The sequence below is a fragment of the Actinoplanes sp. CA-051413 genome, from assembly GCF_050955795.1.
GTDB lineage: Bacteria > Actinomycetota > Actinomycetes > Mycobacteriales > Micromonosporaceae > Actinoplanes.
The window spans coordinates 8079734-8134587 of record NZ_CP192100.1; the positions used below are offsets into that span (position 1 = coordinate 8079734).

Below are 54854 nucleotides of genomic sequence, written 5' to 3' on the forward strand. Positions count from 1 at the left end.
TGCGAGCAGCCCGCTGAGGTCAAGCTGGCCGATGCGTGGGGCGAGACGGTCTGGGGGTGCTTGAGTCACACGGACGAGGCGCTGCTCAACGCCCGCAGCGCCTTCATCGCGACCGAGGACGATCAGGGCCTGGGACCGTGGCTGCGCGCCCGCCGCGGCCACCCGGACGCCCTCCTGGGCCGCCCGGGCGCTTGACCGCCCTCCTTCTCAGGTCAGGACGGCGTCGATCTGGCTGACCGCGGTGGACAGGCCCTGCTCGAAGCCCATGCCGATGAGCTGGTCCATCGCGTCAGCGGACGGGAACGTCGTGACGATCACCATCCGGGTGCGGCCGGCCGGCTGCTCCTCGATGCGGACGCGGACGAGCAGCGGCGGGATGTCCGGGTCCCCCATCTCGAACTCCAGGCCGTCCGGCGGAGTCACGGCCAGCACCCGCCACCAGCCCGACCGCCGTTCGCCGTCGGGACCGGTCACGAAGTAGCCGACCTTGCCGCCCGCGCGCAGGTCATGCTCGACCACGGTGGCCGGGTGCGTCGGCGGCCCCCACCACCGTTCCAGCCGGCGCGGATCCGCCCAGAGCTGCCAGACCCCCGCGGCGCTCGCGGTGAACTCGGCGGTGAGGGTCATCGTGCGGGTCTGCGGATCTTTGTGGACGCTGGTCACGGTCATGCGGGAGCTCCGGGGTTCGGGTCCTCGGCGAGGACGTCGCCGAAACGGTCCATCCGGTCCCGCCAGACCAGCTCGAGCTGATCGAGCAGCCGGGCGGCGCGGCGTACGGTGTCGACGTTGCCGGTGACGAGCTGCTCGCGGCCGCTGCGGCGCTTGGTGACCAGGGCGGCGCGTTCCAGCACGGCGACGTGCTTCTGCACGGCGGCGAAGGTCATCGGATAGAGCCGGGACAGCGCCGACACCGAATACTCGTCACGCAACGTGCGCACCACGATGTCCCGCCGCGTGCTGTCGGCGAGCGCATGGAACACGGCATCCAACGCCCGCGGCTCGACCTCATCTACAACCATGTGGTAGTACGTTACCTCATGAGATTGAGCCTGATGCAGTTCCTGTCCCTGGACGGCGTGAGCCAAGGTCCGGGCGGGCCCGACGAGGACACCGCCGACGGCTTCACCAGCGGCGGCTGGTTCGTGCCGCACCTGGACGAGACGTTCCTGCGGCTGGTCACCGAGTGGATCCGGGAGGCGGACGGCTTCCTGCTGGGCCGGCGGACGTACGAGGCTTTCGCCCGGGACTGGCCGAAAGCCACCGACCCGGACGACGAGGTCGCCCGCCAGCTCAACAGCCGGCCGAAGTACGTCGCCTCGCGAACGCTGCGTGCAGGCGACTGGGCGCCGACCACCGTACTGTCCGGCGACGTCGCGGCCCAGGTCGCCGAGCTCAAGCAGCAGCCCGGCCGCGAACTCCAGATCCACGGCAGCTCCCGGCTGGCGCAGTCCCTGCTGGCGGCCGGCCTGATCGACGAGCTCCGGCTGATCATCGCCCCGGTGGTGGTCGGCACAGGTCGCCGCCTGTTCCCCGACGGCGGTACGCCGGCCGGCCTGCGCCTGACCCACCACCAGACAACACCGAGCGGCCTGGCGATCCACACCTACGAGCCGGCGGGAGCACCGACCACCGACACGCTGCACACGGACGACCCCCGCCGTCGCATCTGAGCTGGCGCTGGGCAGCGGATGCTAGCTTGCCCGCATGGACGCGGGGCAGCACGACGGCACCGAGCCCGGCACAGCAGCCATGCTCTACGCCGGGGCGATAGTCGGGGTACTGCTCCGCGGGGCGACGTGGGTGCTCAGCTCATTCACGCTCGGGCCGGTGCTGGGCATCGTGGACACGGTCGCCGGCGAATACATGGCCCGCCGCGAGGCGCTCTTCGTGCAGGCGGTGGTGACGGTCGCGGCCGTGGTGGCCGCGATCCTCGGAGGGCTCGCGCTGCAAAGTGACCCCGCCCGCTTCCGATGGCCGGTACGGCTGCTGTGCGGACTGTTCATTCTGGACGTGATTCTGTATCTGACGCCGATCGTGTTCGCTGCGGGCATCGGTGATATCGAGTTCACCACCGCGGCTTGGGCGGTGTTCGCGGTGGCTGTGGTCGGGAATCTCGGGCTGGCCGGCCTCTCGCTGCTGATCATCATCCGGACCCGGACCCGGACCCGGGCGCCGCGGCGGGCGGCGCAGGGGGCGGCCGGGCCGGCCGTGATCGAGCTCGGCGTGCCGCCATCGGACGGGGCGGCCCGGCCGGCCTGACCGGCCGGCGCTAGAGGTCCCGCAGGCGCAGCAGTGAGCGCGGGCGCAGGTCCTGCCGCATCCGCGGATCGTCGAGAGCATCGTTGATGCAGGCCAACGGCCGGCCCGCCGTGCGAATGCTTGCCGAGCCGGGATGCACGTCGCCCGGATCTGCCACCTCCATGACCCGAGGGTAGTGATCTGGGCGCGCACCTGTCCGCTCAAGCACACTCGGGAGAGTCGCCTGATACCGGCTTTCGGCCGGCAGTGCGGAGATGCTCGATGTAGGCCATGGCCACAGTCGCCACGACGGGGACGGCGAGCACCCACCAGATCCCGTACGCGAAGCCCAGCACCACCGCGACCGGCAGACCCAGAGCAAGCATCAGGCAGCCGGCGAGGAAAATCGGCGGCGGCGTCTCGTCATCCTGGTGAGTCACCGGCCCCGCCGCGGTGGGCAGCTCCGGATGAGGCACCGGAAGATCGGCGAAGAGCCGCAGCAGCTGCGACCGGGTACGCGCGAGTTTCGCAGCTTCCACCCGCTGCTCGTAGTCACCCGGATCGAGCCGCTTCTCCATCAGGTGCGCTTCCAGCGCCTCCTGCGCGGATTCGCGCTCGGGGGTGCCGACCAGCAGATCAGGCGCTGGTGGGTCAACGCCTCGATCGCCGTCGTCAGGGCCCGTCACGGCGACAGCCTAACGACGCGACGCCGCCGAGAGCCGTCAGAAGCGCACAGCATCCTGCCGGAGCAGGATCCCCCGCACCTCGCGAGCCTCCGCACTGCTGTGCCGGTCAAGCACCTGCTCCAACTCAACCCGATCGGCCGCACTACTGAAAGCGGCAAGCTCAGCACTGAGCCGCCGGCGGGCCGACCGCTCCACCCGCCACCGGGACACATCAGCGCGGATCTTGGCAGCAAGCTGCATGGCACGTTCCTCGTCTACCTGAAGGGAGCTTCTTAAAGCGCTTTAAGGCCACCCTACCGACACCTCGGCTGGATGCCTACGTGACAGCCGACACGGGCGGGGTACCCGGGGGTGTGACCACACGTCCACCAGGGAACATCGGCGGGGTGCGCCACTACTCCGTGAAACTCGACTCCCCGACGAGCAGCGCCTCCGGCACCGTCGCTGTCTACGGGCATTTCGGGCGGCCCGTCCTGGTTTTCCCCACCGAGCTGGGTCAGGCGTACGAGTTCGCGGACAACGGGATGGTCGCCGCGGTCGGTGATCTCATCGATGCCGGCCGGGTCAAGCTTTACTGTGTTGATTCCTTCGACGCCGCCACCTGGTCTGCCGACTACCTGCCCCTGGAGGAGCGGGCTCGCCGGCATGCCTCGTACGAGTCGTGGGTTGTCGATGCTGTGGTGCCGCACGTGCGGGCCGATTCCGGGGACGCCGTCGAGATCGCCACGGCCGGGTGTTCGATGGGCGCGTTCCATGCCTTGAATTTCGCCCTGAAGCGGGCCGATCTGTTCCCGCTCGCCCTGTGCTTCTCCGGCAATTACGAGCCGGCCGCCTGGCGCAGCTGGGGCGAACGCGGCGACGCCGTCTATTTCAACAGTCCCATCGACTACGTCGCCCATCTGCACGGTGAGCACCTGGAGTGGCTGCGGTCGCGGGTGTCGGCGCTGCTGGTGTGCGGGCAGGGCCAGTGGGAGGACACCACCGGCGCCCTCGGGTCCACTCAGCGGATGGCGCAGTTGCTGGCCGCTCAGGGGCTGCGGCACGAGCTTGACCTCTGGGGTCCCGACGTACCGCATGACTGGCCGTCGTGGCGCGCCCAGCTGGCCCACCATCTGCCCCGGTTCTGCTGACCGAAGGACCGGCGGTTCGCCGGAGCGGGCCATCGACCGGGTCGGTGCCGACCTTTGACCGTTCCGGCCGCCCCGCGGGCGCATCCTGCGAGGTACGGTCTCCCGGGCCCACCCGCGCCCGCATACCTCCAGGAGACTCACCATGCGCCGGATCCTCGCCGCTGTCGCTCTCACAGCGACCCTGTTCGCCGCGGCGGCCTGCAGCTCGGACGACGAGAAGTCGGACAAGGCCGGCGTCGGCACCAAGGTCAGTGTCGGTGTCATCCCCATCGTCGACGTCGCGCCGATCTACCTGGGTAAGCAGAAGGGCTTCTTCAGCGGGCGGGGCATCGATCTGACGCTGGTGCCGGAGCAGGGTGGCGCGCCGATCGTCAAGGGTGTGCTGGCGGGCAAATACCAGTTCGGCTTCAGCAACGTGACCTCGCTGATGGCGGCGAAGACCGACGGCGCGCCGCTCAAGGCGGTGGCCAACGGGGTCGCCTCGACCGGGCGTCCGGGGCGGGACTTCTCGGCGGTCGTGGTGGCCGGCGGCAGCCCGATCCGTTCGGCGAAGGATCTCGCCGGCAAGCGGGTCGCGGTCAACACTCTGAAGAATCTGGGCGACACCACGGTGCGGCAGTCGGTACGCCAGGACAAGGGCAACCCGGCCACCATCCAGTTCCAGGCGATGCCGTTCTCGGAGATGCCCGCCGCGTTGCAGAACCAGCAGGTCGACGCGGCGTGGGTGGTCGAGCCGCAGCTTTCCGAGGTGCTGACCCAGGGCGGCCAGGTCGTCGCCTCGAACTACGTCGACACTGCCCCGGATCTGACGGTGGCGATGTACTTCACCGGGACCTCGGTCATCGACAAGGACCCCGAGCTGGTGAAGAACTTCACCGCAGCGGTCAACGAGTCGCTGCAGTACGCCGCGGGTCACCCCGAGGAGATCCGGGCGACGGTCGGCACGTACACGAAGATCAACGATGTGGTCCGGACCGCGATGATCCTGCCGAGCTGGCCCAACGACATCAACCGGCCCTCGCTGGAGCGGCTGGCCACGCTCGGCCGCGCGGACGGCATCTTCACCAAGCCTCCGGTTCTGGACGACCTGCTGCCCTGACATCGGAGCCGGGGCAAGTAAACGCTTCCCGGCGATAGGTCGACTTTCCGCACATCGTGCCCACACTGGCTGCGGAAACTATCGGGAAGCGCTTCCCGACGGGATACTTCGGACACCCGAACGACCGCCGTCGATCTGCCGATCCCCCTCGGGCAGCCGGCGGCACCGACCCGAAGGATGCCCATGGACCGATCAAGGAAGCGCCGCGCCCTGCTGGGGGCCGCCCTGACCGCCCTGCTCACCGGAACCCTCGCCGTCACGGCGGCGGGCACCGCCACCGCGGCCACCACCGTGGTGCAGGCTGAGGCCTTCGCCGCCCAGTCCGGCGTGCAGCTGGAAGCCACCGCCGACGCCGGCGGTGGCCAGAACGCGTCCTACCTGGCCGACGGCGACTGGATGCGCTACGACGGGGTGGACCTGGGCCCGGCGGGCACGCTGAGCGTCGCGGCCCGCGTCTCGTCGGCCACCGGCTCGGGCAGCATCGAGCTGCACACCGGCTCGGCCACCGGCCCGCTGCTCGCCCGCTTCGCGATCACCGCGACCGGCGGCTGGCAGAACTGGACGACCCTGACCACCACGGCGTCCACCCACCCGACCGGCCCGCAGACCGTGTACGCCGTCCTGCGCAACACCGCGGGCGGCGACTTCGTCAACGTCAACTGGTTCTCGTTCGGCGACGGCGCGCAGAGCGATGCCGGCTGGGTGACGATGGACCAGGCGGCCTGGACGGCGCAGCTCGCCGCGTTCCGGGCCATGGCGCCACGCCCGGTGCCGGCCAACTCCGTACGGGTGCCCGAGTTCAACGCGTCCTGCCTGTACAGCCACTCGAAGCCGGACGACCCGATCGTCTTCCCGGGGATGGCCGGCGCCTCGCACATGCACAGTTTCATCGGCAACCGCAGCACCGACGCGAACACCACGACCGCCACCCTGCTGCGCAACGCGGGCACCAGCTGCAAGCCGGCCGAGGACCTCTCGGCGTACTGGATCCCGACCCTGTACGAGCGCGGCCGCGTGGTCGAGCCCAAGGACGTGGTGGTCTACTACGGCTCCCGGCTGAGCGACCCGGCCGCCACGGTGCCGTTCCCGCAGGGCTTCCGGATGATCGCCGGCGACGCCCGGTTGCAGGCTCCGACCCCGGCGGGCTCGGTCAACCAGTTCTACTGCGCGGGTGCGGGCGGCGAGATCGGCCGGAGCGCGGACGGCAACTGGCCGCTCTGCGCGCCGGGCGCGACGCTGATGTTCCAGCTGGTGTTCCCGGACTGCTGGGACGGCGTGCACCTGGACAGCCCGACCCACAAGGCGCACGTGGCGTACACCTATGACGGCCGGTGCAGCGGGAACTTCCCGGTGGCGATCCCGTCCATCTCGTTCCTGATCGCGTACCCGACCAGCGGCACGGCCGACGGTTTCGAGCTGGCCTCGAAGATGGCCTCCTCGATGCACGGCGACGCGTTCCTCGCCTGGGACAACGACGCTCTCGGCCACCGGGTGAAGAACTGCGTGGTCCAGCGGGCCAAGTGCAACACCGCCGGCGACTTCTGAGCCGTACGGCGGAATAATCCGGGCCGCGACGACTTGCACCATGGCGAGTCCTTCGACGAAGACGGAAAGGCATCGCCATGGCCAAGACTGTGTTGCAGCCCGGACCGAGTCACCCCATCACGGTCACGCCGAACCCGGCGCGGATCGTCGTCACCGTGGCCGGCAAGGTCGTCGCCGACTCCACGCGGGCGCTGACGTTGCAGGAGTCCACCTATCCCGCCGTGCAGTACATCCCGATCGAGGACGTCGACCGGTCGCTGCTGGAGCGCACCGAGACCAGCACGCACTGCCCCTACAAGGGCGACGCGAGCTACTACTCCATTCCCGCCGGCGGTGAGCGGTCGACCGACGCGATCTGGGTCTACGAGCAGCCGCACGACGCGGTCAAGGAGATCAAGGACCATGTCGCGTTCTACCCGGACCGGGTCGACAGCATCGAGGTCCAGGGCTAGACAGGGGGCATGAGCCCTGACGTGATCGAGGCGGCGCTGCGGCCGCACGTGGACAGCGGCGAGCTGGCCGGTGCGGTCGCCGTCAGCGCCGGTGGTACGGATACCGACGCCGAGGTGGTCTGCCTGGGCGTCCGCGACCTGGCGACCGGCGCGCCGATGACCCGCGACACGCTGTTCCGGATCGCCTCGCTGGTCAAGCCGATGGCCGCGGTTGTCGCCCTGACGCTGGTCGAGGACGGCACGCTGCGGCTGGACGAGCCGGTCGACCGCTGGCTGCCGGAGCTGGCCGGCCGGCCCGTGCTGCGGTCGCTCGACGCGGCGCTGGACGACGTCGTGCCGCAGGACCGGCCGATCACCGTTCGGCACGTGCTGACGTACACGCACGGGTACGGCGTGGTCATGGCCCCGCCCGGCTCGTTCCCGATCCAGCAACGGATCGCCGAGCTGGCGCTGGGGCCCGGTCCGGACCCGGAGCCGTTCTCCCGGGACGAGTGGATGGCCCGCCTGGGCACTCTGCCGATGCTGCACCAGCCCGGCGAGGGTTGGAGTTACCACGGCGGCGGCGAGATCCTCGGGATCCTGCTGCAACGGGCCACAGGTCAGGACCTCGAGACGTTGCTGCGCACACGGCTGTTCGCCCCGCTCGGCATGACCGACACGTCGTACGGTGTGACCGCGGCCGACCGGCTGGCCCAGACCTACCGACCGGCCGGACCCGGCCTGCTGGAGGTACGCGACGAGCCGGCCGGCCGTTGGTCGCCGCCGCTGCGGGTCTCCGGTGCCACCGGGCTGATCTCCACCGTCGACGACTGCCTGGCCTTCGGCCGGATGTTGCTCGACGGCGGCGGCGCGGTGCTGTCCAAGGAGTCGGTCGCCCAGCTCACCACCGATCAGCTCACCCCGGTCGAGAAGGCCGGGGCGCTCTGGCTGCCCGGCTTCTGGGACGGGTGGGGGTGGGGATTCGGCGGGGCCGTCGCCACCGGCCGGGAGGTGCCGGGGCCGGCCGCCGGCAGCTACGGCTGGACCGGCGGGCTCGGCACCGCGGCCTACACCGACCTGGCCGGTGGCCGGGTCAACGTGCTGCTGACCCAGCGCGAGATGACCTCCCCGGTGCCGGAGCCCTACGCCGACGCGTTCTGGACCGCCGTCACCGCAGGGGCCTGACGTCGCGCCGAGGTCCGCAGCAGTTGCGCACGCAGGCGGACGGCGTCCTGGGCCGGCGGGACGCCGTACGCCCGGCGGTATTCGCGGTTGAACTGGGTCGCGCTGGCGTAGCCGACCCGTTCGCCGACGATCGCCGCGGTCGTGTCGCCGGCGACCAGCAGGCGGCGGGCCTCCTGGAGGCGGACGACCTTCTGGTACTGCAGCGGGCTCATCCCGGTCGCGCGCCGGAAATGCCGGTGCAGGGTCGCCGTGCTCATGGTGGCCATCGCGGCCACGGCCTCGACCCGCAGCGGGCTCGCATGGTTCTCGCGGATCCAGCCGGCGACCCGGCGCACCTGGGTCACGTGCGAGTCGGCCAGCGCGAACTGCCGCAGCACCGGGCCGAGCGGGCCGGCGAGCAGGCGGTACAGGATCTCGCCCTCGATCCGGCCGGCCAGTGGCCCGATGTCGCGCGGGGCGTCCAGCAGGCGCACCCACCGGGTCACCGCGTCGATGAGTTCGGGGCCCATCGGCGTGCTGACCACCCCGCCCGGGTCCGGCTCCGGCAGCCCGGCCTCCTCCCCCAGCTCCAGCAGCAGATCCGCCAGCACCTGCTCGTCGAGCGTCAGCACCACCGAGCGGTACGGCAGCCGTTCGAAGGTCGCGGTGACCGGCAACTCCAGCGAGCTGACGAACATGTGCCCGGCCTCGACCAGCGCACTGTGGTCACCGGCGGTGGCGCGCTTGGCGCCGCTCGCCACGAAGCAGATCATCGGTGTGTACATCATGTCGACCACGGCGGGGGCCTCGTCGGCCGCCACCAGCGAGAGCCGGGGCACCGCGGACTCCACCCAGAATCCCGGGCAGTGGCCGGTGACAGCGCGGGCGAGCTCGTCCAGCATCGGCCGTCCTTCCCGTGAGCGGATCAGGCAAGAGTATGCGGTCGCCGGCCCATGCCGGCCGGCCCCGGCCGACCTAGCGTCGAGGCATGACAAAGCTGGAGATCCGCAGGCTGGGCGGGCAGGGCCTGACGAGCTCGGCCATCGGCCTGGGCACCATGGGCATGACCATCGCGTACGGCGCCGGGGACGACGAGAGCAGCATCGCGACCATCCGCCGCGCGCACGAGCTCGGCGTCACCCACTTCGACACCGCCGAGCTGTACGGCCAGGGCGACGGTGAACGACTGCTGGGCCGGGCCGTCCAGGGCTTCCGCGACGAGATCGTCATCGCCACCAAGTTCGGTTTCGACCTCACCGACCCGGCCCGCTACGGCGTCGCGCTGGACAGCCGGCCCGCCCACATCCGCGAGGTGACCGAGAACAGCCTGCGCTACCTCGGCACGGACCACATCGACGTGCTCTACCAGCACCGGGTCGACCCGGCCGTGCCGATCGAGGACGTCGCGGGCACCGTCGGCGAGCTGATCCGCGAGGGCAAGGTGCGGTGGTTCGGGCTCAGCGAGGCCGGCCCCGAGGTCATCCGGCGGGCCCACGCCGTCCAACCCGTGTCCGTGCTCCAGACCGAGTATTCGCTGTTCGAGCGGGCCGTCGAGACCGACGTGCTGCCGGTGCTGCGTGAGCTGGGGATCGGCTTCGTGCCGTACTCGCCGCTGGGGCGGGGCTTCCTGACCGGGGACGTGCGGCCGGCGGACAGCTACGCCGAGGACGACATGCGGCGCTGGGACGACCGGTGGCAGCCGGGCAACTACGAGGCGAACGTGGCCGCCGTACGGGCGCTCACCGAGCTGGCCACCGCCAAGGGTGTGGGGGTCACCCAGCTCGCGCTGGCCTGGCTGCTGGCCCAGGGTGACGACGTGGTGCCGATCCCGGGCACCCGCAGCCCGCAGCGCCTGGCCGAGAACGTCGCCGCCGCCGAGGTCACCCTGACCCCGGCCGACCTGGCCCGGATCCAGGAGATCGTGCCGCACGGCGCGGCCGGCTCCCGCTACCCGGCCGCGATGATGCCGTCCTGGTGACCTCGCGGGCAGACTGAGCCGCATGACCTTGACCAGCCGGGTGGCCTCACACGCCGATCTGCCGCAGTTGCGGCCGTTGATCGATGCCGCGATCGAGGAACTGCAACGGGGTTTCCTCGATCCCGCGCAGATCGCCGCCAGCCACGCCGTCATGGGCCTCGACACCCAGCTCATCGACGACGGCACGTACTTCGTGGTGGAGGCCGACGGGCAGCTCGCCGGCTGCGGCGGCTGGAGCCGGCGGGCCACTCTCTACGGCGGCGACCACTCCGGCGGGCGGGATCCGGCCCTGCTGGATCCCGCCCGGGAGCCGGCCAAGGTACGGGCGATGTACACCCGTCCCGGCTTCACCCGCCGCGGCGTCGGGCGGCTGATCCTGGACCGGTGCGAGGCCGCGGCCGCCGCCGAGGGCTTCACCACCCTGGAGCTGATGGGGACCCTCGCCGGCCGCCCGCTGTACGAGGCCGCCGGCTTCACCGTCGTCGAGCACGTGACGGAGACCTCGGGCGGCGTCTCTGTACCGCTGGTCCGGATGCGCAAACACTTGCCTTGACGCCGGTGGCAAGGCCTAGCGTGCGGTGCGGACCAACGAACGAGGTGAGTCGGATGCTGATCGGGGAGCTGGCCGAACGGGCCGGCACGAGCGCCCGCACGCTGCGCTACTACGAGCAGCACGGGCTGGTCGAGCCGCAGCGCGACGCGAACGGGTACCGCCGGTACGACGAGGCCGAACTGCGGGTCGTGCACGAGATCCGGGCGTTGCTGGCCGTCGGGTTCGGCCTCGACGACATCCGGCCGTTCGTCGCCTGCCTGCGGGCCGGCAACGCCGCCGGGCACGTCTGCCCCGATTCCGTGGCGGTACTGCGCCGCAAGCTCGCCGAGGTCGAGACCTATCTGGACCAGCTCGCCGGCGTCCGGGACCGGTTGCGCGGGCAGCTCGCCCAGGCCATCGAGGAACGGGAGAAGCAATGCTTGCGGATTCGCTGACCGAGGTCACCGACGACACCTTCGCCGAGCTGGTGCTCGGCAACCCACTGCCGGTGCTGGTGGACTTCTGGGCCGAGTGGTGCCCGCCGTGCGGGCCGGTCGCCCGCACCCTGGCCGAGCTGGCCGGCGACTTTCCCGGCGTGGTCATCGCGCAGCTCAACGCGGACGAGAATCCCGTCACGATGCGGACCTACCGGGTCATGTCCATGCCGACGCTGCTGTTCTTCCGCGACGGCGTGGTCGTGCACACCATCGTGGGGGCCCGGCCGAAGTCCGTGCTGCGCCAGGCGCTGGGCGGGGCTTTCGAGCCGTACGCGAACCGTTAGGGCTTGATGCCCTTGTCCAGCACCTTGGCCGAGACCTTGAGGGTCTTGTGCTTCTGGGCGCCGCCGCCGACGGTGTAGATCGCGTACGTGTGGGTCTCCGTCGAGCCGACCGCGCCGCTGCAGGAGAAGGTGAACTCCTGCGTGCCGTGCAGCTCGGCGGGGCCGTACGTGCCGGGCGTACCGGTCGGGTCGTCCACCGACAGCGCGGCCGAGTCGGCCCCGGTGATCTTCCACTTGATGATCAGCGGGACCGCCTCGGCGCGGAAGACCGCCGTACCCTCCGCGCACTTGGGCTTCTGCACCACCTTGAAGGAGACGATGCGCGGGCCGTGCGGCTTGGGCGCGTGCGTCGGGGTGCTCTTGTGCTTCGGGCTGCTCTTGTACTTGGGCGTCTTCTTCTTGGCAGAGGAAACCGGGGCGGCTTCCTCCGGGGACCCCATGCCGGCGGGGATGCTGCTGGCCGTCGGGGCGGCCGTGCCGTCGATCACACCGCAGCCGGTGAGCCCGGCCATGACGGTGGCGGCCACTACAAGGGCGGTGGGGTGGAGCTTCATGCTCGGCCTCCTGGCTGTTCGAGCGCCCGGACCGGGCGTGCCACTCACAGTAGGAAAACGGTGATCCGCAGTAATCCCGGAAACGTGCCGAGGCGTGCCGCGGCAGATCGGCGTACCGAATCGCTCAAGCCGGGCCCCGGCGCGGCGATGAGGTCTCCGTGGCCACGAAACCGGGAGGAGGCGCGGTATGACCGGCACGAGTCTCGTGGAGCAACGCCCGGCCGGACCCGCGGTCGTCCAGGTCGCCGTCCTGCTCGACACGGCCGAGGAGTACCGGCTCGCCGGTGACTACCGCAGCGGCTCCGAGGTGGCCCGGCAGGCCACGAAGCTGGCCGAGGCCTCGGGTGACCCGGTCGGGCAGGCCCGGGCGCTGCGTTCGCTGGCCACCCAGCTGCTGCGCCTCGGTGAGCAGGAGGACGCGGTCACCGCCTGCCGCGAAGCGGTCGCGGTGCTGGAGGCGACCGGTGACGAGGCCGGCATCTGCGAAGTCCTGACCCTGGAGGCGCTGCCGCTCAACGACCTCGGCATGCACGACGAAGCGCTCGACGTGCTGGCTCGCGGCCGCGACATCGCCCAGCGGCTCGGTGACCGCGAGCTGCTCTACTGGGTGCACAACCGGACCGGCGTCGTGCACGGCAGCATGGGCGACCGCAACCTGAGCACCGAATATCTGATGCGCGCGCTCACCATGGCCGACGGCATGGACGCCGAGGCGCGGTTCTGCATCCTCAACAACGTCGGTGACAACGCCGTCCACGAGGTCAACCGGCTGCGGGCCGCCGGCGAGCCGGAGCGGGCCGAGCAGACGCTGCGGGGCGCGCTCGGTCACGTCGACGAGGCGCTCGGGCTGGCCCGGGCCGCCCGCCACCCGTTCCGCGAGTCGATCTGCCTGGACAACTACGGGATGCTGCTGGCCCTGGCCGGTGACTTCGCCGGAGCGGCCCGGATGATCGAGGACTCGCGGGCCATCGCCGTCATCCACGGCTACCGGTCGCTGGAGTCGGCCGCGTTGCAGCACCAGGCGCACGTACGGCTGATGCGCGGCGAGTGCGCGGCGGCGGTCGAGGGCCTGCTGGAGGCGTTGGAGCGGGCGGTCGAGGCCGGCGAGAAGCCGATGGCCATGGAGATCCACCGGGAGCTGTCGGACGCGTACGAGCAGGTCGGTGACCTGGCCCCGGCGCTGGCCCACTACCGCTCGTTCCACGCCCTGGAACGGGAGGCGCACAACCACGTCGCCGTCGCCCGGGCCCGGATGGCGGTGCACCACTTCGAGCTCGACAACGCGCGGCTGGAGGCGGAGAAGGCCCGGCTCGAGGCCGAGCTGCACCGGGTCCGCAGCGCCGAGCTGGAGGCGGACAACCTGAGCTGGCAGCGCCAGGCGTCCGAGGACGCGCTGACCGGCCTGCCCAACCGGCGCTTCGCCGAGCTGCGGCTGCCGGAGCTCGCCGCCTCGGCCGGGCCGCTGTGCGTCGCGATCGCCGACGTCGACCTGTTCAAGGGGGTCAACGACCGCTTCGGGCACTTCGTCGGCGACGAGGTGCTCCGGCAGATCGCCGCGGTGCTGCGCGACAACGTCCGCGACAACGACCTGGTCGCCCGGTTCGGCGGCGAGGAGTTCCTGATCGCGCTGGACGGGCTGAGCCTGCCGGACGCGCAGGCGCGCTGCGAGCTGCTCCGGGCGCAGGTGGCCGGCTACCCGTGGGAGCTGCTGCAGCCCGGGCTGTCCGTGACGATCAGCCTGGGCGTCGCGGTGGTGCCGGCCGGTGGAGACCTGCCGGCCGCGAAGGCCCTGGCCGACGAGCGCCTGTACGCCGCCAAGCACCAGGGCCGCAACCGGGTCGTCGCGGGCTGACTCCGGTTACCAGGGCACCACCCCGGCGTCCTCGAAGAATCCGCCGGTCGGGCCGTCGTCGGGCAACGTCGCCAGCCGGATCGCGGTCGCCGCACCCTGCTCCGGGGTACGCACCCCGCGGAACCCGTTGAGGTCGGTGGCCACGAAGCCAGGGCAGGCGGCGTTGATCAGGATGTTGGTGCCGCGCAGCTCCCGGGCGTACTGGACGGTCACGCCGTTGAGGAACGTCTTCGACGGCGAGTAGGCGACGGCCACCGGACCCGTCGTGAGGTCGTCGGCCGGACCGGACTGCCGGGTGAGCGAGCCGACGCTGCTGGACATGTTCACGATCCGCGGCGCGGCCGAGCGGCGCAGCAGCGGCAGCATGGCGTTGGTGACCCGGACGACGCCGATCACGTTGGTCTCCACGACCGTCCGGATGATCGCGAGGTCCACGCTGCTCGGCTCCTGCTGGCGGTCCCCGGTGATCCCGGCGTTGTTGACCAGGACGTCGAGGCGCCCGGCCCGCTGCTCGATCAGCTCGGCGGCGGCCGTCACGCTCGCGTCGTCGGTCACGTCCAGCGGTACGCCGAAAGCGTCGACACCGGCCGCCCGCAGCTTCTCCACCGCGGCTTCCCGGCGCTGGTCGTCGCGGGCGCCGACACCGACACTCCAGCCCAGCGCGCCCAGGCCGGCCGCGATCTCGTACCCGATTCCCTTGTTCGCGCCGGTCACCAGCGCGATCGTCGTCTCAGTCATGCCCCGATCGTGTCCGCGCCCCGGCCGGCCACCAACACCGTTCGAGGAGCCATCGATACCGCGCGGGTATCGATTCCGGGTACCGTGCGGGGATGGAGACGCGGGAGCTGCGGTACTTCGTCGCCGTCGCCGAGGAGCTGCACTTCGGGCGGGCCGCACGCCGGCTCGGCATCGCGCAACCGCCGTTGTCCCGGGCGGTCGCGCAGCTCGAACGGCGGCTCGGGGTGACGCTGCTGGAACGCACCAGCCGCAGCGTCACGTTGACCGAGGCGGGGTCGGTGCTGCTGGCCGAGGGCCGGGCCGCCCTCGATGCGGTTGATGCCGCGGACCGCCGTACCCGCCGGGCTGCTCTGTCCGGTACCGGCGACCCCGGCCTGGTGCTGGTCACGAAGGCCGGGGCGTCCAGCGAGCTGCTGGCCAAGCTGCTCGACGCGTACGCCGCCGAGCCCGGTGCGGTGACCGTCGACGTGCTGCTCTGCGGCATCGGCGAGCAGGAACGGATGCTGCGCGACGGGCGGGCCGACGTGGCCCTGCTGCACCTGCCGTTCGACTCCACCGCCGGCCTGGACACCGAGGAACTGTGCACGGAGGGGCAGGTCGTGGTCCTGCCGGCCGGGCATCCCCTCAGCACCCGCTCCGAGGTACGGCTGGCCGAGGTCACCGAGCTGCCCGGCCTGCCGGAGCCACGCCGGCCCCGGCCCGACGGCACCTACCCGGACGGCCCCGGCCCCCAGGTACGCGACAGCGCCCAGCTCTACCAGCTGATCGCGCTGGGCCGGGCGTCGGCGGTCCTGCCCGAGTCGGCCCGGGCCCAGCTGAGCCCCGGCCTCGCCGTCGTACCGGTGTCCGACGCGCCGGCCGTGACGACGGTGCTCGCCTGGCCGCCGCACAGCCGTTCCCGGGCCCTGGCCGGCCTGGTCCGGACCGCGACCCGCCGCTGAGCCCTTGCCTCTCCCACCGGGGGAGGTCGCAGAGTGGGGGCCATGGCATTCCTGTCGATCGGTGAGCTGGCCCGGCGGACCGGGCTGACGGTCAAGACCGTCCGGTTCTACGCCGATCGCGGGATCGTGCCGCCGGCCGGCCGCAGCGTGGCCGGTCACCGCCGCTACGACGCCACCGCGGTCGCCCGGCTGGAACTGGTCCGCACCCTGCGCGAGCTGGGGCTCGACCTGGCGACGATCCGCCGGGTGGTGGACCGCGAGGCCACCCTGGCCGAGGTGGCGGCCGCCCACACCGAAGCTCTCGACATCCAGATCCGCACCCTGCGACTGCGCCGCGCGGTGCTGTCGGCCGCGGCGCGGTACGGATCCACCCCGCAGGAGGTCCAGCACATGCGCGAACTGGCCGGGCTCGGCGAGCGGGAACGCCGCGCCCTGATCGACGACTTCCTCGGGCAGGTCTTCGGTGGCCTGGACGGCTTCGCCGGCATCGCCCGCTCGCTGACCCCGGAACTGCCCGACGACCCGGAGCCCGCGCAGCTGGAGGCGTGGATCGAGCTGGCCGGGCTGGCCCGGGAGCCGGCGTTCCGGGACCTCATGCGGCAGCTGGCCGAACGGCACGCCGCCGACCGCGATCCGGTGCTGCTCCGCCGGGACCCGGTCGCACTGGTCCGCGACGAGGCGGGACCGGCAATGGCGGCCGGTGTCGACCCGGCCTCGGCACTGGCCGGGCGGGTGGTGACCGCGGTGCTGACCCGCTATCCGGTGCGCGAACGGCTCGAGGCTCAGCTGGAGGCGGCCCGGGACCCGCGCCGGGAGCGCTACCTGGAGCTGCTATCGGTGGTCAACGGCTGGCCGGCTCCGGAGCGTCTCGGCCCGGTGCTCGGCTGGTTCCTCACCGCGCTGCGGCACCGCTGACAGCTTCCCGACACCGCCGTCTCCCGGGTATCAGGGGCACCAGCCGGCAGCTCTGCATCCCACGGATGCGGCCGAGGGGGACGTGTCCTCGCCGCCCGTCCCTCCCCGGGCGGGCGGCGACTCACTCGGGCGAAAGGTGTGCGCACTCGTGAAACGTCACATGCGCGAGAACTATTACGTCGTCGGCGAGGGAATCCTGACCACGGACGGCAAGAGCGGGGTGTGTGAACGGCCGTCCACGGAGGCGTCCCTGCGCAAGTTCCGGTTCTCCCGGCTGCTGCCCAAGGGCGGGACCATCGACGCGACCGTCCTGGAGAAGGTCGCCACGGCGATGACCGTGGCACCCACCGCGCCGGCCGTGCAGCCGGTGTCCGCGGACCCGCCGGTCCCGGCCGGCTTCACCTACCTGGGCCAGTTCGTCGACCACGACCTGACCCTGGACAACACGGCCCGCGCGCTCGGCGAGCACGTCACCGTCAACGAGCTGCTGCAGGGCCGGTCGCCGGCTCTGGACCTGGACTCGGTGTACGGCCGCGGTCCCGGCGACCGCGACGACGACCGCTTCTACGCCCCGGACAAGCTGAAGCTGCGCGTCGGCATCACCGCGGCGATCGGCACCGGCGGCACCAACGTCAACCTCAACGGCTACGACCTGCCGCGGGTCACCCAGGGCTCGACCAAGGCGGAGCGGCAGCGCGCGCTGATCCCGGACCACCGCAACGACGAGAACCTGATCGTGGCGCAGACCCACCTGGCGTTCATCCGCTTCCACAACCGGGTCGTCGACCAGCTCGCCGACAACGGCGTGCCCAGCGCGATCCTGTTCGAGCGGGCCCGGGAAACCGTCGTCCGGCACTACCAGTGGATGCTGCGCACCGACTTCCTGCCGCGGATCGTCGACCGGGAGATCGTCGAGGACGTGTTCACCACCGGCCGCCGGTTCTTCGAGGTGCCCGGCGGCGGCCACACCAACGGCCACCAGCGGTACGCCAAGGCCGGCGACACCCCGACGATGCCGATCGAGTTCTCGGTGGCGGCGTACCGGCTCGGGCACAGCATGGTGCGGGCCGCGTACGACTGGAACCGGATCTTCTCCGGCACCCGGGGCAGCCTGCGGTTGCTGTTCACCTTCAGCGGCACCAGCGGCAACTTCGACCCGGCCAACCCGGACGTCAACGACCAGGAGTCGGGGCTCTTCGAACGGCTCCCGACCAACTGGGCGGTCGACTGGCGGCGGATGTACGACTTCGCCGCGGAGGCGTCTCGCCCTGACCTGGCCCCGCCGGCCGGCGTCAACATCGCCCAGCGCATCGACACGCTGCTGGTCAACCCGCTGGCCGGGATGCCCAAGGGCACGTTCGGCGGCAACGGCACCAGCCCGCCGGCGATCCAGCTGAACCTGGCGTTCCGCAACCTGGTCCGGGCCAACATGGTCGAGCTGGCCAGCGGCCAGCAGGCGGCGGAGTTCCTCGGCGTCACGCCGCTCACCGCGGAGCAGATCATCGGCGGTACGGACGCCGGCGCGGTGCTCACCACCCTCAGCGACGACGAGCGGAACGCGTTCGCCGCCCGGACGCCGCTGTGGTTCTACATCCTGCGGGAGGCGGAGCTCAACGGCGGACGGCTCACCGGCGTCGGTGGCCGGATCGTGGCGGAGGTCTTCCACCGGGCGATGGAGGGCAGCCGCATCTCGATCGTGCGCGACCCGTCGTGGCGCCCGACGCTGGGCCCGGACGCCGACACGTTCCGGATGGTCGATCTGCTGCTGTTCGCCTTCGAGGGCCGCGCCGAGCTGCTGGCGCCGCTCGGCGACACCGACCCCACCGCACCGCCGGCCGACCCGGCAGCGCCGCCGGTGGCCCCGACGGCCTGAGGTCACCGCTCGCCGACAGCTGCTCGCGGGCCGGGATCATCGTGGATCCCGGCCCGCGAGTTCGTCACGTCGCGTCACCACCGGGGCACCGCCTGCTGGTGACTGCGGGTGACCGCCGGACGTCTGCCATCATGGCCGGATGGTTGTGACCAGAGTCGTCCGTGCCGCCCTGGCCGTGTGTGCCGTCGCCGCTTTCGCCGGCTGCTCGTCGGACGACTCCCCCGACCCCGACGGCACCATCACCGTCGACACCGTGCGCAACGCTCTGCTCAAGCCCGCCGAGGTGGGCCCGACCTGGAAGGCCCCGCAGGAGTCGGCGGCGCCGAACCAGCTCGTCAGCATCTGCGGCGCCGACACCGCCCCGGCCGGCATCCCCGGCAAGCCGCAACTGGTCGCCGCGCCGCTCTCCGACGAGGGCACCGAGGGCGTGCAGAGCCTGACCCAGCTGGGCCTGGTCTACGAGGATGCCGTCTCCGCCGCGACCGCGCTCGCCACGCTGCGTACGGTCGCCGACGCCTGCGCACCCACCGTGTCACGGCCCGCGAAGTCCGGCGAGCGCGAGGAACCGGCGTACACGGAGACGGCCGCGACGGCCCCGCTGGAGGAGGGCGGCTGGATCGGCTTCGTCACCACCCGCCAGAAGCAGTACGACAAAGCGCACCCCGCCACCGCCGACGTGGCCGTGGCCGCGCTGGCCCGGGGCAACGTGGTGCTCGTCGACCAGTACGCGATCTACCGCCTGGGCAAGTCGGACGCGAGCGCCAACCCGCAGTTCTCCGCCGACTGGCAGAAGCTGGTCGGCACGACCGTCAAGCGGATCGGCGGCCAGTGACGGTCAGCGGGCCCGGCCCTCGAGCATCATCGCCACCGACCGGGCCACCCGCCGGGCCCTCGTCTCCGCCGCCTTCGCGCCGGTGACCTGCAGGACGTGCCAGCTCTTGTTGCTGTAGGACAGGCCGTCCCAGAACGCCTTCGCGGCCGGCTCGGCGTCGAGCGCCGCCGCGAGATCCGCCGGCACCTCCACCTCGCGGACGGCCCGGTCCAGCACGACGTCCACGTCGAGCACCTCGCCGGGCGCGATCCCGGCGGCGGCCCGGCGTTCCACGCTGACACCCAGCCAGTAGGAGCCGCTCATCCGGGCGATCGAGCTGCGCCACTCGAAGCCGTTGACGGTCACGACCACCTTGGGCCGGCCACCGCCGTCCAGCGCGGCCACCACGTCGTCGTCGACCTGGAACCCGGCTGTGTTCCCGCCGGTCGACTGCAGCTCCGCACGAAACCTCATGAGCAGGGAATCTACCCGCTCAGGGCACGGGTTCGAGGTCACGTTCCGGCTCGCGGGGGGCCGGCTCGTCGCGGACCCGGGCCAGCCGCCCCGGCCACCACATCCACCGTCCCAGGTCGAGGTTGAGCGCGGTCACCAGCACCGACCGCACGATGAGGGTGTCCAGCAGCACGCCGAACGCGACCGCGAAACCGATCTCGGCGAACGCCACCAGCGGCAGGCTGCCGAGCGCGGCGAAGGTGCCCGCGAGCACGATCCCGGCGGAGGTGATCACCCCACCGGTGGCGGCCAGGCCGATCAGCGCGCCACGCCGGGGCCCGTGCCCGTGCGTCTCCTCGCGGACCCGGGTCATCAGGAAGATGTTGTAGTCGATGCCCAGGGCGACCAGGAAGACGAACACGTACAGCGGGAACGACGTGTCCTCGCCGGCGAAGCCGAACACGTGCCGGAAGATCAGCGCGCTGACGCCCAGCGCGGCGCCGAAGGACAGCACGACCGTGGCGATCAGCACCAGCGGGGCGACGATCGCGCGCAGCAGCAGGCCCAGGATCACCAGCACCACGAGCAGGACCAGCGGGATGATCAGCCGGTTGTCGTGCTCGTTGGCCTCGTTGATGTCCAGCGTCATGGCGGTCATGCCACCCACCTGGGCGTCACCGACCGGATGCACGGCGGCGCGGACCCGCTTGATGGTGGCCATCGCCGCGTCGCTGTCCGGCGGGTCGGCCAGCAGGCCCTCGATCAGCACCAGGTCGCCCTTGACCAAGGGCTCACCGGCGGAGCTGATACCGGGTGTGGCGGCGACCGCCGACCGGATCTGGGCGGCCGCGGCCGCCTGGCCGATCACGACTACCGGCTGGCCCTGGCCGGCCGCGAAGTGCCGGGCCAGCGCCTCCTCGCCGGAGACCGACGACGGCTTGTCGACGAACTGGTCGGCCTGGGACAGGCCGTTGGCCTCGAGCTGGAGCAGGCCCAGCGACATCGCGCCGAGCACGGCCGCGGTGGTGACCCAGACCAGGCGCGGCCGGCGAGCGATCCGCGCGCCCATCTTGGCGTAGATGCCGGTGGCGGTCGGCTCGGCTGTGCCCATCGCCGGGCGCACCGGCCAGAACAGCCAGCGGCCGAAGATGACCAGCAGCGCCGGCAGCAAGGTGATCATCGCGAGCAGCCCGACCACGATGCCGAGCGCGGAGACCGGGCCCAGGCCGCTGGTCGAGTTGACCTCGGCGAGCGTCAGGCAGGACATGCCCACGGCCACGGTGGCGGCGCTGGCGATGATGGCCGGCCCGGCCCGGTGCAACGCGAGCGCCATCGCCTCGTGCCGGTCGTCGTGCCGGCGCAGCTCCTCGCGGTAGCGGGCGACGAGCAGCAGGGCGTAGTCGGTGCCCGCGCCGAAGACGAGCACTGTCAGGATGCCCGCGCTCTGCGCGTTCACCACCAGCCCGGCGTGCTTGGCGAGCAGGTAGATGACCGCCTGCGAGGTGGTCAGCGCGACCCCGGCGGAGATGATGGGCAACAGCCAGAGCACCGGACTGCGGTACGTGATCAGCAGGATGATCGCCACGATCGCCAGCGTCGTGTAGAGCAGGGTGCCGTCGATGCCCTCGAACGCCTCGGCACTGTCCGCGGCGGTGGCGGCCGGCCCGGCGTACTGAATGCTGAGCCCGTCGCTCCCGGCGCCGGTGGTGGCCTTCAGCTGGTCGACCGTGTCGACGATCTTGTCCCAGCCGTCCGCGTCCACCTTGATCGGCACGATGGTCTGCAGCGCCTGACCGTCCTTGGCCGGCACCGGCCCGGTGACGTCACCGGTGACCCCGGCGACCCGGCCCATCGCGGCAGCGTCCTGAGTGGCCTTGGCGGTGTCGGCCGGGGTGATGCCGGCGGCCCGCTCGTAGACGATGACGGCCGGCGCGATGTCGTCGGACTGGAAGGTGCCCTGCAGCTCGGAGACCTGGGTGGCCTCCGCCCCACCGGGCAGCCAGGCTGCGTTGTCGTTCTTCTGGACGTCGCTCAGCTTGCCCGCCATCGGCGCCGCGATCATGAGCACCACGACCCAGAGGCCGAGCACCACCCATTTGCTCCAGCGTCCACACACCAGCCCGGCCATCTCGGAACCCCCCGTGTCATCCGATGCGCCGCAGCGTAGGCCTGCCCGATGACCGCACCAAGCAGAAAAACGACAGGTCAGGGTTTTCTCGGGGTCGATATCGGATGATCGGCTACGCCGGCCGGGCCTTACAGCGCGCCGCGGGCGACGGCGAACCCGTACGCGGCCCGCGTGTGCGGGTCGGTCATCTCGCCCGCCACCATCATCGCCTCCAGTTGCTCCCGGGTGACCAGCCGCACATCGTCGATGCCCTCCAGGAACGCCTCCTGGGTGCCCTCGGCGGGCAGCTCGGTGACCTCGAGGTGACCCGGCCGGCGGCGGCGACCGCGGGGCCGAGCCCGGGGTACAGCACGCCGGCGACGCCCTCGGTGAACCGCCAGAGCGGGCCGCGGAGGTCGCCGACGATCTCGTCGCAGCGGGCCGCCGCCCGGCCGCCCGGGCTGCGGGACGCTCGTAGAGTGGCCGCATGCATCCCGACCCCGAGCTGCTCACCACCGCTGAGCAGGAGGCTTACCGCTTGCTGGTGCGGCTCGCCGGTGCCGGCCCGGACGAGCTGGCGCGGCTCGCCGGTACGTCCGCGCGGCAGGCCGCCGACGTGCTGGAGTCGTTGCGCGCCAAGGGCCTCGTCACTCCCGGCCCGACTTTTCACGCTCTGCCACCGGACGTCGCTCTGGGTGACACGTTGCTGCGTCAGCAACAGTCGCTGGAGTCGGCGCGGCAGGTCGTTGCCGCGCTCAGTGAGGACTACCGCAGCAGCAACCGGCGGCGCAGCGCCGAGCATCTGGTCGAGATCGTCGTCGGCGCGCAGGCGTTGCGGCGGCGGCTGTTCGAGATGCAGGACACCGCCCGGGAGGAGATTCTCTGGTTCTGCCGGGCCAACCCGATCGCCATGCAGGGACCGGAGAACGAGGAGGAGAGCTCGGCGCTGGCCCGGGGCGTGAAGTACCGCGCCATCTACGAGCGGGAGTTGCTGGAGAAGCCCGGTGAGCTGGCCAGCATCGTCGAGTCGATCAGTGCCGGCGAGGAGTCGCGGACTTTGCCCGCTCTGCCCGTACGGCTGGCGATCGCCGACCGGTCCCTGGCCATCTGCCCGCTGGTGCCGGACGAGTCCCGCGGGGTGGGCGAGCCCACCGCCGCGCTGATCCGTTCCAGTGAGCTGCTCGACGCGCTGGTGGCGCTCTTCGAGAGCTACTGGGAGCGGGCCACCCCGGTGCTCGCCGACGCCCCGCGCGGCGACCTGCCGGCGCCCGAGGTGCTGCTGCTGTCGCTGTTCGTGTCCGGGATGCCGGACAAGTCCATCGCCACCCATCTCGGGGTCAGCAAGCGCACCGTGCAGCGCCGGCTGGACCGGCTGATGGCGCTGGCCGGGGTGGACACCCGCACCGGCCTGGCGTTCCAGGCGGCCCGCCGGGGCTGGCTGGCAGCCCCGGCGGACCCGGCCGGTCAGCCGCGCGGGTAGGCGCGGACCACCGTCTGCGTCACGGTGTTGCCGGCCTTGTCCTTCGCGGTGACCCGCAGTGACACCGGGGTACGCCCGCCCGGGATCAGGGCCGTGCCGCCGACGGTCACCGCCCGCTGGAACGTGGCGCCGTCGTCGGCCGACACCTCCACCTTCAGGCTGCTCACCTTGGCCGAGAAGGTCAGCTTGAGCAGGTGTGCCCGGGTCGTGCGCGGCGCGTCGTAGCCGACGTGCAGCAGCGGCAGGGTGCCGTCGGCCCCGGAGCGGAACGTCCACTCGGTCTCGGTCCGCGTGCCGTACAGCCAGTCCTCGCCACCGCGTTGCGTGGTGAGGCGCAGCTTGTACGCCGCCGTGCCCTTGCTCGTGGCCACGTTCTGCCAGGCGTTCGGCAGCTCGGCGAGCACTTTGCCGTCCCGCCAGAGCGTGGCGGCGACGGGGTCGGGCGCCTCGGCCTCGTAGTGACCGTCGCTGTCCACGAACTCCGAGACGCGCAGTTTCAGCACGTCACCGACGCGGGTCGACGCGATGCCGGCCGGTGCCGCGGGCCGTACCACCGGCGCGGCCCAGCTCTCCGGCTCCTTGCCCGCGCTGTAGCTCCGCGGCAGCTCGGTGAAGCCACCCTGCAACTGCCCGAAGCTGCTCCACGGGTAGAGGCTGTGCACCCGGTGCTGCCACACCGAGTCGCCGGCCGACACCCACTCCTCGCGGGTCGACGGGGTGTGCACCACGCGGGAGGTGTCGTTCCACGAATACGTCTGCCAGGGGCGCCATCCGAACCGCTGCTCCTTCACCCAGTCGAAACCGCCGTTGTCGGCGTAGGTCGTCTTGATCCGCCGGCTGTTGGCGGTTGTCACCCGGTGCACGACGCGCTCCGGGATGCGGTCCTTGGACACCTGGAAGACGTCGTAGAGGTACGGGCTCGACCGGGTCAGGGTCAAATCGATCACCGCGCCCGGCCGGGCGGCCCGGGCGAGCAGCTTCTGCCCGTCGTCGTACGCCACGGCCAGCGAGGTCACCGGCAGCTGTTCGGCGTCCGGCGCGAATACCGTCCACGCGGAACGGTCGGCCGGCCGCACCAGCAGGGCTGCCGCCGCGCCGGCTCGCGCCGCCGCGGCGATCTGGTCCAGCTCGTCCTCGTCGGTCGCCGGGATCAGGACTGCTTTCCCTCGTACGGGGCCAGCACCCCACGTCGTCAACGGGAACCGCTTGGTGCCGGAGTAGGCCGGCGAGTTGCCGAACAGGTTGAGGTCGAGCGGACCGCTGACGCCGGGCACCCTGGTCTGCACCATCGGCGCCACCAGCTGCCACCGCGACGAGAACTCGAAGCTGCCCTTGGCCACCTTCTTCGTCGGCACCACGTTGACCTGCTCGACCGTGCTGAAGTGCATGACGCCGTGGGCGATGCCCCGGCCCGTGCCGGTGACCCGGTGCACGTAGTAGCTGAGCACCGCCTGCTGCTCGGAGGGCTTGGGCGTCTCGATCCGGATCGGCGTGCCCTTGCGAGCGTCGATCAGCACCTCGATGTCCTTGTCGACCCGCAGCTCCGGGATGCTCACGTAGGTGGCCTGCTCGTCGAGCGGCGCACCGTCCTCGAGCAGCGCGTCGAGCAGGTACGTCCCCTCCTGCACCTCCCACGTACGGCCACCGGTGCCGAACCAGCCGAGCACGTCGAAGCGGCTGTCGTCGCCGTGGATGGTCAGCGCGGGCACGGCTGCGGGCGTACCGCTGCGGTCGACGGCCTTGACCGTGACGGTGTGCCGGGGGCCGTCCAGGGTCGCGCCGATCGCGGTGGTGACCACGGTGCCGCTGGCGGTCGCCTTGAGCCAGCCGCTGAACTGCCCCTGGTCCTGCTTCGCGAAGTCGACGCTGAGCACGACGGACGCGGAGCCGGCGGCCGGCACGGTGACGCTGGGCTTGTCCGTGGTGAAGCCGGCCGGTGCGGCCAGGGCCAGGGTCACCGGCGTGCTGCCCGCGTTCGTGTAGGTCACGGTCTTGGTGGCGATGCTCGGCGTCTCGCCCACCGCGTGCAGGCCGAAGTCCGCGACGGCGGTGCCGGTCACCGGCTGGGTGGTGGCCCGGGTGAGGTCGACGCGGCCGGCGCCCTGGGCGTACACGGATTGGCCGGCGGCGGTCTTCGCGGTGCTGACCAGCGCTTCCTTGATCCTCGCGCCGGTCCAGTCCGGATGCTGCTGGGCCAGCAGCGCCGCCGAGCCGGCGATGTGCGGCGTCGCCATCGAGGTGCCGGAAGCCGCGGTGTAATGCTCGTCGACCGGGTCGCCCATGGTGGTGCCGGCCGCGCGGGCCGCCACGATGGCGACGCCCGGCGCGGTGATCTCGGGCTTGAGGCCGAGGTCGCCGAGGCGCGGGCCGCGGCTGGAGAAGTCGGCGAGCTGGTCGGCCCGGTCGACCGCGCCGACCGTGAGCGCGCTGGGGGCGGCCCCGGGAGTGCCGACCGTGGAGTCCGCGCCCTCGTTGCCCGCCGCGATGACGAACAGGGCGCCGCTGGCCGCGCTGATCTCGTCGACCGCGACGCTCATCGGGTCGGTGCCGTCGGTGGCCGAGCCGCCGAGGCTCATGTTGACGACCTTGGCCCCCTGCGCCACGGCCCACTGCATGCCCTGGATGATCTCCGACTCGTAGCCGGAGCCGCTGTCGTCGAGCACCTTGCCGATCAGCAGCTGGGCGCCGTACGCGACACCCTTGCGGCTGCCGCCGGAGGCCGCGCCGCTGCCGGCGACCGTGGCCGCGACGTGGGTGCCGTGGCCGAAGCGGTCGACGGTGTCCTCACTCGCGCTGAAGTTGCGCGCCTCGGCGATCCGGCCGGCCAGATCGGGGTGGCCGGCGTCGACGCCGGTGTCGAGCACGGCGACCTTGACGCCGCGGCCATCGAGTCCGGCCTGCCAGGCGGTGGGGGCGCCGATCTGCGCGGTGCTGCGGTCCAGCACCGGCTTGACCTTGCCGTCCAGCCAGATGTGGGTCTCACCCGTGGTCCGGGCGCCCGCGGTCTGCGCCTTCCAGAAGGCGGCCAGGCTGTCCTTGGCCGGCTTGATCGCGGTGGCGTCGATGCTGGTCAGGGCGCGCGCGTCGGCGGTACGGAAGGCAGCGCCGCCACCCTGGACGATCAGCGGCAGGGTCGGCGAGGCCGCGTCGCCGTAGCCCTGCGCCACCAGGTGCTCGACGTCGAACAGCTCGGCGTCGAGGCGGCCTGCGTCGACCAGCGGGATCGCGTCGGCCGGCAGCACCCGCAGGCCGCCGTCGGTCTCCAGGGTGTGGAACGTGACGCCCTCGCGGCCGGGGGCGGGGCGGACCGTGGCCGCGTACCGCCGGCCGGCCTTGGTGAGTGCGACCGTGTCGCCGGTGATCAGGGTGATGGTCACGGCGCCGGGCTCGGCCCGGGGCGGTGCCGGTGCGGCCAGGGCGGCCGCCGCGGGGCCGGGTATCGCCGTGGCTCCGATCAGGACGCCGACGAGCAGACGACTCAGCATGGGGACTCCTTCGCAGCGTGATTCGCTGCACGCATCATGGAGTCCGGATATTCACCGTCGTGTTACGTGAGGCTGCCGCAGAGCGGACATGGCGTGATGTGGACAAGCGTCACTCGGGGTCGGCCGGGCCGGCCAGACCCGCCTTCTCGTCCCGCTCGGCCCACTCCAGCAGCGGGCCGAGGTCGAAGGCGGTGTCGTCGATGCTCGCGTGCAGGTCACCCAGCTCGGCGAAGCGGGCCGGTACGGTCTGCAGGGTGAACTCGTCGGGCTCCACGGCGTCGATCTCGTCCCAGCGGATCGGCGTGGAGACCGTCCCGCGCTGGTTGCCACGCACCGAGTACGCGCTGGCGATGGTGTGGTCGCGGGCGTTCTGGTTGTAGTCGACGAACAGCTTCTCCGGGTCACGGTCCTTGCGCCACCAGGTCGTGGTCACCTCGGGCGAGCGCCGCTCCACCTCCCGGGCGAAGGCCAGCGCCGCCCGCCGTACGTCGGAGAAGCCGTGCTCCGGGGCGATCCGGACGTAGATGTGCATACCCCGGCCGCCGGAGGTCTTGGGATAGCCGGTGATGCCCAGCTCGTCGAGGACCTCGTGGGCCACGTGCGCGACCCGGCGTACGGTGTCGAACCCGCAGTCGGGCATCGGGTCCAGGTCGATGCGCCACTCATCGGGCTTCTCGGTGTCGGCGCGCCGGGAATTCCACGGGTGGAACTCGACCGTCGACATCTGCACCGCCCAGATCACCTCGCCGAGCTGCGTCACGCACAGCTCGTCGGCGTGCCGCTTGTAGCGGGGGAACTCCACCCGGACCGTCTGCAGCCAGGGCGGGGCGCCGTGCGGCACCCTCTTCTGGTGCACCTTCTCCCCGGCCAGGCCGTCCGGGAAGCGGTGCAGCATGCACGGCCGCTCGCGCAGCGCCCGCACGATGCCGTCGCCGACGCTCAGGTAGTAGTTGACCAGGTCGAGCTTGGTCAGGCCGAGCTCCGGGAAGTACACCCGGTCCGGGTTCGAGACGCGGACGGTGTGCTCCCCGGCATCGACCTCGATCGCGGGTGACTTGGTGGCCATAGGGCCAACCTAGCCGCTCGGTCCGCCGCATGAGCCCCTTACTCTGAGCGGCATGCCGACTCCGCTGCGCGTGAAACTGCAAGAGGCCCACAGCGGGATGCTGCTCGTCAGCGTCACCCCACCCCGGCAGAGCGCCGCCGCCCGGGCCGACGAGATCGCCGCCGTCACCACGGCCCGGCTCGCCGACGTGGACCTGGACGGGCTCGTCCTCTACGACATCGACGACGAGAGCGACCGCAACCCGGACGACCGGCCGTTCCCGTTCCTGCCGACGATGGACCCGGCGGACTTCCACGCCGGCCACCTCGGCGGCTTCGGCAAGCCGGTGGTCATCTACCGGTGCGTCGGCAAGTATCCGCGCGACGAGCTGTCGTCCTGGCTGCAGGCGGTGGACACCGACGAGGTGATGACCGTCTTCGTCGGCCCGTCGTCGAGCGACAAGCCAGTGCGCACCGACCTGCGCACGGCCCACGAGCTGCGCCGGGAGGTACGCCCGGACCTGCTGGTCGGCGGGGTCGCGATCACCGAGCGGTACATCCGGGGCCGCGACGAGCACCTGCGGATGGTGTCCAAACAGGAGCGTGGCTGCGCGTACTTCATCTCCCAGGTGGTCTACGACGTCGACGCCACCAAGAGCATGCTCTCGGACTACTACTACGCCTGCCGCGACCGGGGCATCGCCCCGCGCCCGGTCATCTTGACGATGTCGGTGTGCGGGTCGCTGAAGACCCTGGCGTTCCTCAAGTGGCTGGGCGTGAACGTGCCGCCGTGGCTGGAGAACACCCTGCGGCACTCGCCGGATCCGCTCGCCGAGTCGTTCGACCAGTGCGTGCGCAACGCCCGCGACCTGATCACCTTCTGCCGGCGGCTGGGGATGCCGTTCGGCTTCAACGTGGAGAGCGTGTCGATCCGCAAGGTGGAGATCGACGCGTCCATCGCGCTGGCCGTCGAGCTGCAGCAACTGCTCGACCGGGGTTAGACCGGACCTAGTCGGCGCGGTGCCGGCCCACGCGGGCCGGTTCCCGTTGCTCCGGTACGCCGTTCGCGCGCCGGCCGCCGCCGAGGTGCTTGACCGCGTACATGGCGTGGTCGGCAGCGCGCAGGGCCTGGTCCGGGTCGTCGCTCGGGGTGGCCAGGTGCACGCCGACGCTGGCCCCGATGGTGATGTCGGCGCCGAACACCTGGAACGGGCGCTCCACCGCGAGCCGTACCCGCTGGCTCATCGCGTCGGCGTCGGCCTGCGCGGTGACCCCCGGCATCAGCACCACGAACTCGTCACCGCCGACCCGGGCCAGCACATCACCCTCGCGGACGCAGGCGCTGAGCCGCTCGGCGACCTGGCGCAGCAGCTCGTCGCCGGCCTCGTGCCCGTGCGCGTCGTTGACCGGCTTGAAACCGTCGAGGTCGACGAAGAGCACGGCCACCGCGTCGTCCCGCAGCGAGGTGCCCAGCGCGTCCTGCATGCGCCGGCGGTTCGGCAGTCCGGTGAGCGCGTCGTGGGTGGCCTCGTGGTGCAGCCGCTCCTGGAACGCCCGGTTCTCGGAGATGTCCCGGGCGTTGATGACGATGCCGGTCAGCGCCGGGTTCTGCATCTGGTTGGAGGCGGTGAACTCGAACCAGGTGGCGTTGCCGGCCCGGTTGAGGATCCGGGTCTGCAACCGCAGCACCGAGTCCCGCCCGCTGAGCAGCGCGGCGAAGGCCTCCCGCATCCGCGGCCGGTCCTCCGGGTGGACCAGCTCGAAGACGCTGGAACCCTGCAGCGAGCCCGCCGGGAAGTGCAGCACCGAGGCGGCGCTGGGGCTGGAGTAGGCGACCCGGCCCTCGGCGTCGAGCACGGCGACCATGTCCGGGGCGTGCAGGAACAAGGCCTGGAACCGCTCGTCGGCGCGGCGCCGCTGGACCTGGGTGCGGTAGCCGAGGGCGGAGATGCCGACAGCGCCGATCAGCAGCATCGCCAGCAGCGTCACGTTGATGGTCTGGCTGCGGCTGTGCACCGCGCCGTCGAAGGACGCCATCGTCTGGGTGCGCACATACGCCCAGCCACCCGGCAGCGACTCGTTCTTCACGACGATGGAGATCATCTCGGTGCCGGCCGCGCGGTACTCGACGAACTTCGACCCGTCGGTCAGCCGGGCCGCGGCGGCGACCACGGCCGGGTCCATCCGGGTGCCGATCCGCTCGGCCTGGCTGGTGAAACCGACCTGCCCGGCGGTGTCCATGATCGTGGTCAGGTGCGCCGCCGATTTCAACCGCGCGGTGTACGCCTGCAGAGTCGTAGCGGCGAACTTGTGATAACCGACCAGCAACGCCGCGGTGGCGCCCCCGGCCTTGATCGGCACAGCGAAAGCCTCGACCGCGACCGTGTTCCCGCCCGCGTCCTTGACCTGCATGAGCGAGGAGACGCCGAGCTTGCCCGCCGCCAGCAACGCACGCATCGGCTGGTACCCGGCGTCGGAGCCCGGCGGCAGCGGGTTCCCCCGGGACGCGTTCAGCACGGTGCCGTCGAGCCCGGTGATCGCCGCCCCGTACGGGAAGGAGGTGGACTTCGCGACGTACGCCTCGAGTGCCTCCCGGTCCCCGGCGTAGCCGGCGCTCAGGTGGAAGGGGTAGCTGTCGGCGAAGGCCTTGAGCTCCTTGGCGGACAGCTGCTGCATCTGCCCGGCCAGGGTCGCGTTGTTGACCGCGAGCGCCAACGAGTCGGAACGGTGCACCGTGTCGGCGGCACGCAGCGCCGACCGGTTCACCATCACGCCCACGATGCCGACAGCCACCAGCAGCAGAACGCTGACGACCACGGCGAGCCAGTTGCGCAGCCGCATCTGATTGCCTCCTCGCCGCCAACGATCGGGCGCGGAGCGGGCGAGCTGAACGAAATCGCCCGGAAGTTGCGGCTGTCAGCTCACCGCGGACCATTCGGGGTCACGCCCGAGGTAACGCAGCAGCTGCGCGGCGGCGCCGTCCCGCTCACCAGCCTCCAGCGCGGGCGCGTAGGCGCCGTACTGGCGCAGCGGCTCGACGATCGCCCGGGCCACCGGCAGCAGCTCGGCGGCGAGGTCGTCGTCGAGCAGCGCGGGCCGGCCGGTCGCGACCGCGACGTCCCAGGCGTGGACGGCGGCGTCGAGCGCGGCGGCCCCGACGGCCGTGGCGGCGGGCAGGGCACCGTGCGGCAGCGGGGTCGGCGCCGTGCCGGAGGGGTCGACGGTGGCGAAGGCGGCTGCGGACGCGGCGAGGGTCGGCTCGACGAGCTCGGCCGGGCTGCCGGTCAAGGAGCCGGACGGGGCGAACGGGTCATCGGCCGGGCCGCCGCGCCCGGTGATGGCGGCGACGTAGGCGAGCTGGTCGCCCGCGGCGTGCTGCAGGACCTGGGCCACGGTCCACTCCGTGCAGGGCGTGGGCCGGCCGAGGTCGGCGTCGGTCAGCGCCGTGGTCGCGTCGCGCAGGGCTGCGTGGGCGCGGTCCAGGACGGTCCAGGTGGTCGTCGCGTTCATGATGTCTCCTCGCCGTCTCTTCCGGAACGGAATGGAATGTTCCGCTACCTCCGACGGTAGCGGAACGATCTGTTCCGCACAAGTGTTAGCCTGATCCGGACGCCACCACCGCCGTCCGGAAACGAGGTCGACCCATGACGGAGCCCGAGGTCCTGAACGGCCGCCGCGCCCGGGCCGTCCGCAACGACGGCGCGATCCTCACCGCGGCCCGGGACGTCTTCGTCGCCGACCCGGACGCCCCGATCGCCGCGGTCGCCCGAGCCGCCGGGGTGGGCATCAGCGCGCTGTACCGGCGTTACCCCAGCAAGGAGGCGTTGCTGGGGACGCTCTGCCTGGACGGCCTGCGGCAGTTCGTCGGTGTTGCGGAAGCGGCTGGTGTGGTGGCTGATCCGTGGGAGGCGTTCGTGACGTTCCTGCGGGGCGTCGTCGAGGCCGACGTGCACTCGCTGACCGTGTATCTGGCCGGCCGCTTCCCGACCACGCCGGAGCACCGTGACCTGGCCGCGCAGGCGAGGGTGCTCGCGGACGGCATCCTGCACCGCGCCCAGCAGTCGGGCGCCGTCCGTGCCGACCTGGAGAGCACCGACCTGCCGATGATCTACGAGCAGCTCGCCGCGATCCGCCTCGGCACCCCGGACCAGATACGCGAACTGCGCCGCCGCTACCTGGACATCCACCTCGCCGGCCTACGCGCCACCGCGACCTCCTACGGCAGCCTGGCCGGCACCGCCCCCACCGGCGCCGCCCTCGGCGCCCGCTGGCACCGCTCCACCTGACCCATCCCCCGCGCCCGCCGTGGGCACCGTCCCGCCTGAGCCGTCTGCCGCGCCCGCCGCCGTGGGCAGGTCGCTCCGCACGGCGGTCACAGTCGCCGCCAGTCCCAGCGCCGAAGCGCAGACCAGCAGCACCACCGAGACCGAACCGGCGTCGGCCAGCCCGCCCAGCACGTTGGTGGTGACCAGCAGTGGCACACTCTGCACGAGCACCAGCACCGCCTGGATCCGAGCCAGGTGCGTGGCCGGCGCCGCACCCAGGACCAGCGGCGCGATGTGCGCACTGAACAGCCCGGCACCCACCCCCACCACCAGCCCGGCACCGATCGCCACCGCCACGCCGGGCGCCACCGCCAGCGCCGCCACCGCCCCCGCCGCGATCAGCAGGCCGGTGATCGCCGCCGCTCCCGGCCGCCGCGCCGCACCCCGCGCCAGCACGATGCTCGCCACAACTGCTGTCCCGAGCGCCACGGCACCCACAACCGCCCCACCGGCAGCGGCGGGCCAGTGCCGCTGCCGAGCCAGCAACGGCACCAGCAAGCCCGAAACCGGCAGCAGAGAGGCGGCAGCAGCGGCAGTCAGCAACAGCGCCGGCCGCAACACCCTGTCCCGCCCGGCCGTACGTAAGCCGTCAACCGCCTGCTGCCAGAAACCGCCGGCCTGAGCCGGCGCCGCGCTCGCCGGACGACCCAGGTCCGGCAAGCTTCGCCGCAGTCCCACCAGCACCAACGCCATCAGGGCGAACGTCACCGCGTTCCCCAGCGCCGCGGCGGCGATCCCCGCGGCAGCCACCACCACCGCGCCCACCGGCGGCCCGGCAGCAGCAACGAGCTGCCCCGCGAGGTGGCGGGCCGACAACGCCCGGGCCAGGCCGGGACCGCTCACCAGCAACCGCGGCAGCGACCCCGAGCTGGGCAGATAGAAGGCGTCCACCAGCCCGACCGCCAGCGCCGCGCCCACCAGCAACCACGGCTGCTCACCCCACGCCACCGCCGCCCCCGCGACCGCCAGCATCACGGCCGTCATCACGACGTCGGCCACGATCATCACGCGCCAGGCGCCGACCCGGTCGGCCACCGCCCCGCCCGCCAGCAGCAACAGCACCCGCGGCAGGTTGATCGCCGTCAGCACCAGGCCGGCGAACGCCCCGCCGCGCCCGGCCGCCACCCAGGCCATCGCGAAGCCCAGCACCTGCGTGCCGAGCAGTGACACCGTCGCGGCCGCCAGCCAGATTCCGTATCTCCGCACGGGTGGGAGCCTGGTGCCTCGAGTTGGTCGAGGGTCAAATCCTCAGCGGCGCCACGGCGGTGGCTGGCCGTGCAGCCACCATTGCAGCGCCCTGGTGACCTGCGGCAGCACCAGGTACGTCATCAGCGGCGTCAGGCACAACGTGGTCACCAGCGTGCGCACCAGCACGTGCTGTCCGGCCAGCAGCTGCCCCAGCGTCACCGCCGCGAGCAGGCTGACCGGGAAGAAGCCCAGCCAGATGATCACCGCCTGTTTCCAGCGCGGCGGCGGACCCGGCGGCGGCGCGGTCAGGTCGTCGACCTCGTGCTCCTGCGGCGGGTCGAACCAGCCCTCGATGCCGGTGCGCCGCTCCACCCGGGTGTGCTCGACCATGCCCTGCGCCGACGACAGCCACCACTGCCGCTGCGGGGACTCCTCCCACGCGTGCAGGGCGGCGGCGTCGGCGAAGCGGTACAGCATGTGCCACTCCGTCGAGCCCAGCACCGGCCGCATCCAGCCCACCCCGAGGAAGCCGGGGAAGTCCTCGGCCAGGGTGGCGCCGGCCCGGACCCAGGCCAGCATCTCCGCGTTGCGGGACGGATCGGCCCGGCGGGTGATCGCCACGGTGACGGCGAGCTGCGGCGCTGCGGTTTCCATACCCTTGATGATTCATGCCCGGTGTCACGGCTGGGTGGCGAACGGCTCTCCGGGACTGTGATCAAAACCGCGCACCCCGTGAGCATCAGCACAGGTCACCGTCGCCGGGACGGGTCCGCGCGTGGCAGGATCGTCCGTTCGCCGAGCTTGGTCAGCGCGTTGAGCGGCGCTGTCGCCAGGCCGACGAGCCGCGCCAGGCCCGGCTGGCGCTGACGGCGCAGCAGGCGCGGGCCGATACCGGCCATCACCTCGGTCAGCGCCGGCAGCGGGCGTCCGAAGAAGGTGATCTCCCGGATCAGCCCCTGTCCGTTCAGCCGCAGCAACTGCGCTTCCTCGACCGGCTCCCGCCGGGCCATGCCGTGGTAGAAGAGCGCCCAGGTGTCGTCCGCGCCGACCTCGGTGTGATAGCGGATGTCGTGGATGACCTCGAAGGCGCTCGTCAGCACATCGGTCACCTGGGCCGGGCCGTGGAAGCGGAACTGTGCGGTCAGCGGTGAGATCATCTCGACCTCGGGGGCGAGACAGGTCGCAGCGGCCGTCGCATCGCCGTTCTCGCCCGCCGTACGCCAGGCAGTGATCGTCGGATTCCCCATCGCCGGAATCTACCGCCTGCCGATGTCGGTGGGCCGGAGTAAGTTCCCGACCATGACGCTGCGAAAGATCTCGATGGCTGCTCTCGCCCTCGTCACGCTGACCGCCACCGCGGGCTTCACCTCCGGGCACCCCACGCCGGCCTGGCGGCTGTCCGACACCGGGGTCACCGCCCGCTTCCGGGGTCTGGCCCCGGTCAGTGACAAAGTGGCCTGGGTGGCCGGTTCCGCGGGCACGATCCTGCGGACGGTCGACGGCGCGCGCAGCTGGCAGCGGGTCGATCCGCCGGGCACCGCCGAGCTCCAGTTCCGCGACATCGAGGCGTTCGACGCCGACCACGCCGTGGCGCTGACCATCGGCGAGGGCGACCAGTCCCGGCTCTACCGGACGGCCGACGGCGGTCGCACCTGGACCGAGACGTTCCGCAACGACGATCCGGCTGCGTTCTACGACTGCGTGACCTTCCTGGACCGCCGGCACGGCCTCGCGCTCTCCGACCCGGTCGGCGGCAAGTTCCGCATCCTGGCCACCGCCGACGGTGGCCGCTCGTGGCGGGTGCAGCCCACGGCCGGCATGCCCGCGGCGCTGGCCGGCGAGTTCGCCTTCGCGGCGAGCGGCACGTGCCTGGTCTCGGCCGATCGCCTCGGCGCCGGGCGGGCCTGGTTCGCCACCGGCGGCGGCGAGCGCGCCCGGGTCTTCACGACCGTGAACGGTGGCCGGTCCTGGCGGGTCACGGACAGCACGATCCCGAGCGGTCCCAGCGCCGGCGTCTACAGCCTGGCCTTCCGCGACCCGTGGCACGGCATCGCGGTCGGCGGCGACTACGCCGTGCCGGAGACGGCTCCGGACGCCGCGGCGACGACCCGGGACGGCGGCCGCACCTGGCAGACCGCAAAGGCCGAGCCGGGCGAATACCGGTCGGGCGCGGCCTGGCTGGGCCGCAGCACGGCGCTCGCGGTCGGACCGACCGGCAGCGACATCAGCCGCGACGGCGGTCGGACGTGGACCGAGTTCGACGCGGGCAGCTTCGACGCGGTGCTGTGCGTGTCCGGCGCCTGCTGGGCCTCCGGCGAGCAGGGCCGGGTGGCCAAGCTGACCTGGCGCCACTGATCCAGCGACGCCGACCCGGACGGGCGACCCGCCCGGATCGCCCGCCCGGGTCGCCCGCCCGGATCGCCCGCCCGGGGATTCGACTGCGCTCGATACAGTGAGCGCCGATGCCCGGACCTGTCCGCTCGCACCGCCGAGCCAATCCTCTGATCGACGCGCTGTTCGTCGGCGGCATGATCTTCGGGCTACTGGTCGCCGTCGTTCTGCTGCGGGTCGCCATGTTCGCGCTGAGTGAGGTCTTCGGCGGCATCGGCTTCCTGGTGGTCATCGGGATCGTCAGCGTCACCGCCTTCGGCCGGGCGTACCAGCAGGGCCGCCGCAAGCAGCGGGCGGCCGACGAGTTGCGGCACTGGGAACGCACAGCCGGATGGGAACCCGCGGCTTGGCGCTGGCCGTGGCAGTCGCTCGTGCGCTGGCCGGACACGGTCACTGTGCTGCGGGCGTACGCGAAGCGGGTTGATGGTCTTCCGGTGCGCACCGGGCTGCTGGAGTTCGACGACAACGGCCTGGGCACGACGGTCGACCGGCGGTCCGGCCGGGCCGCCTTCGCGATCGTCGCCCTGCCCCGGCCGGTGCCGTCGATGGGCGTGCGGGTCCACCGCCTGCCGGGCCGGCTGCGCGACGGCGAGGACGAGTTCCTGCACCGCTTCCAGCCGGTCGGCACGGACACCGAGCGGCTCGGTGATCCACAGCTCCGCGCCGCCCACCTGCGCGGCGACATTCCACCGTGGACGGTCATCGGCGACGAGCTGTTCGCCTTCGTGCCGCTGGACGGGCCGCTGCGCCCGGACGACCTGGAGGAGACCGCCCGGAAGGCGCTCCGGGTGGTGCGGCTGCTGGAGCTAGCCGTTGAGATAGGTGAGCACGGCTAGGACCCGGCGGTTGTCGTCGTCCGAGGGCGGCATGCCGAGCTTGGTGAAGATGTTGTTGATGTGCTTGCTGACCGCCTTCTCGGTGACGAACAGCTTCGCCGCGATCGCCGCGTTGGACCGGCCCTCGGCCATCTCCCCCAGCACCTCTCGCTCGCGCGCGGTCAGCACCGCGAGCGGCTCCCGGCGGGCGAGCAGCTGGGAGACCACCTCCGGGTCCATCGCCGTGCCACCGTCGGCGACCCGGCGGACCGCGTCGACGAACTGCGCCACGTTCGAGATGCGGTCCTTGAGCAGGTAGCCGACGCCGCCCTTGCGGTCGCTCAGCAGCTCGCGGGCGTACAGCGGCTCGACGTGCTGGGAGAGCACGAGCACCGGCAGGCCGGGGATCTCGGTGCGGGCCGCGATGGCCGCCTGCAGGCCCTCGTCGGTGAAGGTGGGCGGCAGCCGCACGTCGACCACGGCCACGTCCGGCCGGTGCTTGATCAGCGCGGGCAGCAGCGCCGGGCCGTTGTCCACGGCCTCGACCACCTCGAACTCGAAGGCCTCCAGCAGGCGGGTCAGCCCGTCGCGGAGGAGGGCGAGGTCTTCAGCGAGGACAACGCGCACGGCAACTCCATCGATACGACCGTCGGTCCGCCCGGCGGGGAGGACACCGACATGGTGCCATCGAATGCGGCCAGGCGGCGGGCGATGCCACGCAGTCCGGTGCCGTGGGCCGGATCGGCGCCGCCCACCCCGTCGTCGCTCACCGTCAGCAACAGCAGGTCGTCCACGTGCTGGACGTAGATCTGCACGGTCCGGGCCCGGCTGTGCCGCACCACGTTGGCCAGCGCCTCCGCCGTGGCGAAGTAGGCGGCGGACTCCACCGGGGTCTGCGGCCGGCCGGGCAGGTCCATCTCCACCGTCACCCGCAACGGCAGGCTCATCGCCAGGGCCCGTACCGCGCCGTCGAGGCCACGCTCGGCCAGCACCGGCGGGTGGATGCCACGCACCAGGTTGCGCAGTTCGAGCAGCGCCGTACCGCTGGCCTCGCGGGCCTCGGTGAGCAGTTTGCGGGCTGCGGCCGGATCGCGCTCGATCATCTCCTCGGCCAGGCCGATGGTCATGCCCAGCGAGACCAGCCGGGCCTGCGCCCCGTCGTGCAGATCGCGCTCGATCCGGCGCAGTTCGGCGGCCTGCGCGTCCACGGTGTCGGCCCGGGTGACGGTCAGCTGGGTGACCCGCAGCCGCAGACCGGCGGCCTTGGTCGGGGCCAGGAACAGCTTGGCGAACTGGGCGTTGACCTCGAGCAGCCACGGGGCCGCGCCCAGGCCCAGGGCCAGGAACAGCACGCCCTGCGGCATCGAGAGCATGGCCTCACTGAAGTTGGCGATCGGCCAGAAGACGCCGTACCCGTACCAGTCGATGCTCAGGTAGAGCCAGAGCGGCAGCAGCGAGATGCCCTCCAGGCCGTAGAGCGGGATGGCCACCGCGAGCAGGCCGAGCACGAAGGCGACGATCGCGCCGGGGAGCAGCCAGGCCAGGTCACGCCAGGTCGCCGGGTCGGTGGCGATCCACCGGAAGCGTTTCCAGCCGCCGGGCAGCGCCCGCGCCGGCGGCGGCTCGTACGGGCGGGCGATCGCGATGCCGGCCCGCGCGGCCAGCCGGCGTTCCAGGTTGGCCCGCATCCGGACCAGGTTGGTGGCCCACGGCAGCAGGGCCAGGCCGAGGAACGGCACCGGGGTGAGGGCGAGCGCCACGATCGACATCGCCAGCAGCGGCAGGTTGGTGATGGCCAGACCGACGGCGAACACGCCACCCGCGATGGCCCGTAGGCCGTCGCGTACCCACGAGCGCGTCTCCATGGCCTCATTCTCCTCGCCCGTCCCGGCACACCCGGTGATACCGCTCCACCATGTGCACAATCCCCCACGTTTGACGGGGGTGCTAACACCACCATCGCTGGGGATCTGACACTCCTGACCGTTCGGCCCCCGTGCCGGAGCCTGAAGGAATGACGACAACGACGGAGCGGCCGCGTTCCACGGCCGGTAGTGACTTCGCCGAGTTGAACCGCCGGGTCACTCGCGCGGGCCTGCTCGAGCGCAAACCGGCGTACTACGCCGTCAGGCTGACCGCGGTCTCCCTGATGCTCATCGGCGGCTGGACCGCGTTCTTCCTGATCGGCGCCTCCTGGTGGAACCTGGCCACGGCCGTGTTCCTCGCGGTGGCCTTCACCCAGGTGGCGCTGGTGGCGCACGACCTCGCCCACCGGCAGGTCTTCCGCACCAAGCGCCCCGGTGAGATCACCGGCCGGATCGCCGGCAACATCGGCGTGGGCATGAGTTACGGCTGGTGGATGGACAAGCACACCCGCCACCACAACAACCCCAACCACGACGACCTCGACCCCGACGTCGCCCCCGAGGTGCTGATCTGGGCGACCAAGTCGGCCTGGGGCCGCCGCGGGCTGAAGGGTTTCGTGACCCGGCACCAGGCGGGCCTGTTCTTCCCGCTGCTCACGCTGCTCGGCATCGACCTGAAGATCTCCAGCGTCAAGGCGCTGATCCGCGGCGACATGAAGCGCCGCAACCTCGAGGCCGGCCTGCTGATCGTCCACGCGGTCTGCTACCTCACCGCGCTGTTCGTGATCCTCTCGCCGCTGCAGGCCGTCGCCTTCCTCCTGGTGCACCAGGCGCTGTTCGGTGTCTACCTGGGCATGACGTTCGCCCCGAACCACAAGGGCATGCCGCACCCGGACGGCACCGAGGACTACCTGCGCAAGCAGGTGCTGACCTCCCGCAACGTGACCGGCGGCTGGCTGACCGACGCGGCCATGGGCGGCCTGAACTACCAGATCGAGCACCACCTCTTCCCGGCCATGCCGACGCCGAACCTCCGCAAGGTGCAGCCGATCGTCGAGGCGTACTGCGCCGAGATCGGTGTCTCCTACGAGTCGACCAGCTTGATCAACTCGTACCGGCAGGCGCTGCGGCACCTGCACGAGGTCGGCGCCCCGCTGCGCGAGGCCAGGGCCAGGTAACAACTCCCGCTCTGTGAGAGCGTGAGGGCATGGACCTACAGCTCACCGGCAAGGTCGCCGTCATCACCGGCGGCACGGTCGGCATCGGCCTGGCGATCGCCCGCGGCCTCGCGGCCGAGGGCGCTCACCTGGCCCTCTGCGCCCGCGACGAGCAGCGGCTGCGGGCCGTCGTGGACCAGCTCCGAGAAGAATTCAAGGTACGCGTCATCGGGGTGGCCGCCGACGTCGGAGGACTCGATGGCCCGGCTCTGCTGGAGCGCGCGGTCGTCGACGAGTTCGGCGGCGCCGACATTCTGATCAACAACGCCGGCACCGGCAGCGAGGAAACCATCCTCTCCGCGGGTGACGAGCGCTGGCAGGCGTACTGGGAACTGCACGTGATGGCCGCCGTCCGGCTGGCCCGCCTCTTCGCGCCGCTGATGAAAGCCCGCGGTGGTGGGGTGATCCTGCACAACGCGTCGATCTGCGCGACCCAGCCGCTGGGCTACGAGCCGATCTACAACGTCACCAAGGCGGCGCTGGTGATGTTCTCCAAGTGCCTGGCCAACGAGCTGATCGGCGACAACATCCGGGTCAACGCGGTCAACCCGGGACTGGTCATGACGCCGGACTGGGAGAAGACCGCGAAGGCGCTGACCGCCGGCACGGACCGCTCCTGGCAGGAGCACCTGCAGCAGATCGCGACCGACAACGCCCCGATCGGCCGGTTCGCGGACCCGGCCGAGATCGCCGACCTGTTCGTCTTCCTGTGCTCCCCGCGGGCGAGCTACACGGTCGGCTCGACGTACTACATCGACGGCGGCTGGTTACGCACGACGACGTAGCAACTGGCCCTATAGTGACGATGGTGACCGTGCCCGCCGGAATCGACGCCACCGTCCCGAACGCCGCCCGCATGTACGACTACTGGCTGGGCGGCAAGGACAACTACGCCGCCGACCGGGCTGCCGCCGAGGCGGTGCTGGCCGTGGCGCCGGAGATGCGCGAGGCTGCCCGCTCGGGCCGGGCGCTGATCAAGCGGGTGGTCGAGCACCTGGTCCGCGGCCGTGGCATCCGGCAGATCCTGGACCTCGGCTCCGGCCTGCCGGCGGCCGAGAACGTGCACGAGATCGCCCGCGCCATCGACCCGTCGGTACGCGTGGCCTACGTCGACTACGACGACGTCGTCTGCATCCACGGCCGGGCCCTGCTCTGCGACCCGGAACGCGCGATCATCCTGCGCCGTGACGTCCGCGAGCCGAAGACGATCCTCGAGGACCCGGAGCTGCGCGGCCTGCTCGACCTGGACCAGCCGGTGGCGGTGCTGATGATGTTCCTGCTGCACCTGATGCCGGACGAGGACCAGCCGCAGGACGTGGTGGCGGCGTACCGGGAGGCGCTGGCGCCGGGCAGCTTCCTGGCGATCTCACACGCGGCCAACGACGCCCGGCCGGACTACATGGCCCGGATCAGCGCCATCTACAAGGGCGCCAACGCACCGTTCACGCCCCGGCCGAGGGCGGAGATCGAGGCGTTCTTCGGTGACTTCGAGCTGGAGCCGCCGGGCCTGGTCAACGTGTGGCCGTACGAGCAGCCGCCGCCGGAGATGGACCCGGACCTGGCCCGGATGGGCTACGGCGCGGTGGGCCGCAAGCTCTGATCGTGGTCGCAGGCCCCGGTGTCGAACCGGGCCGGCCGCCCTTATGAGGGGCGGATGAGCAGCCAACGCTCCGCCTGCGGTTGCCGCGTGCGCCGCCGGGGAATCGAACCCCGAACCCTCCGTTTAAGAGACGGATGCTCTACCTGTTGAGCTAGCGGCACTGGTGTTTCCGGGAATGAAAAAACCGCCCTCCCGAACCGGGATGGGCGGCACGCTGAACGCAGCGTCAGCCGCGTCGCCGGCCCGGTCCGGGGCGCATCATCCGCTTGCCGTTCATGGTGCGGAGCATCTTCGAACCCCCTTCGGCCGGTCGCTTCGTGCGGTGTGATTCCCACAGTAAAGATCGCGGAACGAGCCCTCAACGCATTTACCCGGGCCACTCCCGCACGGTCAGGTGCCGCGGCGGGCCCGCCGTGTGCCCCGGGCAGCCGGCCCGGGTTTTGGGGAGCACGCAGCCGGCAGGGTCCGGGTGCCCGGTCACGAGCCGCCAGGCGAGTGGGCACCCGGGCCCGACCTCGGCGTGAGTGCCCTGTGTCAACCAACCGGTTGTGGATCTTGTTCGAGGAGGGTTTGCAGGGCGCGATGTTGGGCTGGCTGGTAGGGGGTGTGGGTGGTCCAGCATCGGTAGATCACGGTGAGCCAGGCACGGGCCAGGATCCTGACGGCGTGGTTGTGGTTCTTCCCTCGGGCGCGGGCCTGGGCATACAGGTGTGCGGCCCAAGCATTGTCGCGGCGGCTGTCGCCGGCGAAGTCACAGACCGCGTCGCGCAGTTGTTTGTCGACGGCCCAGCGGAACGCCACGATGCGCGTGTGACCCGACTGCCGCGTTGACGGGGTGACCCCGGCCAGCCCGGCCAGGGCGGCCGCGGTCGGGAACCGGGCCCGGCAGTCACCGATCTCGGCCAGCAGCCGGGCCGCGCGCACCGTCCCGGCCCGCGGCAGAGACGTGAAAATCGCCGCGTCGGGATGCGCAGCGAGTGCCACAGCGATCTGCTGTTCGAGGGCGTCGATCTGGGCCATGACCGCGTCCAGGGCGGCCAGGTAGGCGCGGGTGATCCCGGCCAGGGCCTGCCCGGCCGGGCCGGTGACACCCGGGACAGCGCTGCGGAGCTGCTGCAGCAGCACGGCGGCGGGTTTGCGGGTGTAACGCCGCCCCCGCAACCATCCCGCGAGGTGGTCTTCGGTGAGGGCGTCCACAGCGTCCTGGGTGCCGAAGTCGGCCAGAAACGCCCGCGATACCGGCGCGTCCAGCTCGGCGAACAACCCGACCACGGCGGGCAGCACCGTCAGCAGATGCGCCCGCAGCTGATTGGCCACCGCGATCCGATGCCCGACCAGGTCCTTGCGGGCACGCACCAACGCCCGCACCGTGCTCGTGTCGGCCCGGTCGGGGACCAGGGGTGTGAGGCGGCGCCGGTCGGTGCGCACCACATCGGCCAGCACGAACGCATCAAACCGGTCGTCCTTGTTCCCGGCCGAGCCATACCGGCCGCGCAGGGCTTTGACCTGCGACGGTGCGATCACGAACACCGTCAGACCCGCCGTCAGCAGCGCTGACACCAGTGGCCCGTCGCCGCGTTCGATCCCGACCCCGCTGACCTGCGCACCGGTCAACACCGTGATCAGCGAGGCGATCCCGGCCTTGTCATGGCTGATCGTGACCCGCTCGATGACCACGCCGTCGGCGTCGATCAGACACCCGAGGTGATTGTTTTCCGCCCAGTCGACACCAGCGAACACCACTCGCGCCGCCGGACCAGGCTCAGGCACACTCATAGCTGCTTCTCCTGCTGCTCAAATCCAGTAGGAACAAGCATCTGGTGGTCCCGGGGACCGTCACTGCCGGACGCTCAATTGAGGGCGCTCAACGGCGCAGTAGCCCTGTCGCCAGTCAGGACGTCCCCGGACCGCCAGACCTCGCTGACACTCCCGCAAGCCCTCACACCGGGGGCAGCAACGGTGGGCGATGGCCTGACGAACCCAGATGCCGCCCGGCCCTGACGGGCCGGACGGCATCCATGGTCCAGCAATGAGCGACGGTCAGCGCCATGCACCCACGCACGAGATCCAGCTCTTGATCTTCGGTTTCGCTCCGGGCCTACTTCGGCGCGTTGAGCCCGTCCAGGGCCGCGACCGCGCCGCGGTGCAGGACCACCGGGTCGGTCTTGCGGGCCTGCTCCAGGGTGATCTGCTTGGCCGCCGCGTTCGCCTGCTCGAGCTGCGGTTTGCGGTCGAAGAGCGTCTTCGTCAGCACGCAGGCCACGTTGGCGTCGAGGTTCTCCCGGACCAGCAGGAAGTTCGGCACGACGATGGTCGGCACGTCCGCCGCGGTCTTGTAGGTGGTCGCCGGGATCGTTCCGGTCTCGTAGACCGGGTTGATCTTCTTGAGCTCCGGCAGCAGTCCGGTGATGTCCAGGAACTCGACCTGGTCCGCCGACGTGGTCAGCAGGTCGGTGATGCCCGGGGTGGGCAGGCCACCGGACCAGAACAGCGCGTCGATCGAGCCGTCCTTCATGCCGTCGACGGTCTTGACCAGGTCCAGCCGCTGGGCCTGGACGTCCTTGTCCGGGTTGAGGCCCGCCGCGGTCAGCACCCGCTTGGCGATGACCTCCGTGCCGGACTTGGGCGAGCCGGTCGAGACCCGCTTGCCCTTCATGCCCGCCACGTCCTTGATGCCCGCGGCCTTGCGCACGATCACCTGGGTGTAGTTGGTGTGGATGCGGGCCAGCGCCTGGATCGGCTGCTTCGAGGTGAAACTGTTGGTGCCGTTGACCGCGTCGGCCGCGCTGTCGGCCAGCGAGAACGCGACGTCGAACTCGCCCGCGACGAGCTGCTGGATGTTCTGCACCGAGGCGCCGGTCTCCGCCGCCGTCGCCTTGACCTTGCCGCCCGTCGCGGCGATCTGCTCGGCGTAGGCGTTGCCGAGGGCGAAGTAGACGCCCGTCGCGTTGCCGGTCGCGATGCCGATCCGGGTGTCGTTGGCGACATTGCAGGTCACGTCGCCGCCGGCGTCGACCGTGGCCGCGTCCTGCTTGCCGCCGCAGCCGGTCAGCGCGGCCGCGGTGAGCGTGCCGGCCGCGGCCAGTGCGAATGCCTTCCTCATAACGTGGTCCTCCCCGTTCGATGGATGATGGCGATTCCCGCAGCCAGTGCGAGCGCGACGGCGCCGGCCGCGATGGTCAGCGGCGCCAGGTAGAGCAGGAGCAGGCCGGCGACTCCGCCGAGGACGCGGCTGGCCGGCCCGGCCGCCCCGATGCCGGGCACCCAGCCCCCGGTGGCGACGGCCAGGCCGACGACCGCGAAGGCGGCAACGACCGTGGCCCAGACGACGCCGGTGACCGGCCCGCGGGCCAGCAGGTATTCGCCGGGATCGGTGAGCACAAAGGCGATCGGGGCCAGGAAGGCGGGCAGCGCGTACTTCAGCGCCTGCCACATCGTGGGCACGGTGCGGCCGCCGGTGATCGCGCTGGCACCGACCGCTGCGAGGGCCGTCGGCGGGGTGACCTCGGAGAGCACGGAGTAGTAGAAGACGAACATCGCGGCGGCGGGCGCCGAGACGCCGAGCCCGAGCAGGGCCGGCCCGATGATCACCCAGCCGATGATGAAGCTGGCCGTGACCGGCACGGCCAGACCGAGAACCGCCAGCGCGATCGCCGCCAGCACAACCGTCAGCGCGAGCACCACGGTCGGGTTGTCGCTGACCGCCCGGGCGCCGTCGATCAGCAGAGACGCGAGCTGAGCGCCGAGACCGGTCTTGGTGGTGGTCGCCGTGATGATGCCGGCCGCGGCGCAGACCGCGACGACCGGCAGCACACCACGGACACCGGCCGACAGCGCGGCGAAGAGCCGTCGCGGGGTGAGCCAGGCACGCCGGTCCAGGAAGGAGAGCACCGCGGCCAGCAACGTCGCATAGACCACGGCTCGGGTGGCGCTCTGCCCGACGGCGAGCAGGAGCACGATGAGCACGAGCGACGAGAAGTGGTAGCCGAAGCGTCCCAGCAGCCGCCACGCGCTGGTCGCCGGAGCATCGATCGGCCGTACCTGGAAGCGCCGCACGTCGATCTCGACCGCGAGCAGAATGCCCAGGTAGTAGAGGACGGTCGGGATCATCGCCCAGCCGAGCACGGTCAGGTAGGAGACGTCGAGGTACTCGGCCACGATAAAAGCGGCGGCGCCCAGGGTCGGCGGGGAGAGGATCGCCCCGACGCCGGCGGCGGCCAGCATGCCGCCGGCCTGCTCGGCCGGATAGCCGGCCCGGCGCAACATCGGCCAGGTGACGGCGCCGACGCTGACGGCGGTCGCGGTGCCGGACCCGGAAACGGTGCCGAGCAGGAAGCCGGCGGCGACTGCCGTACGCCCGGCGGCGCTGCGCGACTTGCGGAAGGCCGCGACGGACAGGTCGACGAAGAAACGGCTCGCCCCGGACAGATCAAGCACGGCACCGTAGATGGTGAACAGCACGATGTAGGTGGCGGCCACGTCGAGCGGGGTGCCGTAGAAGCCGCTGCCGGAGTTGTAGAGCGCGTCGACGATCTGGGCGAAGTCCAGCCCGGAGTGTGCGATTGACCAGTTCTGCGGGAGCAGGCCGCCGTAATAGCCGTAGGCCAGGAAGGCCAGGCAGACAATGGGCAAGGCAAGCCCGGTGGTACGGCGGCAGGCTTCGACGACGAGCACGAGCATGACGGCGCCGGCGATGACGTCGGGGGTTTCCAGGAGGCCTTGGCGGTTGAGGAACTCGTTGTAGCCGCCGCCGAAGGGGTTCACCGGGTACAGGCAGACCAGGAGGGTGATGGCGGCGAGCGCCCAGTCGAGGGGAGACGGTAGGTCGCGGCGTTTTGGCTTGATCGTCTTGAGATCGGGCTGGTCCGCCTCGAGATCGGGCTCGTTTTTCTTTCTGGGCGGGAAGCCGGAGCGGTAGACGAGGAAGACGAGTGGCAGGGTGCCGGCAAGGAAGATGATCAGATAGAACTGGCTGCCCTGGGCGAGCGGCCGGAACACCTGCCAGAGCACAAGCAGCGCGGCGGCGAAGGCGACAACCGCGACGGCGATGCCGATGCGACCGGTCAGAGCCCGGGCGGGACGCTCCTCGTCATCGAAGTGGACAGCCGCCGGATCGGCGAGCGGGCTGTCCGGAGGCCGGTCCGCGGCCACCGCGGAAGGCGGACCGTCGGGGCCGTCATCGGCTGCCGTCCGGCCGGTCCGATATCGACCGTCGACCATGAACGGACCGTACCGTGCACCGTGGGGCTTGTAACCTGTCATTGACGCGACTGTGGATAACCCAGGACACCGTCTCGTCACAAATCGGGCAAAAGTAGTTTCCGCTCCGGGCCCGGACCGTTGATACCGGTTATGGTGCGTCGCTCTTCTCTGCAGGACATCCGCGAACAGACCTACAAGGTCCGTGACGCGTGGTGGACCGTCCTGCTCGTCGATCCGCTCGCGGCCAGGCTGGTCCGCCTGGTCGCGCCCTACCGGTGGATCACCCCGAACCTGCTGACCGTGGTGGCGATGCTGCTGGGAGTGGGATCGGCGGCCTGCTTCCTGGCCCAGGACCGCTGGTGGCTGATCGCCGGTGCCGTGCTGTTCCACCTGAGCTTCGTGGTCGACTGCATGGACGGGAAGGTGGCCCGGCTCAACGGAACAGGATCCCTGTTCGGAGCCTGGTTCGACTTCATGTTCGACCGCCTCCGGGTCTTCATGTGCGCGGCGGCCCTGTTCGGCGGCCAGTACGCACGAACCGGCCACGTGGCATTCCTGTGGACGCTGGTCGTGGTGACGTTCCTGGACCTGTTCCGCTACCTGAACTCGCAGCAGATGGCGAAGACCCGGCAGAGCATGCGGGACATGCTGGAAGAGGCCCGCGGCCCGGTGCCGCAAGAGCCGATCACGGGTACGGCGATTCCGCCGCAGGGCCCACGTGCCCGCTTCCGTGAGGCGCTGCTGCAGCGCCGGATCCGGACTCACCTGTTCAGCGGCATCGAGTTCGAGATGACCGTGTTCATCATCGGCCCGCTGACCGGTCAGGTCATCGCCACCTCGGTGGTGGCCGGGACGCTGCTGGTGGGCTTCGAGTTGCTGTTGATCGTGAAGCTCTGGCGGGCTACCCGGAGCTTCCCGGTGGCGTTGGCCAAGGCTGAGGCGACGGCGAAGCTGCGCAGGCAGCCGCCGGTTCGGCCGGAGAGCCGGGATGAGGAACTCGAGCTCAGCGAGACCACGTCGTCGCGTTAGGCGCGCAAGCGTCGTCGCGTTAGGCGCTGCGGCGTCGCGGCGTCGCGGCGTCGCGGCGTCGCGGCGTCGCGGCGTCGCGGCGTCGTCGCGTTAGGCGCGCAAGTGTCGTCGCGTTAGGCGCCGCAGCGTTTCCGGTCTCGATCACCGGGCCGGTTAGCTCTGTTGGTAGGTGACGGCTGCGATGCGGCAGCTGGCGTGCAGGAAGATGTAGTCCGCCCCCTCTCCCCAGCCCAGGTCGGCGCCGCTCACCAGGCCGACGTAGTCCATGGTCGCGGCACAGCTCGGGCACTGCGGATACTCCGCGTCCTGGATCCAGTCCGGGGCGCCACCGAGCGTCGAGCCACCCTCGCTCCAGGCGCTGGCCAGCCGCGGGCTCGCGCGGATCGGGCCCAGCTCGGGGAGCACCGGGGGCGGCTCCTCCGCGGAGGTGCGGAGATAGTCAGGGCGCTCGTTGCAAGCCGACCATACCGCGCCGCCGTCAGGGGTGACGTCGGTGAACAGCGTCGTGTAGTTGGTGCAGAGGAAGCAGGTGGTGACGCGCAGCCGGCCCGACCAGCCGGTGTGCGCGAGCGCCCGGGCGACGTCCGGATCCGCCGTATCAAGATCAAGGACTGTCCAGATCGGCGACGCACACCACGGACAGACCCTGTCGCCGTCGGTCTCCGTCTCTGTCTCTGCCTGCGCTTCTACCTTGTCGCCGTCAGCCTCCGGCGTGTCCACCATGTGGAGCTCGTAGGCGATCGGGCCGTAAAGCTCGTGGTTCGTACCGTCCGGGCGGAGGTCCCAGCCGCCCTGGCGCGCGTACGCCAAGGCGTCGACGTGCAGCCGGTCCATCCCCGGCGGTGGACTTTCCTGCCACCGCCGTAACGCGGCCGCCGCCGGCGCGCTCCGGACCTCGGACAAGATCAGCAGGAGGTGGCCGAGACGCTCGTCACCACGGTTGATCCGGGTGATGACCTCATCCACCGTCTCTTCATCCGCCGCCGCGAAGAGAACAGAGGGCCAGAGCAGCCCGCAATCCAACAGCTCCCGCAGATGCGGGCGCAGGACCGCCGGGTCGGCCTTGGCGATCTGCTCCAGCTCGTCCACCGCCTCCCAGTCGTCGGTGGCGGCCCGAGCGATGAGTGTGATCATCGGCGGATCCTAGCCATCGCCGAGGTACTTGAGCACCGCCAGGACGCGGCGGTGGTCGGTGTCGGTCGGCGGCAGGTCGAGCTTCGCGAAGATGTTGCTGACGTACTTCTCGACCGCACTGTGACTGACACCCAGCGAGTCGACGATGCCGTTGTTGGAACGCCCCTCGGCCATCAACCGCAGCACCTCCAGCTCGCGTGGCGTGAGCCGCTCCCGGAAGTCCGGCCGGCGGCGCACCATGAGCTGGGCGACCACCTCGGGGTCCAGGGCTGTGCCGCCCTCGGCGATCCGGCGCAGCGCGTCAAGAAAGTCACGGACCCGGGCAACCCTGTCCTTGAGTAGGTAACCGACCGAACTCGTAGCCGCCGACAGCAGATCGTTGGCGTACCGCTCCTCGACGTACTGCGACAACACCAGAATGGCGATCTTCGGATATCGGTGGCGGATCGTCAGAGCTGCGCGGATGCCCTCATCGGTATGGGTGGGCGGCATCCGGACGTCGACGACCACCACCTCGGGCTCGTGCTCGGCAACCGCACGGAGCAGCTCCTCGCCGTCGCCCACGGCGGCCAGCACGTCGAAGCCACCGTCGCTGAGCAATTTCGTCAGTCCGGCGCGCAGCAGCACCGAATCCTCCGCAAGGATCAGCCGCACGGCAGAACCACCTTGAGGACGGTCGGCCCACCGACCGGGCTGCTCAAGGAGAGCTGCCCGTCGACGGACGCGGTTCGTTGGATGAGTCCCGCTATCCCACCACCGGGCTTCGCGGCGGCGCCACCACGGCCCTCGTCAGCGACCTTGATATGCAATTCGCTCCCTCGGCGAGTCAATGTCACGGAGGCGGTCAGTGCTGCGGAGTGCTTGGCCACATTCGTCAGAGCCTCCGAGACGACGAAGTAGGCGACCGCCTCGATCGACGCCGGGCAGCGCGGCTGCACCTGCACGGAGACGTGGATCGGAATCTTGGCCCGGGCGGCCAGTCCGGAGATGGCGGCGTCCAGACCACGATCGTTGAGCACAGCCGGGTGCAGACCCCGCACGAACTGCCGTAGCTCGCTGAGCGCTGTGAGCGCCTCGTCGTGCGCCGCCACGATCGCATCGGCCTCGGGTGAGGGTGCCGTGATCGCCTCCCGGGCCATGCCGAGATTCAGCGCCAGGGACAGCAACCGCTGCTGGGCGCCGTCGTGCAGATCCCGTTCGATGCGCCGGCGTTCCTCATCGGTGGCGAGGACGATCGCCGCCCGGCTGCTGCGCAGCCAGTCCACCCGCTGCTTGAGGATCTCGACGTTGGTGGGGCCGAGCAGGCGGTCGGCGGTCTGCCGATCGTGGCGCACGAACCGCCGGGCCGCGGGCGGAGCAACGATCAGCACAGTCGCCGGGACGGCGATCAGCAACGCCCAGGCGTGATACATCAGCTGGCGTCCCGTGCTGCGCAGCGTCCAGGCCGGCTCGGGGATGGTGATCTCCAGCAGCCGGCGGAACCGCAACCGGTGCAGCACGGCGACCTCGTGCACGAACCAGGCGAAGACCAGAGGCAAGGCCAGCACTGCGACGACGTAGAGGACGACGAGGAACGCGCCGCCGGCCGGCCCGGTGACGAGGCTGAGCAGCGCGGCACCCCACAGGGTCACCAGCAGCCCGAACAGGCCGGCAGCCAGCATCGACAGCGCGGCGCCGACCAGAAGATGGCAGATCGATCGCCCGGTCGTCACGCGGTCCGTCGGGAAGAAGCGGATGTCCACGCCGTCGACGGTAGGGATCGGGGACCGGCCTGACCATCCGGAAAACCGCGGGCGTGGGGTGGGGAAAACCCCACCCTCGGCAGCGCGCACACCCCACTGACGCGGAACCGTCGTGCCGGAAACCTGGGAGGCGACCACGGAAGGAGCCATCATGATCGAGGCAAAGGGCCTGACCAAGCGGTACGGCGCCAAATGTGCGGTGGAGGACCTGACCTTCACGGTGCGGCCGGGCGTCGTCACGGGTTTCCTGGGGCCCAACGGCGCCGGCAAGTCCACGACGATGCGCATGATGCTGGGGCTGGACCGGCCGACCCGCGGCTCGGTGACGGTCAACGGGAAGCCGTACGCGGCCCATCGCACGCCGCTGCGGGAGGTCGGGGCGCTGCTGGACGCGCGAGCTGTGCATCCGGCGCGCAGCCCGTACCACCACCTGCTCGCCCTGGCGCAGTCCAACGGCCTGCCGCGAGCGCGGGTGCTCGACGTGATCGAGGCGGTCGGTCTGGCCGACATCGCCAAACGCCGCGCCGGCCGGTTCTCCCTCGGCATGGAGCAGCGGCTGGGCATCGCGACCGCACTCCTGGGCGACCCGCACACGCTCATCCTCGACGAGCCGCTGAACGGCCTGGACACCGAGGGAATCCGCTGGGTCCGCGGCTTGCTGCGCGACCTGGCCGCGCGGGGCCGCACAGTCTTCGTCTCCTCCCACCTCATGACCGAGATGGCGCTGACCGCGGACCACGTGGTGGTGATCGGCAAGGGGCGCCTGGTCGCCGACACGAGCCTGGCGAGCCTTGTGGCCGATTCGGGTCACAGCTCCCTCGAGGACGCGTTCGTCGACCTCACCAGCTCGGCCATCGAGTTCTCCTCCCCTACCCAGAACGGGAGCCACCGATGAGCGGCATGCGCGCCGAGCTGACCAAGTTCCGCTCGGTCTCCTCCACTGCCTGGTCCCTGCTGAGCGCCCTTGCCCTGATCATCGGCTTCGGCATTCTGTACGCGATGGTCCGCGTCACCCGCCCACCCGCCGATCCCGCGGGTTTCGACGCCGTCAGCGTGAGCCTGTCCGGAGTCCAGGTGGCCCAGCTCGCCGTAGGAGTCCTCGGGGTCCTGGTGATCACCAACGAATACACGAGCGGCCTGATCCGCACGACCTTCGCGGCCGTTCCCAGGCGCAGCCGGGTGCTCTGGGGCAAGGCAGCGGTCCTCTCAGTCGCGATTTTCACGCTGTGCCTGCCGGCTGTGTTCGGCGCTTTCCTGACCGGCCAGTCGGTGCTGTCGGCCGAGCACCTCGACGTCTCACTTGGTGAGCCCGGGGTGGCACGAGCGGTCATCGGCGCAGCGCTCTATCTGACGGTGGTTGCAGTGATCGGGCTCGGACTCGGCGCGATTCTGCGTCGTACGGCCGGCGGCGTCGCGGCGGTCATCGGAATTCTGTTCGGACCGCAGATGCTGGCCGGCTTCCTGCCATCGGAGCTGGCCGACGACGTCTACCGCTGGCTGCCCTCCCCGGCCGGGCTGGCGATCACCACGACGCGCCCCGATTCGACGCTGTTGTCCCCCTGGGCGGGGTTCGCCGTCTTCGTGCTCTACGCGACCGGCCTGCTCGCAGTGGCCGCATGGCGCCTCCGACACAGCGATGCCTGATCTCTCACCCCACCACCTGCTCACGCCAGGAGTCCACAAATGCTGACCGTCGCCACCATCATCACCGCGTTGTCCCTGACCGCCGGCCTCTCCGGGACCGCACTCCCCACTGAACCTCGGATCAACACGGGTAACACTCCAAAACTCTCCTGGCATCCCTGTGCTGTCGGACCGGACGATGCTGAGGGACAGGCCCTGGACGATGCCGGCGTCGAGTGCGGCGACGTAACTGTGCCGCTGGACTATGCCGAGCCGCACGGCCGCACCATCACCGTGGCGATCGCCCGCAGCCGGGGCAGCGACGCCGCGCACCACCTCGGTCCCATGATCATCAACCTGGGTGGCCCCGCGTCGCCCGTGCTGGACAGCGTTCCGCTCGCCCGGGCTGCGATGGGCGTGACGGGCGAACGCTTCGACCTGATCGGCATGGACCCTCGCTTTGCCGGTCGCAGTACTCCTGTGGATTGCCAATGGCCCGCCTATTGGCTGCCGCGCTCAGCCGGCGCCGACCGGGCGGGATTCGACGCGATGGTGGCCCTGGACCGTGACCTCGCCGGGCGCTGCGGGAGCGCGGAACGGAAGCTGCTCCGGCACGCGTCCACCGCCAACATGGCTCGCGACATGGACCGGATCCGGGCCGCGCTCGGCGCGCCGAAGCTCTCCTACCTGGGCTATTCGCAGGGCTCCTATCTCGGTGCGGTCTACACCCAACTGTTCCCCCGTCGGGCCGATCGGATGGTCCTGGACAGCGCGGTCGATCCGGCGTTGTCCGGAACGCGCGTGCTGCGGAATGCCGCTGCGGGACGCGAGGCCGGGCTGCGGGAGTGGGCCGCATGGGCTGCGGCACGCGACGCCGGCTACCACCTGGGCAAGACAGCCGACGCGGTACTCGGCACCGTGCGCCGGGTCTACGCGGCCTCGGCCCGGCGTCCACTGACCGTTGGCGCGTACCGGGTGGACGACACCCTGGTGCCGGCGTTGATCGTCACGCCGCTCACCGACGACACGGAGAACGGGGAGCTGGCCACTGTGGTGCGGATCCTCGCGCGGGCAGCCGACGGACTGCCCGCCGAGCCCACCGAGGGCATGACCGAGACGCTCGCGAGCCTTGTCGACGGGGCGGGATCGGCGACGCACACCGCTCAGACCGCGATCCTCTGCGGTGACGCCGCGGTCGCGCGGGACCCGGAGGTCTACTGGCGGGACATTCAGCGGCACCGAGCCTCATCACCGCTGTTCGAGCCCCTCGCTCGCACGATCACGCCGTGTTCCTTCTGGCCGTACGCGCCGGCGGAGCGGCCGATCGACGTGCACAACGGCACGCCCGCACTGATCGTCCAGGCCGAGAAGGACGTCAACTCCCAGCTTCCCGAGGCACGGGCGTTGCACCGGGCACTGACCGGCTCGCGGTTGATCGTGCTGGCCGGGGCTCGTACCCACGGCGTGTATCTGTTCCGGGGCGCAAGCTGCGTTGACGAGGCAGTTGACGCGTACCTGGGCAGCGGCCGCCTGCCTGCCGGCGACACGACCTGTTCTGAATGACCACGTCCGCCACCCCCGCGTGGGGGTGGCGGGCTCCCCGGCGGCGGGGCAGTCTGACCCAGATCAGCCTGAGGAGGAGAAATGGCGGCGACTGACGGTACGGCGGCGTTCCGCGAGGCCCGGGACTTCCTGCTGGAGCATCGCGAGGACTACGCCGAGGCGTACGCGCAGTTCAGCTGGCCGCAGCTCGGCGCGTTCAACTGGGCGCTCGACTGGTTCGACGTGATCGCCGAAGGCAACGACAGCCCCGCCCTGTGGATCGTCGAGGAGGACGGCTCGGAGCAGCGCTACTCGTTCGCCGAGATGGCCGGCCGCTCCAACCAGGTCGCCAACTGGCTGCGAGACCGGGGCGTCGCCCGCGGCGACCGGATCGTGATGATGCTCGGCAACCAGGTGGAGCTCTGGGACACCATCCTCGCGGTCATGAAGCTCGGCGCAGTCATCATCCCGGCGACGCCGCTGCTCGGTGCGGCCGACGCCCGGGACAGGGTGACCCGCGGCGGCGCGCAGCACGTCATTGCCCTCGCCTCGGCAGCCGAACGGTTCGCCGACGTCGGTGCGGAGGTCACACGCATCGCGGTCGGCTCACCCGCCGACGGCTGGCATGACTTCTCCGACGCCTACGCCGGCTCCGCCGAGTTCACGCCAGACGGAGTCACGCAGGCCAGCGACACACTTCTGCTTTACTTCACCTCCGGCACGACTGCGCGTCCCAAGCTGGTTGAGCACACGCACGCGACGTATCCCGCGGGACATCTGTCCACGATGTACTGGATCGGTCTGCAACCCGGCGACGTCCACCTCAACATCTCGTCGCCTGGCTGGGCGAAACACGCGTGGAGCAACGTGTTCGCCCCGTGGAACGCGCAGGCGTGCGTGTTCATCCACAACTACACGCGGTTCGACGCGCCGCGCCTGCTGCGCGAGATGCAGCGCTGCGGGGTCACGAGCTTCTGCGCGCCGCCGACGGTGTGGCGGATGCTGATCCAGTCCGACCTCACGGCGCTGAAGAACCCGCCACGGCTGGTGGTCGGTGCCGGTGAGCCGCTGAACCCCGAGGTCATCGAGCAGGTCCAGAAGGCCTGGGGCGTCACGATCCGCGACGGCTTCGGCCAGACCGAGACGACGGTCCAGATCGCGAACACCCCGGGCCAGAGGGTACGGCCGGGCTCGATGGGCCGCCCTGTCCCCGGCTATCAGGTGGCGCTGATCGACCCGCTGACGGGTGAATATGCGGACGAGGGCGAGATCTGCCTGCGGCTCGAGCCTCGCCCATTGGGCCTGATGGTCGGCTATCACGGCGATGCCGAGCTGACGGCCCAG

54 protein-coding genes, 1 tRNA gene and 1 pseudogene (2 of these 56 running past the window's edge) are annotated in these 54854 nt (G+C 71.2%); 30 read left to right on the forward strand and 26 right to left on the reverse strand.

Going from position 1 to position 54854, the window contains the following annotated elements; genetic code table 11:
* Window positions 1–195 carry the 3' end of a VOC family protein gene (locus ACQP2Y_RS38045; RefSeq protein WP_433721135.1) on the forward strand. The gene continues 498 nt to the left of window position 1, outside the view, so only the last 195 of its 693 coding nucleotides appear in the window; its start codon lies beyond the left edge, outside the window; the stop codon is at window positions 193–195.
* A 12-nt stretch (window positions 196–207) separates the two neighbouring features.
* Here the strand turns inward: ACQP2Y_RS38045 and ACQP2Y_RS38050 are convergent, their stop codons facing one another.
* A complete protein-coding gene (locus ACQP2Y_RS38050; RefSeq protein WP_433721137.1) occupies window positions 208–669 on the reverse strand; it encodes an SRPBCC family protein in 462 nt (153 codons plus the stop codon).
* Window positions 666–1019, reverse strand: coding sequence for an ArsR/SmtB family transcription factor (locus ACQP2Y_RS38055; protein WP_433721139.1), 354 nt, complete (start codon window positions 1017–1019; stop codon window positions 666–668). Before ACQP2Y_RS38055 ends, ACQP2Y_RS38050 begins: the two co-directional genes overlap by 4 nt.
* A gap of 18 nt (window positions 1020–1037) precedes the next feature.
* Between ACQP2Y_RS38055 and ACQP2Y_RS38060 the strand changes: the two genes are divergently transcribed.
* Entirely contained in the window at window positions 1038–1670 is a 633-nt protein-coding gene (locus tag ACQP2Y_RS38060; protein ID WP_433721141.1) for a dihydrofolate reductase family protein, read from the forward strand.
* Window positions 1671–1704: 34 nt separating this feature from the next.
* Window positions 1705–2259, forward strand: coding sequence for a hypothetical protein (locus tag ACQP2Y_RS38065; RefSeq protein ID WP_433721143.1), 555 nt, complete (start codon window positions 1705–1707; stop codon window positions 2257–2259).
* Window positions 2260–2269: 10 nt separating this feature from the next.
* Here the strand turns inward: ACQP2Y_RS38065 and ACQP2Y_RS38070 are convergent, their stop codons facing one another.
* Genes ACQP2Y_RS38070 through ACQP2Y_RS38080 form a run of 3 tightly spaced genes read right to left on the reverse strand, consistent with a single transcriptional unit; the run spans window position 2270 to window position 3164 of the window.
* Window positions 2270–2422, reverse strand: a complete 153-nt coding sequence (locus ACQP2Y_RS38070) for a hypothetical protein (protein WP_433721144.1) — start codon at window positions 2420–2422, stop codon at window positions 2270–2272.
* Between the two features lie 37 nt (window positions 2423–2459).
* Complete coding sequence (locus tag ACQP2Y_RS38075) at window positions 2460–2924, reverse strand: DUF1707 SHOCT-like domain-containing protein (RefSeq protein ID WP_433721146.1); 465 nt, start codon at window positions 2922–2924, stop codon at window positions 2460–2462.
* 36 nt (window positions 2925–2960) lie between these two features.
* Entirely contained in the window at window positions 2961–3164 is a 204-nt protein-coding gene (locus ACQP2Y_RS38080) for a hypothetical protein (RefSeq protein WP_433721148.1), read from the reverse strand.
* Between the two features lie 146 nt (window positions 3165–3310).
* On the opposite strand from ACQP2Y_RS38080, the gene ACQP2Y_RS38085 reads away from it, so the two are divergent.
* From ACQP2Y_RS38085 to ACQP2Y_RS38105, 5 genes are all read left to right on the forward strand, one after another.
* Window positions 3311–4054: an esterase family protein gene (locus ACQP2Y_RS38085; RefSeq protein WP_433721150.1), complete on the forward strand. Its 744-nt coding sequence runs from the start codon at window positions 3311–3313 to the stop codon at window positions 4052–4054.
* A 142-nt stretch (window positions 4055–4196) separates the two neighbouring features.
* Entirely contained in the window at window positions 4197–5153 is a 957-nt protein-coding gene (locus tag ACQP2Y_RS38090) for an ABC transporter substrate-binding protein (RefSeq protein WP_433721151.1), read from the forward strand.
* A gap of 183 nt (window positions 5154–5336) precedes the next feature.
* Entirely contained in the window at window positions 5337–6698 is a 1362-nt protein-coding gene (locus ACQP2Y_RS38095; protein WP_433721153.1) for a DUF1996 domain-containing protein, read from the forward strand.
* A gap of 77 nt (window positions 6699–6775) precedes the next feature.
* A complete protein-coding gene (locus tag ACQP2Y_RS38100; RefSeq protein WP_433721155.1) occupies window positions 6776–7150 on the forward strand; it encodes a DUF427 domain-containing protein in 375 nt (124 codons plus the stop codon).
* Between the two features lie 9 nt (window positions 7151–7159).
* Complete coding sequence (locus tag ACQP2Y_RS38105; protein WP_433721156.1) at window positions 7160–8314, forward strand: serine hydrolase domain-containing protein; 1155 nt, start codon at window positions 7160–7162, stop codon at window positions 8312–8314.
* Here the strand turns inward: ACQP2Y_RS38105 and ACQP2Y_RS38110 are convergent.
* Window positions 8272–9195 carry an AraC family transcriptional regulator gene (locus ACQP2Y_RS38110; RefSeq protein ID WP_433721157.1) on the reverse strand — a complete coding sequence of 308 codons (924 nt, stop codon included), beginning with the start codon at window positions 9193–9195 and terminating at the stop codon, window positions 8272–8274. The genes ACQP2Y_RS38105 and ACQP2Y_RS38110 overlap by 43 nt on opposite strands.
* A gap of 86 nt (window positions 9196–9281) precedes the next feature.
* Between ACQP2Y_RS38110 and ACQP2Y_RS38115 the strand changes: the two genes are divergently transcribed.
* From ACQP2Y_RS38115 to ACQP2Y_RS38130, 4 genes are read left to right on the forward strand one after another with little or no spacing between them, the layout of a single operon-like run.
* Window positions 9282–10271, forward strand: a complete 990-nt coding sequence (locus ACQP2Y_RS38115; protein ID WP_433721158.1) for an aldo/keto reductase — start codon at window positions 9282–9284, stop codon at window positions 10269–10271.
* A 22-nt stretch (window positions 10272–10293) separates the two neighbouring features.
* Window positions 10294–10824 carry a GNAT family N-acetyltransferase gene (locus ACQP2Y_RS38120; RefSeq protein WP_433721159.1) on the forward strand — a complete coding sequence of 177 codons (531 nt, stop codon included), beginning with the start codon at window positions 10294–10296 and terminating at the stop codon, window positions 10822–10824.
* A gap of 53 nt (window positions 10825–10877) precedes the next feature.
* Window positions 10878–11258: a MerR family transcriptional regulator gene (locus tag ACQP2Y_RS38125; protein WP_360821441.1), complete on the forward strand. Its 381-nt coding sequence runs from the start codon at window positions 10878–10880 to the stop codon at window positions 11256–11258.
* Window positions 11240–11584: a thioredoxin family protein gene (locus ACQP2Y_RS38130; protein WP_433721160.1), complete on the forward strand. Its 345-nt coding sequence runs from the start codon at window positions 11240–11242 to the stop codon at window positions 11582–11584. The genes ACQP2Y_RS38125 and ACQP2Y_RS38130 overlap by 19 nt, the downstream gene beginning before the upstream one ends.
* On the opposite strand, the gene ACQP2Y_RS38135 is transcribed toward ACQP2Y_RS38130, so the two are convergent.
* On the reverse strand, window positions 11581–12138 hold the full coding sequence (locus ACQP2Y_RS38135; RefSeq protein ID WP_433721162.1) for a hypothetical protein: 558 nt from the start codon (window positions 12136–12138) through the stop codon (window positions 11581–11583). The two genes, ACQP2Y_RS38130 and ACQP2Y_RS38135, sit on opposite strands and share 4 nt — an antisense overlap.
* 187 nt (window positions 12139–12325) lie before the next feature.
* Here ACQP2Y_RS38135 and ACQP2Y_RS38140 point away from each other — a divergent pair, with 187 nt between their 5' ends.
* Window positions 12326–13990, forward strand: a complete 1665-nt coding sequence (locus ACQP2Y_RS38140) for a diguanylate cyclase (protein ID WP_433721164.1) — start codon at window positions 12326–12328, stop codon at window positions 13988–13990.
* Window positions 13991–13996: 6 nt separating this feature from the next.
* On the opposite strand, the gene ACQP2Y_RS38145 is transcribed toward ACQP2Y_RS38140, so the two are convergent.
* Entirely contained in the window at window positions 13997–14728 is a 732-nt protein-coding gene (locus ACQP2Y_RS38145) for an SDR family oxidoreductase (RefSeq protein WP_433721166.1), read from the reverse strand.
* 92 nt (window positions 14729–14820) lie between these two features.
* On the opposite strand from ACQP2Y_RS38145, the gene ACQP2Y_RS38150 reads away from it, so the two are divergent.
* The 4 genes from ACQP2Y_RS38150 (at window position 14821) to ACQP2Y_RS38165 (ending at window position 19289) form a co-directional block, all read left to right on the forward strand.
* A complete protein-coding gene (locus tag ACQP2Y_RS38150; protein WP_433721168.1) occupies window positions 14821–15669 on the forward strand; it encodes a LysR family transcriptional regulator in 849 nt (282 codons plus the stop codon).
* Window positions 15670–15711: 42 nt separating this feature from the next.
* Window positions 15712–16584 (forward strand): MerR family transcriptional regulator, encoded by an 873-nt coding sequence (locus tag ACQP2Y_RS38155; protein WP_433721170.1) that lies wholly within the window; start codon window positions 15712–15714, stop codon window positions 16582–16584.
* Window positions 16585–16732: 148 nt separating this feature from the next.
* On the forward strand, window positions 16733–18457 hold the full coding sequence (locus tag ACQP2Y_RS38160) for a peroxidase family protein (RefSeq protein ID WP_433721172.1): 1725 nt from the start codon (window positions 16733–16735) through the stop codon (window positions 18455–18457).
* Between the two features lie 139 nt (window positions 18458–18596).
* Entirely contained in the window at window positions 18597–19289 is a 693-nt protein-coding gene (locus ACQP2Y_RS38165; RefSeq protein ID WP_433721173.1) for a hypothetical protein, read from the forward strand.
* A 3-nt stretch (window positions 19290–19292) separates the two neighbouring features.
* Here the strand turns inward: ACQP2Y_RS38165 and ACQP2Y_RS38170 are convergent, their stop codons facing one another.
* Window positions 19293–19742 (reverse strand): YdeI/OmpD-associated family protein, encoded by a 450-nt coding sequence (locus tag ACQP2Y_RS38170; protein WP_433721174.1) that lies wholly within the window; start codon window positions 19740–19742, stop codon window positions 19293–19295.
* Between the two features lie 19 nt (window positions 19743–19761).
* A complete protein-coding gene (locus ACQP2Y_RS38175) occupies window positions 19762–21849 on the reverse strand; it encodes an MMPL family transporter (RefSeq protein WP_433721175.1) in 2088 nt (695 codons plus the stop codon).
* 466 nt (window positions 21850–22315) lie between these two features.
* Here ACQP2Y_RS38175 and ACQP2Y_RS38180 point away from each other — a divergent pair, with 466 nt between their 5' ends.
* A complete protein-coding gene (locus ACQP2Y_RS38180; protein ID WP_433721177.1) occupies window positions 22316–23308 on the forward strand; it encodes a TrmB family transcriptional regulator in 993 nt (330 codons plus the stop codon).
* Here the strand turns inward: ACQP2Y_RS38180 and ACQP2Y_RS38185 are convergent.
* Window positions 23293–26793, reverse strand: coding sequence for a S8 family serine peptidase (locus ACQP2Y_RS38185; protein WP_433721178.1), 3501 nt, complete (start codon window positions 26791–26793; stop codon window positions 23293–23295). The genes ACQP2Y_RS38180 and ACQP2Y_RS38185 overlap by 16 nt on opposite strands.
* A gap of 109 nt (window positions 26794–26902) precedes the next feature.
* Entirely contained in the window at window positions 26903–27859 is a 957-nt protein-coding gene (gene ligD, locus ACQP2Y_RS38190; protein ID WP_433721180.1) for a non-homologous end-joining DNA ligase, read from the reverse strand.
* Between the two features lie 52 nt (window positions 27860–27911).
* On the opposite strand from ligD, the gene ACQP2Y_RS38195 reads away from it, so the two are divergent.
* Complete coding sequence (locus tag ACQP2Y_RS38195; RefSeq protein WP_433721182.1) at window positions 27912–28838, forward strand: 5,10-methylenetetrahydrofolate reductase; 927 nt, start codon at window positions 27912–27914, stop codon at window positions 28836–28838.
* A 7-nt stretch (window positions 28839–28845) separates the two neighbouring features.
* Here the strand turns inward: ACQP2Y_RS38195 and ACQP2Y_RS38200 are convergent, their stop codons facing one another.
* A complete protein-coding gene (locus ACQP2Y_RS38200; RefSeq protein WP_433721183.1) occupies window positions 28846–30678 on the reverse strand; it encodes a diguanylate cyclase domain-containing protein in 1833 nt (610 codons plus the stop codon).
* A gap of 75 nt (window positions 30679–30753) precedes the next feature.
* Window positions 30754–31347, reverse strand: coding sequence for a TIGR03086 family metal-binding protein (locus ACQP2Y_RS38205; protein ID WP_433721185.1), 594 nt, complete (start codon window positions 31345–31347; stop codon window positions 30754–30756).
* A 134-nt stretch (window positions 31348–31481) separates the two neighbouring features.
* Here ACQP2Y_RS38205 and ACQP2Y_RS38210 point away from each other — a divergent pair, with 134 nt between their 5' ends.
* Entirely contained in the window at window positions 31482–32123 is a 642-nt protein-coding gene (locus ACQP2Y_RS38210; protein WP_433721187.1) for a TetR family transcriptional regulator, read from the forward strand.
* Here ACQP2Y_RS38210 and ACQP2Y_RS38215 read toward each other — a convergent pair.
* The 3 genes from ACQP2Y_RS38215 to ACQP2Y_RS38225 form a co-directional block, all read right to left on the reverse strand.
* Entirely contained in the window at window positions 32034–33368 is a 1335-nt protein-coding gene (locus tag ACQP2Y_RS38215; RefSeq protein WP_433721188.1) for an MFS transporter, read from the reverse strand. The two genes, ACQP2Y_RS38210 and ACQP2Y_RS38215, sit on opposite strands and share 90 nt — an antisense overlap.
* A gap of 42 nt (window positions 33369–33410) precedes the next feature.
* Window positions 33411–34004, reverse strand: coding sequence for an antibiotic biosynthesis monooxygenase (locus ACQP2Y_RS38220; protein ID WP_360822174.1), 594 nt, complete (start codon window positions 34002–34004; stop codon window positions 33411–33413).
* Window positions 34005–34099: 95 nt separating this feature from the next.
* Window positions 34100–34597 (reverse strand): nuclear transport factor 2 family protein, encoded by a 498-nt coding sequence (locus tag ACQP2Y_RS38225; RefSeq protein WP_433721190.1) that lies wholly within the window; start codon window positions 34595–34597, stop codon window positions 34100–34102.
* A gap of 52 nt (window positions 34598–34649) precedes the next feature.
* Here ACQP2Y_RS38225 and ACQP2Y_RS38230 point away from each other — a divergent pair, with 52 nt between their 5' ends.
* Together ACQP2Y_RS38230 and ACQP2Y_RS38235 are read left to right on the forward strand one after the other, a co-directional pair.
* A complete protein-coding gene (locus ACQP2Y_RS38230; protein ID WP_433721192.1) occupies window positions 34650–35705 on the forward strand; it encodes a WD40/YVTN/BNR-like repeat-containing protein in 1056 nt (351 codons plus the stop codon).
* A gap of 107 nt (window positions 35706–35812) precedes the next feature.
* Window positions 35813–36577 (forward strand): hypothetical protein, encoded by a 765-nt coding sequence (locus ACQP2Y_RS38235; RefSeq protein WP_433721194.1) that lies wholly within the window; start codon window positions 35813–35815, stop codon window positions 36575–36577.
* On the opposite strand, the gene ACQP2Y_RS38240 is transcribed toward ACQP2Y_RS38235, so the two are convergent.
* Both ACQP2Y_RS38240 and ACQP2Y_RS38245 read right to left on the reverse strand, forming a co-directional pair.
* A complete protein-coding gene (locus ACQP2Y_RS38240; RefSeq protein WP_433721195.1) occupies window positions 36548–37183 on the reverse strand; it encodes a LuxR C-terminal-related transcriptional regulator in 636 nt (211 codons plus the stop codon). The two genes, ACQP2Y_RS38235 and ACQP2Y_RS38240, sit on opposite strands and share 30 nt — an antisense overlap.
* Window positions 37135–38421, reverse strand: coding sequence for a sensor histidine kinase (locus ACQP2Y_RS38245; protein WP_433721197.1), 1287 nt, complete (start codon window positions 38419–38421; stop codon window positions 37135–37137). Before ACQP2Y_RS38245 ends, ACQP2Y_RS38240 begins: the two co-directional genes overlap by 49 nt.
* A 149-nt stretch (window positions 38422–38570) precedes the next feature.
* Here ACQP2Y_RS38245 and ACQP2Y_RS38250 point away from each other — a divergent pair, with 149 nt between their 5' ends.
* Genes ACQP2Y_RS38250 through ACQP2Y_RS38260 form a run of 3 tightly spaced genes read left to right on the forward strand, consistent with a single transcriptional unit; the run spans window position 38571 to window position 41238 of the window.
* A complete protein-coding gene (locus ACQP2Y_RS38250) occupies window positions 38571–39599 on the forward strand; it encodes a fatty acid desaturase family protein (protein WP_433721199.1) in 1029 nt (342 codons plus the stop codon).
* 29 nt (window positions 39600–39628) lie between these two features.
* Window positions 39629–40423: an SDR family NAD(P)-dependent oxidoreductase gene (locus tag ACQP2Y_RS38255; RefSeq protein ID WP_433721201.1), complete on the forward strand. Its 795-nt coding sequence runs from the start codon at window positions 39629–39631 to the stop codon at window positions 40421–40423.
* A gap of 23 nt (window positions 40424–40446) precedes the next feature.
* A complete protein-coding gene (locus tag ACQP2Y_RS38260; protein WP_433721202.1) occupies window positions 40447–41238 on the forward strand; it encodes an SAM-dependent methyltransferase in 792 nt (263 codons plus the stop codon).
* Between the two features lie 88 nt (window positions 41239–41326).
* Here ACQP2Y_RS38260 and ACQP2Y_RS38265 read toward each other — a convergent pair.
* From ACQP2Y_RS38265 to ACQP2Y_RS38280, 4 genes are all read right to left on the reverse strand, one after another.
* A tRNA-Lys gene (locus tag ACQP2Y_RS38265) sits at window positions 41327–41399 on the reverse strand.
* A 373-nt stretch (window positions 41400–41772) separates the two neighbouring features.
* The gene (locus ACQP2Y_RS38270; protein WP_433721203.1) at window positions 41773–43014 is read right to left on the reverse strand and encodes an IS110 family transposase; all 1242 of its coding nucleotides are present in this window, start codon (window positions 43012–43014) and stop codon (window positions 41773–41775) included.
* 322 nt (window positions 43015–43336) lie between these two features.
* The gene (locus ACQP2Y_RS38275; protein WP_433721205.1) at window positions 43337–44341 is read right to left on the reverse strand and encodes a TAXI family TRAP transporter solute-binding subunit; all 1005 of its coding nucleotides are present in this window, start codon (window positions 44339–44341) and stop codon (window positions 43337–43339) included.
* Window positions 44338–46458 carry a TRAP transporter permease gene (locus ACQP2Y_RS38280; protein WP_433721207.1) on the reverse strand — a complete coding sequence of 707 codons (2121 nt, stop codon included), beginning with the start codon at window positions 46456–46458 and terminating at the stop codon, window positions 44338–44340. Before ACQP2Y_RS38280 ends, ACQP2Y_RS38275 begins: the two co-directional genes overlap by 4 nt.
* A gap of 132 nt (window positions 46459–46590) precedes the next feature.
* On the opposite strand from ACQP2Y_RS38280, the gene ACQP2Y_RS38285 reads away from it, so the two are divergent.
* On the forward strand, window positions 46591–47469 hold the full coding sequence (locus tag ACQP2Y_RS38285) for a CDP-alcohol phosphatidyltransferase family protein (RefSeq protein ID WP_433721209.1): 879 nt from the start codon (window positions 46591–46593) through the stop codon (window positions 47467–47469).
* A 153-nt stretch (window positions 47470–47622) separates the two neighbouring features.
* Here ACQP2Y_RS38285 and ACQP2Y_RS38290 read toward each other — a convergent pair whose 3' ends face one another.
* Genes ACQP2Y_RS38290 through ACQP2Y_RS38300 form a run of 3 tightly spaced genes read right to left on the reverse strand, consistent with a single transcriptional unit; the run spans window position 47623 to window position 50345 of the window.
* Window positions 47623–48603, reverse strand: coding sequence for a hypothetical protein (locus ACQP2Y_RS38290; RefSeq protein WP_433721210.1), 981 nt, complete (start codon window positions 48601–48603; stop codon window positions 47623–47625).
* A 9-nt stretch (window positions 48604–48612) separates the two neighbouring features.
* Window positions 48613–49257, reverse strand: a complete 645-nt coding sequence (locus ACQP2Y_RS38295) for a response regulator transcription factor (protein WP_360815530.1) — start codon at window positions 49255–49257, stop codon at window positions 48613–48615.
* Window positions 49248–50345, reverse strand: a complete 1098-nt coding sequence (locus ACQP2Y_RS38300; protein WP_433721212.1) for a sensor histidine kinase — start codon at window positions 50343–50345, stop codon at window positions 49248–49250. The genes ACQP2Y_RS38295 and ACQP2Y_RS38300 overlap by 10 nt, the downstream gene beginning before the upstream one ends.
* A 151-nt stretch (window positions 50346–50496) precedes the next feature.
* Here ACQP2Y_RS38300 and ACQP2Y_RS38305 point away from each other — a divergent pair.
* The 4 genes and pseudogenes from ACQP2Y_RS38305 to ACQP2Y_RS38320 all read left to right on the forward strand — a co-directional run.
* A pseudogene (locus ACQP2Y_RS38305) lies at window positions 50497–51120 on the forward strand (ABC transporter ATP-binding protein); the annotation flags it as partial.
* Between the two features lie 116 nt (window positions 51121–51236).
* The gene (locus ACQP2Y_RS38310) at window positions 51237–51989 is read left to right on the forward strand and encodes an ABC transporter permease (protein ID WP_433721213.1); all 753 of its coding nucleotides are present in this window, start codon (window positions 51237–51239) and stop codon (window positions 51987–51989) included.
* A 39-nt stretch (window positions 51990–52028) separates the two neighbouring features.
* Entirely contained in the window at window positions 52029–53531 is a 1503-nt protein-coding gene (locus tag ACQP2Y_RS38315; RefSeq protein WP_433721214.1) for an alpha/beta fold hydrolase, read from the forward strand.
* Window positions 53532–53612: 81 nt separating this feature from the next.
* Window positions 53613–54854, forward strand: the 5' portion of a protein-coding gene (locus tag ACQP2Y_RS38320) for an AMP-binding protein (protein WP_433721215.1). The gene runs 447 nt beyond the window's last position; the window shows 1242 of its 1689 coding nt (coding positions 1–1242); the start codon lies at window positions 53613–53615; the stop codon falls past the right edge of the window.

Bases quoted from the DNA above. Each gene is read 5' to 3' on its own strand.
- ACQP2Y_RS38170 (WP_433721174.1), bottom strand. From the start codon at position 19,742: ATGAGGTTTCGTGCGGAGCTGCAGTCGACCGGCGGGAACACAGCCGGG.
- ACQP2Y_RS38080 (WP_433721148.1), bottom strand. From the start codon at position 3,164: ATGCAGCTTGCTGCCAAGATCCGCGCTGATGTGTCCCGGTGGCGGGTG.
- ACQP2Y_RS38250 (WP_433721199.1), top strand. From the start codon at position 38,571: ATGACGACAACGACGGAGCGGCCGCGTTCCACGGCCGGTAGTGACTTC.
- ACQP2Y_RS38290 (WP_433721210.1), bottom strand. From the start codon at position 48,603: ATGATCACACTCATCGCTCGGGCCGCCACCGACGACTGGGAGGCGGTG.
- ACQP2Y_RS38195 (WP_433721182.1), top strand. From the start codon at position 27,912: ATGCCGACTCCGCTGCGCGTGAAACTGCAAGAGGCCCACAGCGGGATG.
- ACQP2Y_RS38105 (WP_433721156.1), top strand. From the start codon at position 7,160: ATGAGCCCTGACGTGATCGAGGCGGCGCTGCGGCCGCACGTGGACAGC.
- ACQP2Y_RS38125 (WP_360821441.1), top strand. From the start codon at position 10,878: ATGCTGATCGGGGAGCTGGCCGAACGGGCCGGCACGAGCGCCCGCACG.
- ACQP2Y_RS38165 (WP_433721173.1), top strand. From the start codon at position 18,597: ATGGTTGTGACCAGAGTCGTCCGTGCCGCCCTGGCCGTGTGTGCCGTC.
- ACQP2Y_RS38185 (WP_433721178.1), bottom strand. From the start codon at position 26,793: ATGCTGAGTCGTCTGCTCGTCGGCGTCCTGATCGGAGCCACGGCGATA.
- ACQP2Y_RS38130 (WP_433721160.1), top strand. From the start codon at position 11,240: ATGCTTGCGGATTCGCTGACCGAGGTCACCGACGACACCTTCGCCGAG.
- ligD (WP_433721180.1), bottom strand. From the start codon at position 27,859: ATGGCCACCAAGTCACCCGCGATCGAGGTCGATGCCGGGGAGCACACC.
- ACQP2Y_RS38120 (WP_433721159.1), top strand. From the start codon at position 10,294: ATGACCTTGACCAGCCGGGTGGCCTCACACGCCGATCTGCCGCAGTTG.
- ACQP2Y_RS38310 (WP_433721213.1), top strand. From the start codon at position 51,237: ATGAGCGGCATGCGCGCCGAGCTGACCAAGTTCCGCTCGGTCTCCTCC.
- ACQP2Y_RS38225 (WP_433721190.1), bottom strand. From the start codon at position 34,597: ATGGGGAATCCGACGATCACTGCCTGGCGTACGGCGGGCGAGAACGGC.
- ACQP2Y_RS38115 (WP_433721158.1), top strand. From the start codon at position 9,282: ATGACAAAGCTGGAGATCCGCAGGCTGGGCGGGCAGGGCCTGACGAGC.
- ACQP2Y_RS38060 (WP_433721141.1), top strand. From the start codon at position 1,038: ATGAGATTGAGCCTGATGCAGTTCCTGTCCCTGGACGGCGTGAGCCAA.
- ACQP2Y_RS38155 (WP_433721170.1), top strand. From the start codon at position 15,712: ATGGCATTCCTGTCGATCGGTGAGCTGGCCCGGCGGACCGGGCTGACG.
- ACQP2Y_RS38110 (WP_433721157.1), bottom strand. From the start codon at position 9,195: ATGCTGGACGAGCTCGCCCGCGCTGTCACCGGCCACTGCCCGGGATTC.
- ACQP2Y_RS38270 (WP_433721203.1), bottom strand. From the start codon at position 43,014: ATGAGTGTGCCTGAGCCTGGTCCGGCGGCGCGAGTGGTGTTCGCTGGT.
- ACQP2Y_RS38255 (WP_433721201.1), top strand. From the start codon at position 39,629: ATGGACCTACAGCTCACCGGCAAGGTCGCCGTCATCACCGGCGGCACG.
- ACQP2Y_RS38180 (WP_433721177.1), top strand. From the start codon at position 22,316: ATGCATCCCGACCCCGAGCTGCTCACCACCGCTGAGCAGGAGGCTTAC.
- ACQP2Y_RS38230 (WP_433721192.1), top strand. From the start codon at position 34,650: ATGACGCTGCGAAAGATCTCGATGGCTGCTCTCGCCCTCGTCACGCTG.
- ACQP2Y_RS38220 (WP_360822174.1), bottom strand. From the start codon at position 34,004: ATGGAAACCGCAGCGCCGCAGCTCGCCGTCACCGTGGCGATCACCCGC.
- ACQP2Y_RS38245 (WP_433721197.1), bottom strand. From the start codon at position 38,421: ATGGAGACGCGCTCGTGGGTACGCGACGGCCTACGGGCCATCGCGGGT.
- ACQP2Y_RS38100 (WP_433721155.1), top strand. From the start codon at position 6,776: ATGGCCAAGACTGTGTTGCAGCCCGGACCGAGTCACCCCATCACGGTC.
- ACQP2Y_RS38235 (WP_433721194.1), top strand. From the start codon at position 35,813: ATGCCCGGACCTGTCCGCTCGCACCGCCGAGCCAATCCTCTGATCGAC.
- ACQP2Y_RS38145 (WP_433721166.1), bottom strand. From the start codon at position 14,728: ATGACTGAGACGACGATCGCGCTGGTGACCGGCGCGAACAAGGGAATC.
- ACQP2Y_RS38140 (WP_433721164.1), top strand. From the start codon at position 12,326: ATGACCGGCACGAGTCTCGTGGAGCAACGCCCGGCCGGACCCGCGGTC.
- ACQP2Y_RS38200 (WP_433721183.1), bottom strand. From the start codon at position 30,678: ATGCGGCTGCGCAACTGGCTCGCCGTGGTCGTCAGCGTTCTGCTGCTG.
- ACQP2Y_RS38275 (WP_433721205.1), bottom strand. From the start codon at position 44,341: ATGAGGAAGGCATTCGCACTGGCCGCGGCCGGCACGCTCACCGCGGCC.
- ACQP2Y_RS38205 (WP_433721185.1), bottom strand. From the start codon at position 31,347: ATGAACGCGACGACCACCTGGACCGTCCTGGACCGCGCCCACGCAGCC.
- ACQP2Y_RS38150 (WP_433721168.1), top strand. From the start codon at position 14,821: ATGGAGACGCGGGAGCTGCGGTACTTCGTCGCCGTCGCCGAGGAGCTG.
- ACQP2Y_RS38280 (WP_433721207.1), bottom strand. From the start codon at position 46,458: ATGGTCGACGGTCGATATCGGACCGGCCGGACGGCAGCCGATGACGGC.
- ACQP2Y_RS38285 (WP_433721209.1), top strand. From the start codon at position 46,591: ATGGTGCGTCGCTCTTCTCTGCAGGACATCCGCGAACAGACCTACAAG.
- ACQP2Y_RS38050 (WP_433721137.1), bottom strand. From the start codon at position 669: ATGACCGTGACCAGCGTCCACAAAGATCCGCAGACCCGCACGATGACC.
- ACQP2Y_RS38065 (WP_433721143.1), top strand. From the start codon at position 1,705: ATGGACGCGGGGCAGCACGACGGCACCGAGCCCGGCACAGCAGCCATG.
- ACQP2Y_RS38210 (WP_433721187.1), top strand. From the start codon at position 31,482: ATGACGGAGCCCGAGGTCCTGAACGGCCGCCGCGCCCGGGCCGTCCGC.
- ACQP2Y_RS38315 (WP_433721214.1), top strand. From the start codon at position 52,029: ATGCTGACCGTCGCCACCATCATCACCGCGTTGTCCCTGACCGCCGGC.
- ACQP2Y_RS38070 (WP_433721144.1), bottom strand. From the start codon at position 2,422: ATGGAGGTGGCAGATCCGGGCGACGTGCATCCCGGCTCGGCAAGCATT.
- ACQP2Y_RS38055 (WP_433721139.1), bottom strand. From the start codon at position 1,019: ATGGTTGTAGATGAGGTCGAGCCGCGGGCGTTGGATGCCGTGTTCCAT.
- ACQP2Y_RS38175 (WP_433721175.1), bottom strand. From the start codon at position 21,849: ATGGCCGGGCTGGTGTGTGGACGCTGGAGCAAATGGGTGGTGCTCGGC.
- ACQP2Y_RS38135 (WP_433721162.1), bottom strand. From the start codon at position 12,138: ATGAAGCTCCACCCCACCGCCCTTGTAGTGGCCGCCACCGTCATGGCC.
- ACQP2Y_RS38095 (WP_433721153.1), top strand. From the start codon at position 5,337: ATGGACCGATCAAGGAAGCGCCGCGCCCTGCTGGGGGCCGCCCTGACC.
- ACQP2Y_RS38090 (WP_433721151.1), top strand. From the start codon at position 4,197: ATGCGCCGGATCCTCGCCGCTGTCGCTCTCACAGCGACCCTGTTCGCC.